The organism is Anabaena sp. AL09 (genome assembly GCF_001672255.1).
GTDB lineage: Bacteria > Cyanobacteriota > Cyanobacteriia > Cyanobacteriales > Nostocaceae > Dolichospermum > Dolichospermum lemmermannii.
Genome location: NZ_LJOQ01000085.1, coordinates 72128 through 123218, shown reverse-complemented (window position 1 = coordinate 123218; position 51091 = coordinate 72128). Strand labels below are relative to the sequence as shown.

Annotated in this window: 58 protein-coding genes and 2 pseudogenes; 33 read left to right on the top strand and 27 right to left on the bottom strand. The window is 39.1% G+C overall.

Annotated features, from left to right (window positions below; translation table 11 throughout):
* Positions 1 to 104: 104 nt before the first annotated feature.
* Positions 105 to 2507 (bottom strand): BamA/TamA family outer membrane protein, encoded by a 2403-nt coding sequence (locus AN490_RS17175; protein ID WP_300005834.1) that lies wholly within the window; start codon positions 2505 to 2507, stop codon positions 105 to 107.
* A gap of 51 nt (positions 2508 to 2558) precedes the next feature.
* Positions 2559 to 3302 (bottom strand): phosphoribosylaminoimidazolesuccinocarboxamide synthase, encoded by a 744-nt coding sequence (gene purC / locus AN490_RS17170; RefSeq protein WP_300005832.1) that lies wholly within the window; start codon positions 3300 to 3302, stop codon positions 2559 to 2561.
* 227 nt (positions 3303 to 3529) lie between these two features.
* Here purC and metH point away from each other — a divergent pair, with 227 nt between their 5' ends.
* The 3 genes from metH (at position 3530) to AN490_RS17155 (ending at position 8664) form a co-directional block, all read left to right on the top strand.
* Positions 3530 to 7063: a methionine synthase gene (gene metH / locus AN490_RS17165; RefSeq protein ID WP_300005829.1), complete on the top strand. Its 3534-nt coding sequence runs from the start codon at positions 3530 to 3532 to the stop codon at positions 7061 to 7063.
* A 127-nt stretch (positions 7064 to 7190) separates the two neighbouring features.
* Positions 7191 to 8471, top strand: coding sequence for a WG repeat-containing protein (locus AN490_RS17160; protein ID WP_300005826.1), 1281 nt, complete (start codon positions 7191 to 7193; stop codon positions 8469 to 8471).
* Positions 8452 to 8664 (top strand): WG repeat-containing protein, encoded by a 213-nt coding sequence (locus tag AN490_RS17155; protein WP_366925053.1) that lies wholly within the window; start codon positions 8452 to 8454, stop codon positions 8662 to 8664. Before AN490_RS17160 ends, AN490_RS17155 begins: the two co-directional genes overlap by 20 nt.
* A gap of 43 nt (positions 8665 to 8707) precedes the next feature.
* Here the strand turns inward: AN490_RS17155 and AN490_RS17150 are convergent, their stop codons facing one another.
* On the bottom strand, positions 8708 to 9094 hold the full coding sequence (locus tag AN490_RS17150) for a DUF5615 family PIN-like protein (RefSeq protein ID WP_300005820.1): 387 nt from the start codon (positions 9092 to 9094) through the stop codon (positions 8708 to 8710).
* Positions 9094 to 9414, bottom strand: a complete 321-nt coding sequence (locus tag AN490_RS17145) for a DUF433 domain-containing protein (RefSeq protein WP_300005817.1) — start codon at positions 9412 to 9414, stop codon at positions 9094 to 9096. Before AN490_RS17145 ends, AN490_RS17150 begins: the two co-directional genes overlap by 1 nt.
* Positions 9415 to 9528: 114 nt before the next feature.
* Here AN490_RS17145 and AN490_RS17140 point away from each other — a divergent pair.
* The 3 genes and pseudogenes from AN490_RS17140 to AN490_RS17130 form a co-directional block, all read left to right on the top strand.
* Positions 9529 to 10119: pseudogene (locus tag AN490_RS17140) on the top strand (Rpn family recombination-promoting nuclease/putative transposase); the annotation flags it as partial.
* A 6-nt stretch (positions 10120 to 10125) separates the two neighbouring features.
* Positions 10126 to 10368 (top strand): DUF4351 domain-containing protein, encoded by a 243-nt coding sequence (locus AN490_RS17135; RefSeq protein ID WP_300006171.1) that lies wholly within the window; start codon positions 10126 to 10128, stop codon positions 10366 to 10368.
* 39 nt (positions 10369 to 10407) lie between these two features.
* The gene (locus AN490_RS17130; RefSeq protein ID WP_254435659.1) at positions 10408 to 10650 is read left to right on the top strand and encodes a DUF4351 domain-containing protein; all 243 of its coding nucleotides are present in this window, start codon (positions 10408 to 10410) and stop codon (positions 10648 to 10650) included.
* Positions 10651 to 10655: 5 nt separating this feature from the next.
* Here AN490_RS17130 and AN490_RS17125 read toward each other — a convergent pair whose 3' ends face one another.
* The 5 genes from AN490_RS17125 to AN490_RS17105 all read right to left on the bottom strand — a co-directional run bounded on the left by AN490_RS17125 (position 10656) and on the right by AN490_RS17105 (position 15073).
* Positions 10656 to 11222 (bottom strand): Uma2 family endonuclease, encoded by a 567-nt coding sequence (locus AN490_RS17125; protein WP_300005811.1) that lies wholly within the window; start codon positions 11220 to 11222, stop codon positions 10656 to 10658.
* Complete coding sequence (locus AN490_RS17120; protein ID WP_300005808.1) at positions 11223 to 11879, bottom strand: Uma2 family endonuclease; 657 nt, start codon at positions 11877 to 11879, stop codon at positions 11223 to 11225.
* A 71-nt stretch (positions 11880 to 11950) separates the two neighbouring features.
* Positions 11951 to 12742: a YdcF family protein gene (locus AN490_RS17115; RefSeq protein WP_300005805.1), complete on the bottom strand. Its 792-nt coding sequence runs from the start codon at positions 12740 to 12742 to the stop codon at positions 11951 to 11953.
* A 17-nt stretch (positions 12743 to 12759) separates the two neighbouring features.
* Complete coding sequence (locus AN490_RS17110; RefSeq protein WP_148764532.1) at positions 12760 to 13272, bottom strand: hypothetical protein; 513 nt, start codon at positions 13270 to 13272, stop codon at positions 12760 to 12762.
* 298 nt (positions 13273 to 13570) lie between these two features.
* Positions 13571 to 15073, bottom strand: coding sequence for an AAA family ATPase (locus AN490_RS17105; RefSeq protein WP_300005801.1), 1503 nt, complete (start codon positions 15071 to 15073; stop codon positions 13571 to 13573).
* A gap of 29 nt (positions 15074 to 15102) precedes the next feature.
* On the opposite strand from AN490_RS17105, the gene AN490_RS17100 reads away from it, so the two are divergent.
* On the top strand, positions 15103 to 15252 hold the full coding sequence (locus AN490_RS17100) for a hypothetical protein (protein WP_300005798.1): 150 nt from the start codon (positions 15103 to 15105) through the stop codon (positions 15250 to 15252).
* A gap of 32 nt (positions 15253 to 15284) precedes the next feature.
* Here AN490_RS17100 and rplY read toward each other — a convergent pair whose 3' ends face one another.
* Positions 15285 to 15584, bottom strand: coding sequence for a 50S ribosomal protein L25 (gene rplY, locus AN490_RS17095; protein WP_213719795.1), 300 nt, complete (start codon positions 15582 to 15584; stop codon positions 15285 to 15287).
* An 85-nt stretch (positions 15585 to 15669) separates the two neighbouring features.
* Positions 15670 to 16998: an adenylosuccinate synthase gene (locus AN490_RS17090; protein ID WP_300005795.1), complete on the bottom strand. Its 1329-nt coding sequence runs from the start codon at positions 16996 to 16998 to the stop codon at positions 15670 to 15672.
* Between the two features lie 214 nt (positions 16999 to 17212).
* Between AN490_RS17090 and psbN the strand changes: the two genes are divergently transcribed.
* Positions 17213 to 17350 (top strand): photosystem II reaction center protein PsbN, encoded by a 138-nt coding sequence (gene psbN / locus AN490_RS17085; protein WP_015083402.1) that lies wholly within the window; start codon positions 17213 to 17215, stop codon positions 17348 to 17350.
* A gap of 108 nt (positions 17351 to 17458) precedes the next feature.
* Here psbN and AN490_RS17080 read toward each other — a convergent pair whose 3' ends face one another.
* From AN490_RS17080 to AN490_RS17065, 4 genes are all read right to left on the bottom strand, one after another.
* Entirely contained in the window at positions 17459 to 18859 is a 1401-nt protein-coding gene (locus tag AN490_RS17080) for an energy transducer TonB (protein ID WP_300005790.1), read from the bottom strand.
* Positions 18860 to 19147: 288 nt separating this feature from the next.
* Complete coding sequence (gene petJ / locus AN490_RS17075) at positions 19148 to 19486, bottom strand: cytochrome c6 PetJ (RefSeq protein WP_300005787.1); 339 nt, start codon at positions 19484 to 19486, stop codon at positions 19148 to 19150.
* 258 nt (positions 19487 to 19744) lie between these two features.
* Positions 19745 to 20230 (bottom strand): GNAT family N-acetyltransferase, encoded by a 486-nt coding sequence (locus tag AN490_RS17070; RefSeq protein ID WP_148764524.1) that lies wholly within the window; start codon positions 20228 to 20230, stop codon positions 19745 to 19747.
* Positions 20231 to 20413: 183 nt separating this feature from the next.
* Positions 20414 to 21583 (bottom strand): RpoD/SigA family RNA polymerase sigma factor, encoded by a 1170-nt coding sequence (locus AN490_RS17065; RefSeq protein WP_148764522.1) that lies wholly within the window; start codon positions 21581 to 21583, stop codon positions 20414 to 20416.
* A gap of 1148 nt (positions 21584 to 22731) precedes the next feature.
* On the opposite strand from AN490_RS17065, the gene priA reads away from it, so the two are divergent.
* Positions 22732 to 25224, top strand: coding sequence for a primosomal protein N' (gene priA / locus AN490_RS17060; RefSeq protein WP_300005781.1), 2493 nt, complete (start codon positions 22732 to 22734; stop codon positions 25222 to 25224).
* A 46-nt stretch (positions 25225 to 25270) separates the two neighbouring features.
* Here priA and AN490_RS17055 read toward each other — a convergent pair whose 3' ends face one another.
* The gene (locus AN490_RS17055; RefSeq protein WP_256380214.1) at positions 25271 to 25396 is read right to left on the bottom strand and encodes a hypothetical protein; all 126 of its coding nucleotides are present in this window, start codon (positions 25394 to 25396) and stop codon (positions 25271 to 25273) included.
* A gap of 10 nt (positions 25397 to 25406) precedes the next feature.
* Between AN490_RS17055 and AN490_RS17050 the strand changes: the two genes are divergently transcribed.
* On the top strand, positions 25407 to 25928 hold the full coding sequence (locus tag AN490_RS17050; protein ID WP_300005776.1) for a photosystem I assembly protein Ycf3: 522 nt from the start codon (positions 25407 to 25409) through the stop codon (positions 25926 to 25928).
* A 146-nt stretch (positions 25929 to 26074) separates the two neighbouring features.
* The gene (gatC, locus tag AN490_RS17045) at positions 26075 to 26365 is read left to right on the top strand and encodes an Asp-tRNA(Asn)/Glu-tRNA(Gln) amidotransferase subunit GatC (protein WP_015083410.1); all 291 of its coding nucleotides are present in this window, start codon (positions 26075 to 26077) and stop codon (positions 26363 to 26365) included.
* Between the two features lie 556 nt (positions 26366 to 26921).
* Here the strand turns inward: gatC and dnaK are convergent.
* A complete protein-coding gene (gene dnaK, locus AN490_RS17040; protein WP_015083411.1) occupies positions 26922 to 28829 on the bottom strand; it encodes a molecular chaperone DnaK in 1908 nt (635 codons plus the stop codon).
* 402 nt (positions 28830 to 29231) lie between these two features.
* The gene (locus AN490_RS17035) at positions 29232 to 30095 is read right to left on the bottom strand and encodes a phosphodiester glycosidase family protein (protein ID WP_300005768.1); all 864 of its coding nucleotides are present in this window, start codon (positions 30093 to 30095) and stop codon (positions 29232 to 29234) included.
* 73 nt (positions 30096 to 30168) lie between these two features.
* Between AN490_RS17035 and AN490_RS17030 the strand changes: the two genes are divergently transcribed.
* The 3 genes from AN490_RS17030 to AN490_RS17020 all read left to right on the top strand — a co-directional run bounded on the left by AN490_RS17030 (position 30169) and on the right by AN490_RS17020 (position 34108).
* Positions 30169 to 30753, top strand: coding sequence for an rRNA large subunit pseudouridine synthase E (locus tag AN490_RS17030; protein ID WP_300005765.1), 585 nt, complete (start codon positions 30169 to 30171; stop codon positions 30751 to 30753).
* A gap of 155 nt (positions 30754 to 30908) precedes the next feature.
* Complete coding sequence (locus tag AN490_RS17025) at positions 30909 to 32816, top strand: serine/threonine phosphatase (protein ID WP_300005762.1); 1908 nt, start codon at positions 30909 to 30911, stop codon at positions 32814 to 32816.
* A 35-nt stretch (positions 32817 to 32851) separates the two neighbouring features.
* Positions 32852 to 34108, top strand: coding sequence for an FHA domain-containing serine/threonine-protein kinase (locus AN490_RS17020; RefSeq protein ID WP_300005759.1), 1257 nt, complete (start codon positions 32852 to 32854; stop codon positions 34106 to 34108).
* Here the strand turns inward: AN490_RS17020 and AN490_RS17015 are convergent.
* Entirely contained in the window at positions 34094 to 34711 is a 618-nt protein-coding gene (locus tag AN490_RS17015) for a Uma2 family endonuclease (RefSeq protein ID WP_300005756.1), read from the bottom strand. The genes AN490_RS17020 and AN490_RS17015 overlap by 15 nt on opposite strands.
* A gap of 193 nt (positions 34712 to 34904) precedes the next feature.
* A complete protein-coding gene (locus tag AN490_RS17010) occupies positions 34905 to 35123 on the bottom strand; it encodes a DUF4327 family protein (protein WP_015083416.1) in 219 nt (72 codons plus the stop codon).
* A gap of 608 nt (positions 35124 to 35731) precedes the next feature.
* Here AN490_RS17010 and AN490_RS17005 point away from each other — a divergent pair.
* The 5 genes from AN490_RS17005 (at position 35732) to AN490_RS16985 (ending at position 37343) form a co-directional block, all read left to right on the top strand.
* A complete protein-coding gene (locus tag AN490_RS17005) occupies positions 35732 to 35899 on the top strand; it encodes a hypothetical protein (protein WP_300005751.1) in 168 nt (55 codons plus the stop codon).
* Positions 35900 to 36097: 198 nt separating this feature from the next.
* Positions 36098 to 36400: a hypothetical protein gene (locus AN490_RS17000; protein ID WP_300005748.1), complete on the top strand. Its 303-nt coding sequence runs from the start codon at positions 36098 to 36100 to the stop codon at positions 36398 to 36400.
* Between the two features lie 12 nt (positions 36401 to 36412).
* Positions 36413 to 36814 (top strand): type II toxin-antitoxin system VapC family toxin, encoded by a 402-nt coding sequence (locus AN490_RS16995; protein WP_300005744.1) that lies wholly within the window; start codon positions 36413 to 36415, stop codon positions 36812 to 36814.
* A gap of 122 nt (positions 36815 to 36936) precedes the next feature.
* Positions 36937 to 37137, top strand: a complete 201-nt coding sequence (locus tag AN490_RS16990; RefSeq protein WP_006278807.1) for a type II toxin-antitoxin system HicB family antitoxin — start codon at positions 36937 to 36939, stop codon at positions 37135 to 37137.
* On the top strand, positions 37134 to 37343 hold the full coding sequence (locus tag AN490_RS16985) for a type II toxin-antitoxin system HicA family toxin (protein WP_300005725.1): 210 nt from the start codon (positions 37134 to 37136) through the stop codon (positions 37341 to 37343). Before AN490_RS16990 ends, AN490_RS16985 begins: the two co-directional genes overlap by 4 nt.
* Positions 37344 to 37435: 92 nt before the next feature.
* On the opposite strand, the gene AN490_RS16980 is transcribed toward AN490_RS16985, so the two are convergent.
* Both AN490_RS16980 and AN490_RS16975 read right to left on the bottom strand, forming a co-directional pair.
* Complete coding sequence (locus tag AN490_RS16980) at positions 37436 to 37777, bottom strand: XisI protein (protein WP_300005722.1); 342 nt, start codon at positions 37775 to 37777, stop codon at positions 37436 to 37438.
* A pseudogene (locus AN490_RS16975) lies at positions 37765 to 38169 on the bottom strand (XisH family protein). The gene AN490_RS16980 and the pseudogene AN490_RS16975 overlap by 13 nt, the downstream one beginning before the upstream one ends.
* A gap of 410 nt (positions 38170 to 38579) precedes the next feature.
* On the opposite strand from AN490_RS16975, the gene AN490_RS16970 reads away from it, so the two are divergent.
* From AN490_RS16970 to AN490_RS16950, 5 genes are all read left to right on the top strand, one after another.
* The gene (locus AN490_RS16970) at positions 38580 to 38870 is read left to right on the top strand and encodes a hypothetical protein (RefSeq protein WP_300005719.1); all 291 of its coding nucleotides are present in this window, start codon (positions 38580 to 38582) and stop codon (positions 38868 to 38870) included.
* Positions 38867 to 39307 (top strand): type II toxin-antitoxin system VapC family toxin, encoded by a 441-nt coding sequence (locus AN490_RS16965; protein ID WP_300005716.1) that lies wholly within the window; start codon positions 38867 to 38869, stop codon positions 39305 to 39307. Before AN490_RS16970 ends, AN490_RS16965 begins: the two co-directional genes overlap by 4 nt.
* 253 nt (positions 39308 to 39560) lie before the next feature.
* On the top strand, positions 39561 to 39791 hold the full coding sequence (locus AN490_RS16960; RefSeq protein ID WP_168465620.1) for a CopG family transcriptional regulator: 231 nt from the start codon (positions 39561 to 39563) through the stop codon (positions 39789 to 39791).
* Entirely contained in the window at positions 39778 to 40137 is a 360-nt protein-coding gene (locus AN490_RS16955; protein WP_300005712.1) for a type II toxin-antitoxin system PemK/MazF family toxin, read from the top strand. Before AN490_RS16960 ends, AN490_RS16955 begins: the two co-directional genes overlap by 14 nt.
* Positions 40138 to 40445: 308 nt before the next feature.
* Positions 40446 to 41363, top strand: coding sequence for an endonuclease NucS domain-containing protein (locus AN490_RS16950; protein ID WP_300005709.1), 918 nt, complete (start codon positions 40446 to 40448; stop codon positions 41361 to 41363).
* Positions 41364 to 41477: 114 nt separating this feature from the next.
* Here the strand turns inward: AN490_RS16950 and AN490_RS16945 are convergent, their stop codons facing one another.
* The 3 genes from AN490_RS16945 to AN490_RS16935 all read right to left on the bottom strand — a co-directional run bounded on the left by AN490_RS16945 (position 41478) and on the right by AN490_RS16935 (position 44474).
* Entirely contained in the window at positions 41478 to 42881 is a 1404-nt protein-coding gene (locus AN490_RS16945; RefSeq protein ID WP_300005706.1) for an NAD(P)(+) transhydrogenase (Re/Si-specific) subunit beta, read from the bottom strand.
* The gene (locus AN490_RS16940) at positions 42878 to 43171 is read right to left on the bottom strand and encodes an NAD(P) transhydrogenase subunit alpha (RefSeq protein ID WP_027401330.1); all 294 of its coding nucleotides are present in this window, start codon (positions 43169 to 43171) and stop codon (positions 42878 to 42880) included. The genes AN490_RS16945 and AN490_RS16940 overlap by 4 nt, the downstream gene beginning before the upstream one ends.
* Before the next feature lie 148 nt (positions 43172 to 43319).
* Complete coding sequence (locus AN490_RS16935; RefSeq protein WP_300005704.1) at positions 43320 to 44474, bottom strand: Re/Si-specific NAD(P)(+) transhydrogenase subunit alpha; 1155 nt, start codon at positions 44472 to 44474, stop codon at positions 43320 to 43322.
* A gap of 564 nt (positions 44475 to 45038) precedes the next feature.
* Between AN490_RS16935 and AN490_RS16930 the strand changes: the two genes are divergently transcribed.
* Complete coding sequence (locus tag AN490_RS16930) at positions 45039 to 45551, top strand: DUF2808 domain-containing protein (protein ID WP_300005702.1); 513 nt, start codon at positions 45039 to 45041, stop codon at positions 45549 to 45551.
* Here the strand turns inward: AN490_RS16930 and AN490_RS16925 are convergent.
* Complete coding sequence (locus AN490_RS16925; protein ID WP_300005700.1) at positions 45518 to 45646, bottom strand: hypothetical protein; 129 nt, start codon at positions 45644 to 45646, stop codon at positions 45518 to 45520. The two genes, AN490_RS16930 and AN490_RS16925, sit on opposite strands and share 34 nt — an antisense overlap.
* A 103-nt stretch (positions 45647 to 45749) precedes the next feature.
* On the opposite strand from AN490_RS16925, the gene rpmH reads away from it, so the two are divergent.
* From rpmH to AN490_RS16885, 8 genes are all read left to right on the top strand, one after another.
* Positions 45750 to 45884 carry a 50S ribosomal protein L34 gene (gene rpmH, locus AN490_RS16920; RefSeq protein WP_015209090.1) on the top strand — a complete coding sequence of 45 codons (135 nt, stop codon included), beginning with the start codon at positions 45750 to 45752 and terminating at the stop codon, positions 45882 to 45884.
* A gap of 27 nt (positions 45885 to 45911) precedes the next feature.
* Positions 45912 to 46301: a ribonuclease P protein component gene (rnpA, locus tag AN490_RS16915; RefSeq protein WP_015081066.1), complete on the top strand. Its 390-nt coding sequence runs from the start codon at positions 45912 to 45914 to the stop codon at positions 46299 to 46301.
* A complete protein-coding gene (locus AN490_RS16910) occupies positions 46288 to 46674 on the top strand; it encodes a PH domain-containing protein (RefSeq protein ID WP_271823014.1) in 387 nt (128 codons plus the stop codon). Before rnpA ends, AN490_RS16910 begins: the two co-directional genes overlap by 14 nt.
* A 231-nt stretch (positions 46675 to 46905) precedes the next feature.
* Positions 46906 to 48051: a membrane protein insertase YidC gene (gene yidC / locus AN490_RS16905; protein ID WP_300005694.1), complete on the top strand. Its 1146-nt coding sequence runs from the start codon at positions 46906 to 46908 to the stop codon at positions 48049 to 48051.
* 2 nt (positions 48052 to 48053) lie between these two features.
* Positions 48054 to 48569: a R3H domain-containing nucleic acid-binding protein gene (locus AN490_RS16900; RefSeq protein ID WP_300005692.1), complete on the top strand. Its 516-nt coding sequence runs from the start codon at positions 48054 to 48056 to the stop codon at positions 48567 to 48569.
* 86 nt (positions 48570 to 48655) lie between these two features.
* The gene (locus tag AN490_RS16895) at positions 48656 to 49159 is read left to right on the top strand and encodes a YceD family protein (RefSeq protein ID WP_300005690.1); all 504 of its coding nucleotides are present in this window, start codon (positions 48656 to 48658) and stop codon (positions 49157 to 49159) included.
* 210 nt (positions 49160 to 49369) lie between these two features.
* Entirely contained in the window at positions 49370 to 49669 is a 300-nt protein-coding gene (locus AN490_RS16890) for a type II toxin-antitoxin system HigB family toxin (RefSeq protein WP_300005687.1), read from the top strand.
* The gene (locus AN490_RS16885; RefSeq protein WP_015081060.1) at positions 49653 to 50054 is read left to right on the top strand and encodes a type II toxin-antitoxin system HigA family antitoxin; all 402 of its coding nucleotides are present in this window, start codon (positions 49653 to 49655) and stop codon (positions 50052 to 50054) included. The genes AN490_RS16890 and AN490_RS16885 overlap by 17 nt, the downstream gene beginning before the upstream one ends.
* Here the strand turns inward: AN490_RS16885 and miaA are convergent.
* Positions 50051 to 50980 carry a tRNA (adenosine(37)-N6)-dimethylallyltransferase MiaA gene (miaA, locus tag AN490_RS16880; RefSeq protein ID WP_300005684.1) on the bottom strand — a complete coding sequence of 310 codons (930 nt, stop codon included), beginning with the start codon at positions 50978 to 50980 and terminating at the stop codon, positions 50051 to 50053. The two genes, AN490_RS16885 and miaA, sit on opposite strands and share 4 nt — an antisense overlap.
* Positions 50981 to 51091 lie beyond the last annotated feature (111 nt).

The following is a 51091-nucleotide window of genomic DNA, read 5'->3' as shown; positions in this document are numbered from 1 at the left end:
CAAATTCTTAGCCACTGACCACTGTACGGGCGAAGCATTTGGAGAACTATTTTTGGCAATGACCGATAATTTATCTTCCAAATGCTTCGCCCCTACTGACCAATTTAAAATCTTTCCCCAATGCCAAAATTGATCCGACTATCACCTTCATCAGTGACACCGTAATCTATGCGAATTGGTCCGAGTGGAGATTGTATCCGCAAACCTAAACCATAGCCATAGCCATTGCCATTTTTCTTTAACAATTGTGCAGATTGGGTACTACTTCCCAAGTCACTACCATAGTCAAAAAATAGTGCGCCACTGACAACCGAGAAAACCGGAAAGCGATATTCAACAGCAGCTTGGACATACTTACTACCAGTGCCTAATCTGCCCTCATCATACCCGCGAACTGAATTACTACCACCTAGGGTAAAGGCTTCATAGGGGGGTACATCCCCAAAGATTGTCCCCCCTTGCAGGTTAAATGCCAAAGTTTGGGGTTTTTTGCTAAAGCTAAGTAATTTAATCGGTAGATACTGACTATAGTTACCCCTAAGCCTAGTCATAAAAACACTACCTGTGCCTATAGGTACAGATTGATCAACTCCAAAGCTGAGGAAAGAACCTTTGGTGGGTTGTAAGGAATTATTGCGGAGATCCCTTTGTGCGCCCAGCTTCAATAGTAATAAATCATCTTCTCCTGAAGACGAAAGAGTGAGAGGAGTTTTATCACTGATGATATTTCCACTACTATTAAATATCGCTCCTTCCTTTCTCAAATTACCGTCAGCATCACGACCGGAAACCCGTTGATACTGGAGTCCAGCGGAAGCCAGCCACTCGGAATTTTTGAAAGGATTGCGGGAAAGGGGACGGGTAAAGGTGACACCACCACCTAACCGGGTAATCCGGGGGCGATCTTGTTGATTTGTATCCGTAATATTGTTAGGATCAAAGGTATCAATACTCTTATCTTTACCTTCAAAAATCAAGGAAACAGAACGACGACGGAAAATATTTGTCGTATATGAAGTGCGATAAGGATCACCAGCAATCCAAGGATCAGTAAAGCGCAGGTCAAATAGTAGTTCTCGTTCTCCTAACTGTACCTCTGTCCCCAATTTTTGATTTCTGCCCCCCAGGTTTTGCTGCTGATAGCTGATAGTTCCAAATAAACCACTAGCAGAGCTAATTCCCGCCCCAGCAGCAATAGAACCGCTATTACGTTCAGTTACATTTACTAGTACATTTACCTTGCTGGGGTCACTACCAGGAGCAAGGGATATAGGCTCAGTATCAGGTGGTTCAAACAATCCAAGTCCATATACTCGCGCTAAATCTCTCTGTACTGTATTTCGATTGAATACTGTTCCTGATTTTAATTCTAATTCCCGCGTAATAATATAATCCTTTGTCCGTCCGCGAATTGGGTTGCCTTTGTCGTCTACGAACTCACCATCTTTGTTCCGGAATCGGACTTTAACGCTTTCTACAACCCCTTCTGCCACTTGGAGGGTGACAACGCCATTTTCTGAGACTTTGGGCGCTCCAACTAAGTTGGCAAGTACATAACCTTGGTCTTGATAAAGTTTGGTTAATTTCTGAATGCCTTCGTTTAATTCCCGCAAGTTGAGAATTTTGCCATATTGACTGCTAAATATTTCGTTGGCTGTGGCAGCAGGAAGGACAGAGGCTACACCCGTACCAGGATTGGCTTCTAATTCTACTTTAGAGAGAATGGGATTGGGGGTAACAATAAAACTTACCCGCACACCAAGGGGGGTATCTTCTGGAAATGCTTGGACATTGGAGAAAAACCCAGTTCTAAAAATCGCACTGATATCTTCTTGCAGTTGGGAACGGGTGGTTGTTTGTCCAGCTTGGGTGCGAATTACTTTATAAACTTGGGTTTCTAGTTCCGGGGTGATTTGTCCTGTTTCTGATTTAATTGCTACCTCTGACACCAATACGCGGGCTTCGGTTGCTTCTGGATTGGGTGTGGGTGCTACTGTTGGCGGATTTAGTTTGTCTTGATTGGATTCAGTCGCAGGAGGTTGAGTCGGTTTTACTAGGGGAACTGGTGTTTTTTTAGGAACTATTGTCGGTTTGGGGACAACCTCAGATCCCTTTTTTATGGTTGTGGGTGATGTTGTTGAAGGATCTGGTTTTTTCTGAGTTGGTTCAGCCTGTGCTGTAATGGGAACTATTGTGGAGTTGGGTATAATTACAGATCCCTGATCTACTGATGTTGAGTTGGACTTTAAAGCTTTAATAAGAGGGGAAAATTTGTGAGATTCTCTTTCTCCAACTATTGGTGCTACCAGGGGATAAGATGCTGGATTTTCACTAGCATCACCTTTGACAAGATTCTGTGTTTCTGGCTGGTTTGTTGCTACTGTCAAAACTTCTGTGGTCTGTGGGTGACTATCAGTAGTTTGGGCATTTGCTTTGACAGAAATTGCTAAAGGGACGGTCATGGCTACCATAGCCATTAATCCGGGTGTTAAATGTTTTTTAATCATATTTCTCTTCACTACCACACACCATTATTTGTTAATTACTGGAAAAATTACTTACTCGACTTTGGAGCTTTCTACTACTTTTAATACTCTCTGCAAAACCTCCTGATAGGCATTTTCTACGTTTCCTAAGTCCCGACGAAAACGGTCTTTATCCATAATGCGGCGGTTAGTATCGGTTTCGGCTATGTCCCATAAACGACAGGTATCGGGACTAATTTCGTCGGCTAAAAGCACTTGCTGTTGTGAATCCATGCCAAATTCAAGTTTAAAGTCCACTAAGGTAATTTGGCATTTTTCCCAAAACTGCTTCAGAAATTCGTTGATTTCCAATGCAAGATGAGTAATTTGAGCAACTTGTTCCGGTGTGGCTAATTCTAGGAGAAATAAGCGATCGCTTGTCAGTAAAGGATCACCTAGATTATCATCTTTATAATAAAATTCCACCAAAGTCCGTGATAACACAGTCCCTAGTGCTAACCCAGTTTGTTGACACAGGCTACCAGCCGCAATATTTCTCACCACCACTTCTAAGGGGATAATTTTTACAGCTTTAACTCTCATCAGATTGGGGGCTGGACTATCAATAAAATGAGTTTTAATCCCCTGGATTGCTAATTGTTGGAACAGTTGACTAGATATACTACAGTTAATCATGCCCTTGTTTTGAATGCTGCCCCGTTTTTGAGCATTAAAGGCTGTAGCATCGTCTTTAAAATCAGCCAACAAAACCTCTGGATCATCTGTTGCGTAAAGAATTTTGGCTTTGCCTTCGTAGAGTTTAGAATTAACAGACATGGTAGTAGATACTGTTTTCGGTAATGGACTGCTTAAATCTGAAAGTTTCACTATTTTAAGTAGGGAACAGGGAACAGGGAACAGGGAACAGGTAATTGGTAATTGGTAATTGGTAATTGGTAATTGGTAAATAATTTTCTTCCTCCTGACTCCTGACTCCTGACTTCTGACTCCTGCTGTAAATTAAGTCTAGTATTACAAAAATAACTCTATTTTTTCACACAATTATGACCCATCCCTTTCTCAAACACCTACATAGTCCCGAACGTCCCGTTATCGTCTTTGACGGTGCAATGGGTACAAACCTGCAAACCCAAAATCTTACCGCTGAAGATTTTGGAGGCGCACAATATGAAGGCTGTAACGAGTATCTAGTCCACACCAAACCCGAAGCCGTCGCTAAGGTTCACCGTGATTTTCTCGCCGCTGGGGCTGATGTCATTGAAACTGATACCTTTGGCTCTATGTCCATAGTTTTAGCAGAATATGACTTAGCGGACCAAGCTTACTATCTCACGAAGAAAGCCGCCGAACTTGCCAAAAGTGTAGCTGCGGAATTTTCCACCCCGGAAAAACCCCGATTTGTAGCTGGTTCTATTGGTCCAACCACCAAACTTCCGACTTTGGGACATATTGATTTTGACACCATGAAAGCCTCTTTTGCTGAACAAGCAGAAGCCTTATTTGATGGTGGTGTGGATTTATTCCTCGTGGAAACCTGCCAAGACGTGCTGCAAATTAAAGCCGCATTAAATGGGATTGAGGAAGTTTTTGCTAAAAAAGGGGAAAGAAGAGCCTTAATGGTGTCTGTAACTATGGAAAGCATGGGAACAATGCTGGTAGGTACAGAAATCAACGCCGTAGTTACCATTCTCGAATCTTACCCCATTGATATTCTCGGTTTAAATTGCGCTACTGGTCCCGACTTGATGAAACCACATATCAAGTATTTATCAGAACATTCCCCATTCGTAGTTTCCTGTATTCCTAATGCGGGTTTACCGGAAAACGTTGGCGGTCAAGCACATTACAAACTTACGCCCATAGAATTACGCATGGCGTTAATGCACTTTATCGAAGATTTGGGTGTCCAAGTGATTGGGGGTTGCTGTGGGACACGACCAGCACATATTCAACAATTGGCGGAAATTGCCAAGGAGTTAAAACCAAAAGTTAGACAACCAATTTTAGAACCATCAGCCGCATCAATTTATACGACTCAACCCTATGAACAAGAAAATTCTTTCTTGATTATCGGTGAACGTCTTAACGCCAGTGGTTCTAAAAAATGTCGTGACTTACTCAACGCTGAAGACTGGGATGGTTTAGTCTCAATGGCGCGGAGTCAGGTAAAAGAAGGCGCACATATCCTTGATATCAACGTTGATTATGTGGGACGTGACGGCGTACGTGATATGCACGAGTTAGTTTCTCGTGTTGTCAATAATGTAACTTTACCTTTAATGCTGGATTCCACCGAATGGGAAAAAATGGAAGCGGGGTTAAAGGTAGCTGGTGGTAAGTGTTTACTCAATTCTACCAACTATGAAGATGGCGAAGACCGATTTTTGAAAGTGCTAGAATTAGCTAAAAAATACGGTGCTGGTGTCATTATTGGGACAATTGACGAAGATGGTATGGCGCGGACAGCAGAGAAAAAGTTTCAAATTGCCCAACGGGCTTACCGTCAAGCTGTAGAATATGGGATTGCGCCTACAGAAATATTCTTTGATACTTTAGCTCTACCGATTTCTACTGGGATTGAAGAAGATCGAGCCAATGGTAAAGCTACCATTGAATCAATTCGCCGCATTCGCCAAGAATTGCCCGGATGTCATGTCATGTTAGGCGTTTCCAATATCTCTTTTGGCTTAAATCCCGCCTCGCGGATGGTACTAAACTCGATGTTTTTGCATGAAGCTATGCAAGCGGGCATGGATGCAGCAATTGTCAGCGCGAGTAAAATTTTACCACTGGCTAAGATTGAACCGCAACATCAAGAAGTTTGTCGGCAATTAATTTATGATGAACGTAAATTTGATGGTAATGTCTGCGTTTATGACCCCTTGGGAGAATTAACCACAATTTTTGCCGGAGTCAAAACTAAACGGAATACGGGAATTGATGCCAGTTTACCCATTGAAGAACGTTTAAAACGTCATGTTATTGACGGTGAACGCATTGGTTTAGAAACCCAATTGACAAAAGCTTTAGAACAATATCCTCCCTTACAAATCATTAATACTTTCTTATTAGACGGAATGAAAGTTGTGGGTGAATTGTTTGGTTCTGGACAAATGCAATTACCTTTTGTATTACAATCTGCCGAAACCATGAAAGCTGCGGTTGCTTATTTAGAACCGTTTATGGAAAAGTCGGAATCTGGGAATAATGCGAAAGGAACTTTTGTAATTGCCACTGTCAAAGGTGATGTTCACGATATTGGTAAAAACCTGGTAGATATCATTTTATCTAACAATGGTTATAAGGTGATTAACCTGGGAATTAAGCAATCTGTAGAAAACATCATTCAAGCTTACGAACAACATAAACCTGATTGTATTGCCATGAGTGGATTGTTAGTAAAATCCACCGCTTTCATGAAGGAGAATTTACAGACTTTTAATGAAAAGGGAATTACTGTCCCGGTAATTTTAGGTGGTGCAGCTTTAACTCCTAAGTTTGTGAATCAGGATTGCCAAAATACCTACAAAGGTAAGGTTATTTATGGCAAAGATGCGTTTTCTGATTTGCATTTCATGGATAAGTTAATGCCTGCAAAAACAGCAGGTAATTGGGAAGATTCAACGGGATTTTTGGATGAAGTTGCAGAATCAACTAATGGACATCAAGAAACAGTAGATAATCCTGTTAAAGATAAAACACCTGTTGAACCAAAAGAAAAAGATACTCGGCGTTCTGAAGCAGTAGCGGTAGATATTGAACGTCCAAATCCACCTTTTTGGGGAACGCAGTTTTTACAACCTGATGATATTTCTTTGGAGGAATTATTCTGGTATTTAGATTTGCAAGCTTTGGTAGCTGGACAATGGCAATTCCGCAAGCCCAAGGAACAATCTAAGGAGGAATATCAGGCGTTTTTAGCTGATAAGGTTTATCCAGTTTTAGAAGAGTGGAAACAGCGCATTATTGAGGAGAATTTATTACATCCTCAAGTGATTTATGGCTATTTTCCTTGTCAGTCTGTGGGGAACAGTTTGTTGATTTATGAAACGAACCGCAGAGACGCAGAGGACGCGGAGGTAAGAGTTAGTTTTGAGTTTCCCCGTCAGAGGTCTTTTAATCGGTTATGTATTGCAGATTTTTTTGCACCGAAGGAGTCGGGAATTATTGATGTTTTCCCTATGCAAGCGGTGACTGTAGGGGAAGTTGCAACGGAGTTTGGACAAAAGCTATTTGCCGATAATAAATACACTGACTATCTGTATTTTCATGGTATGGCTGTACAGGTGGCGGAAGCTTTGGCGGAATGGACTCACGCTAGAATCCGCCGGGAGTTAGGTTTTGGTGATTCTGAACCGGATAATATTCGGGATATGTTGGCGCAGCGTTATCAAGGTTCTCGGTATAGTTTCGGCTATCCGGCTTGTCCGAATATCCAAGATCAGTATAAGCAGTTGGAGTTGTTGGGGGTTGATAGGATGAAGATGCACATGGATGAAAGTGAGCAATTATATCCTGAACAGTCGACAACGGCAATTATTACCTATCACCCTGCGGCTAAGTATTTCACGGCTTAATGTTTTATCCCCCTTCGTTTTGTGATGGAGGGGGATAAATTTTAGTTTAATTCTGCAAAGTGTCAATAATTAATTGTCTTTTGTAGCATAGTTATGCCAAAATTTACATAAATGCTTCTGTATCATTATGATTGGGCAAACATTACGACGGCGTTACAAAATTACTAAGGAGTTAGGAAAAGGGGGGTTTGGCAAAACCTATTTAGCTGAATACCCGGTTGATTTGCCTGTTACTCCCCAATATAACTGTGTTATTAAAGAACTTATCAGACCCTCAACACCAGAAATCAATACAGAAGAAAGATTTAAAAAGGAAGCAGCAATCTTATTCAAGTTGGGAAAAAACCATTCCCAAATTCCTGAACTCTACGACTTTTTTGAGGAAAATAGAAAATTTTATCTTGTTCAAGAATACATAGATGGACAAGATTTGAGTTATGAAATAACTTCAGGTCAAGAATGGAGTGAGGCTGAGGTAATTCACCTTTTAGAAGAAATTTTGGAAGTGCTAAGTTTTGTCCATGAACAAAATGTTATTCATCGGGATATCAAGCCATTAAATTTAATGCGCCGTTATTCTGATAATAAACTTGTTTTGATTGACTTTGGAATAGTTAAAGAAATCAGCACTTTGGAAGTGAATGCTCAAGGAAAAATAAGCAGCACTATTCCAATTGGTACTCGCGGTTATATGCCAAATGAACAGTCTAATGGACATCCTAAATTATGCAGTGATATTTATGCTCTGGGGATGACAGCAATTGAAGCAATAACTGGAGTTTCACCTCACCAATTACAAAAAGATCCCAATACACTTGAGGTTATTTGGAGAGAAAAAGCTCAAATAAGTGAACCACTGGCAGATATTCTAACCAAGATGGTCAGATATCATCATAAGGATAGATATACAGATGCTCATGAAGCATTACAAGCTTTAAAGCAAGCTGGTTTACCGTCAGAATCTCCTATTACTTCACTACATCCTATCAAGATTGGTGATAAGTATGGCTATATAGACCAGACAGGACGGGTAGTTATTCAACCCCAATTTGAGGAAGCTGATAACTTTTCTGAAGGTATCGCAAGCGTAATGATAGACGAAAAATGGGGCTATATTGGCAAAAGTGGACAGTTTGTTATCCCACCCCAATTTGATTGTGCTTGGGACTTTTCCGAAGGTTTAGCAATGGTAACGATAGACAATAAATGGGGCTATATTGCCAAGAGTGGACAGTTCGTTATATCACCTCAGTTTGAGGAAGCTTGGGACTTTTCTGAAGGTCTAGCGAGAGTAATGATAGACGAAAAATGGGGCTATATTAACAAAAATGGGAAATTAATTATCCCACCTCAATTTGATATTGCTGCGGACTTTTCTGAAAGTTTAGATTATCCCACCTCAATTTGATATTGCTGCGGACTTTTCTGAAAGTTTAGCAAGAGTAATGATAGACAAAATATGGGGCTATATTGGCAAAAGTGGACAGTTTATTATCCCACCTCAATTTGATGAAGCTTGGGACTTTTCTAAAGGTATCGCAAGAGTAATGATAGACGAACAAGAACGTTATATAGATAAGAAAGGAAGGTTTATTTATTAGCTGATAAATTAAAAGTCAGCTTTTTGATAAATATAAATATTTACTATCTCTTATATTCTTGGTAAATGAAAACCTGTATTCCCGATTTCGGTTGATTATTTTTTTTAATTCTAATTAGCCGATTAGCAAAATCTGGATTTTCACTCAGACAAGTATGCAGTATTTGAGATTGTCCTAAATAATCTCGATCATCTTTACAGATAATAATGCCAGTATGAGAAATTCCTGTTCGATGAAGTGCAATAAAATCATCTCGATTTAGTGTAACTAAAACTCGTTTCTCCTGAGTCGCAAAAGCCAAAACTTCATCATCTGGAATTCCTTGATTTGCTTGTCCTGCTTCGTAGGAAGTAAGCACATCATATTTCATCTGCCGCAATTGTCGCACAATTGCTAGAGGAAAGTTTTCATCAGCATACAGTCTGACCATTAATCATCCTCATTTTGAGTAAGAATAACCAGATCAATTTCTGAAGTATGCTGTTGATAATATTCCCAAGCTGCTATCAAATCTTCAGGTGTGAGACTGGGATAATTTTCTAATAATTCTCTATCATTTGCTCCCTGCTGACGCAACGAAACCAAAACCCATACGGGAATGCGGGTATTACGAATACAAGCATGGCCACCACAAACTCCGGGTGTTTTCTGCACTGCCTTTAGTTTAAGACGACTTTCTAAAAGTTTTCTTTCTTCTGGGGAAAGTGCTTCAATTACTTGAACAAGGGAATCAACCAATCGCGGATTCATAGCTTAAATTTTAGTGTGTTGAAATTAATATGATATTTTGCATAGTTGTTATTGTATCATATTTCATAGTTCCTCTTAACTCAACATTTACAAAAATATTTAATAGCAATATTCATGAAAACCGATTCTATTTTTTATCGTATTTTTCAAACCTTACCGCAATCTTTTTTTGAATTAATTAATTTACCCCCTAGTGAAGCAAATGCTTATGATTTTGCCTCTGTAGAACTAAAACAAACAGCGTTTAGAATTGATGGTGTATTTCTACCTACAAATAATCAATAAAAAATACCTATTTATTTTGTGGAGGTACAATTTCAAAGAGATGAGGATTTTTATTCTCGCTTTTTTTCAGAGATTTTTCTTTATTTACATCTCTATGCTTCTACTACACCCTGGCAAGCTGTGGTTTTATTTGCTAAACGTAGTATAGAACCGACGGAAATAGAACCATATCGCTATTTGCTAGAAAGTCCATTGGTAACTCGGTTATATTTGGATGAACTGGTGGATATACAAACATCCTTGGGATTAGGTATTATTAAGTTAGTGGTGGAGAAAGAAAAAGAAGTTCCAGCTTTAGCGAGAAATTTATTATCACAAGCAAGATCAGATTTACCGGATGAAAGATTGCAGAAAAATTTGCTAGATTTAATCCAGACTATTATTTCCTATAAATTACCCCGTCTCAGTCCCCAGGAGTTAGCAAGAATGTTTAGTATTAGTGATTTAAAAAATACCAGATATTATCAAGAAGTCCGTTATGAGGAGGCTTTAAATTACACTATGCGTATAATTGAACGGCGTATAGGTGGAGTTAGTCAGGATTTACAAGTAAAAATCAATAAGTTATCTGTGGAAGATTTGGAGAATTTAGGTTTAGCTTTGTTTGATTTTACCAGTAAAGCTGATTTGGTTACTTGGTTGAATAATCAAAATATTGCAGATGGTTAAACTAAATTACCCCGTCTCAGTTCCCAGGAGTTAGCAAGAATGTTTAGTATTAGTGATTTAAAAAATACCAGATATTATCAAGAAGTTCGTTATGAGGTAATTTTCAATTTTGTAATGCGTTTACTTGAACGGCGTATAGGTGGAGTTAGTCAGGATTTACAAGTAAAAATTAATCAGTTGTCTGTGGAAGATTTGGAGAATTTAGGTTTAGCGTTGTTAGATTTTACCAGTAAAGCTGATTTAGTTGTTTGGTTGAATAATCAAGTTATTTTTGAGGGTTAAATCCATCACTTTCTCCTTTGCAACCAAGCAAATACTTCCTCAACTGTGATGATTAAATTCACTCCTTCTAAAACTGGTAATATATCTGTTCCAATTAATAAATCTGGTAAACTATGAGGCTGATAAACTAAAATTGAACGCTCACTTGGATCAAGTAACCATCCAAGTTTTGTACCATGTTTAATACAATGTAAAATATTGCCAGTTACCTTGGTTTGACTTTGAGCCGGTGACAGAATTTCAATTACCCAAGCTGGTGCAAAATTAATCCCACTGCTAATAATATCACCGCTTTCATCTAATGGTATTTGATTATTATCAATAACTGCAATATCAGGAACTACGGAACGATTACCACAGCTACACCGCAGTTCTGGAAATGCTTCATAATCACTTGTTGCTGTGTCAATTACTGCAACTAATCTTTTTTGTAATAAACTGTGTTTACCTCCGCCCATAGGTTTTTGAATTGCTTCTGTGTTAATATATTCCCATGCTGGTGACTCATCAATAAAACCCAGTTTTAAGAATTCTTCTATGGTAATGATTTTTGCCAGAAATGTTGTTGTCATTTATTTAGACTCAGAGGATAACTGTTGCTGTTTTACCCAATTTCTAAAGGCTTTAAGTGTCGCATTTCTCCCGGCGGTTTTACTTTGTTGAAGATATTGGGGAATTACTGCAATTAAAGGTAAATTAGGAAAATTAAAACTTGACTGAGATTCTAGATAATTCCCATCTTGTAAGATATTTATTCTTAAATTACTATTCTCAAAACGCCATAATTCTGGAACTTTTAAGGCTTGATAAATATTTGCATGAGTGCGGGAAGTAATATCAATTTCTAAGGCTAAATCTGGTGGAGGATCTATTGTTAGATCTAATCGCTTTTTTCCTCGAATTAAAGCTTCATTTTTAATATAAAAACATTGATCAGGTTCTATCCCTTTTTCCATAAATTGATTTTTAAATGTGGTAGAACCAAGACATCTAAATTCAATGTCTAATTCTTCCAATAAAGCCTTAACTAAATCACTAATAATTTCTTTATCGTCTTCATGTTCTGGTAATGGTGCCATAATTTCTAATATTCCCTTGTCATAAGCAATTCGCGCTGCACGATGTTCTCCTAATTCTTCAAGAATAGTTTCTAATTCTGTCCAGGTGACATCTTGCAATATTACTGTTTGTCCTGGTGGTACATGGATGCGCTTTAATTCTAACAACATCTTTTCCACTCCTTGTTATTTAAACTTAATTTGATTATACTTGGGAATATTAATTCTGATTTCATGAATTATTATAACCAACCTCGTAACCAATAAATAAAAGTACCAATATATTCTTTTAATGCACTTGTGAATTGGTCTAAATTTTCAGTATCAGGGAGTAAATTGAGAATTGCGGCTTTTGGAGTGCTGGTAAGTTCTTGAAATTCACCTTGACTAACAAGAAAATCGGTTGGTGTGGGAATGACATCCATACCTTGACGGTGAAAAATTTTGAGCGATCGCGGCATATGGGCTGCTGAGGTAATTAATAATACTTTTTTGATTTGACGAGCTTCAAGAATTTTACGGACATTGACAGCATTATCATGAGTATTGAAAGAATCAGGTTCTTGAATAATTGCTGTTGCTGGAACACCAATAGATGTGAGAATATTTGCCATATCTGCTGATTCTGGCGAACCACTACCGCGCCAATCAATCCGGCCACCACTAAGGATAATTATAGGGGCTTTTTTCTGAAAATAAAGTTGTGCGGCATAAATTACGCGATCGCCGGCTTCACTTAAATCTACTGTCACCCGTGGCCAAGTTGCTGATTTAGTTGCACCACCTAAGACTACAATGGCTTCAGCATTGGGGATTTGAGTTGCAGGGATATTTTGCCATTCTAGGCTGCGTACCAAGGATTTAGCCACCCAAGCATTACTACATATTAGCAACAAAGCTAAAGATAAAGAAATAGCTATAGTCGCAATCCGGGGACGTTTCCGTAAAGTTACTAAAGCCACTATTAAACTCACACTTGCCAATCCCAAAGGGTAAAAAAATAGTGGTAGGATTTTAGATAAATATAAAAACATAATTAGTTAATTATTAATTACTTTTCCCAAAAGCGAAAATTGAAAGTTGCAGATTCCCGACGGAAACGTTTAGTAGGTTTTCTTTTGCGTCTTTTCGCATTTCTCTCACTGGGCTGTTCTGTCTCTTCTTCTTCCACAATCTCCTCAGATAATTGAGTTTGTAACGCTTCTTCACTGCGCCACCAACCAATTATCCAGCCACCACCAACTCCAGCAATAGCACCGAATATAATACTCATAGGGGCTGAATAACCGAGGAAAAGGCAGCCCATCATAAAAAACAACCAATATTTTAATCCAGCATCAATACCATCATTAGAGGCTACTGTAGCAGGTTCAGGACTATTATCATTGGCAAATGTGAACCACCCCAAAGTAACACCACCCATAATGGCTATGAATAGACTCAGAGGAACTGAAGCATGAGCAATTCTGGAGATAATAAATAAAAATAATCCAAACAACAATTGAGAAAGAAAGTTAGGTGAAGAAGAGAAAATATCGCCTAGCAGATTATTTTTTGGTGCCATAAGATTAGGAGTCAGGAGAAAGAATAATTATATCTCGTTCCCAGTCTCTGACTGGGAATGCTATCATGGAGGCTCTGCCTCAAATGTTATTAAAGGCAGAGCCTTTTAGAATTCATTCCCATACAGAGGATGGGAACGAGCAAAGTGTACTAAAGTACACTAAAAATTTTTGGTTTGTTTTAGTCATCTTTAGATGACTTGAGCTATTAGACAGGGAATTTATTCCCCGACGGGCTATGAATTTTAGGTTAATTTGACACTTACGAGCAATGCTAAACCCTGACTTCCTAGACAAAAATTAAATCAATTCTGATAATTGCGTGTCTAGCGGTTGAGTTGTATCTACAACTGTTATATAAGGTTGTTCTTGATTTGTAAATGGTTCAGATTGCTTGATTTGGGATGCTAATAAATCAGCAGTTGCATCAGCAATATCACCAGTGCGGTTCAGCAGTCGTTCTGTGACAACTTCTAACGGTGCGGTGCAGTTGATAATATGTACAGGTAATTGATGCTGTGTAGCTTGAGAAATAGCTGCTTCCCGTAAATCCTGACGATCATATTTGGCATCTAAAATTACAGACCAACCTTGATTAGCCAGTATAATTCCTAATGCTAACAATCGGCTATAGGTTTTTTGCGTCATTTCCGGTGTATAGATTTCATCCCCACCTTTTTCTAAGAGGGGAATTCCTGCTAAATGCTTACGCACAGCATCAGAACGGAGATGAACTGCATTGAGTTTTCGGGCTAAATATTTAGCTGTGGTACTTTTACCAGCACCAGATAAACCCGACATCAAAATCAGTTTTCCCTGTTGGGGTTTAGTATATTCCCACGCTTGACGATAATATGCAGATGCGGTTTTTGCAGATTCTTCTTTTACCGCAGCCGGGATGTTAGAATCATCTAATAAAAAGGAATTTACCTTAGCTCGCACATAAGCCTGACGGCTTAAATATAAAGGTAATACCTGTAAACCTTCCCAGTCTCCAGTTTGCTCTACATAGGCATTTAAAAAGGCATTTCCTAAGTCTTTTCGTCCTCTGGCTTCAATATCCATGACTGTAAATGCTACGTCATACATAACATCCACAAACCGGAAAGGCTCATTGAATTCTATGCAGTCAAATAGCATAATTTTGTCATGCCAAAGAGCTATATTTCTGAGGTGTAAATCGCCGTGACATTCACAAATATAGTTATTGTCAATTCTGCTTTTAAATAGTTCTGGATGTTGGACAAAGAAGTTATCTGTATATTGTTTTGTTGCCTCAAACTGCTCTTGTGTCTGAGGTCTACCAATATAGTTTTGAGTTTGCTGATAATTCTCATCAATTGCTAATCGTATTTGTGAGACTTCCCCAAAACTACGAATATAATCGTTTGTGACTGATTCAGCATGATATTGAGCGACAACTCTTCCCAATTCTTCCAAATGACTTTCTTGCAAATTTCCACTGGCAAAAAGTTCACTAAAAAGGGCTTCTTGGGGAAATTGACGCATCTTTACTGCATATTCTACAACTTCTCCTGTTCCCCCTAAATGGTATTGTTCACCAACTAAAGTTACGGGTAGAACTTCTAAATATAATTCACCTGCACCACGTTGATTTAAGCGCAATTCTTCTTGACAAAAATGTTGTCGTTTTTCTAAGGTGGAAAAGTCTAAAAAACCAAAGTTGGCTGGTTTTTTCAGTTTGTAAGCATAATCTCCTGTGAGGAGGACATAGGAAATATGAGTTTGAATTAATTGAATTGGTTCTGTTACAGAATGAGGATAAAATCCTGGTTGTAACATTTGTGAAATTAAATTTGGGAGATTGGTTTGTGTTAGTAGGGGCGAAGCATTTGGAAGATAAATTATCGGTCATTGCCAAAAATAGTTCTCCAAATGCTTCGCCCGTACAGTTGTCAGTTGTCAATGGTAAGAGGGATTTTGATACTCTTGCCTTTTTACCACAAAAAAACCAGGGCTAACCCTGGTTCTCTTCGTTATTATTACCTGAATTTTAGCCTTTAGCACCAGCAAAAAAACTGATGTGGTAAGGTGTGCCTTTGGCTGGGTGAATCTGAACTTCGCGAAGCACGGTTGTACCAGTCCACTCTAATTCAGCAATGCTGAGTTCCACTTCGGTTTTATTAGGAATAACTTGCTTGAGCAAACGTTCTACAACTTTAGCGTCAAGAACTAGAGAAATTGATTCAATCCCGTTGTGACCATACAAGTTGGCGGGAATTAATCCAGAACGGCGCAAAGCTCTGGGTTTGCTACCTTCTGGGCGGGTTTTAGATTCGAGTGTGATTGCCATATAAGTTGTTAAGTTGTTAAGTTGTGAGTTGTTAGTTGTCAGTTGTCAGTTGTCAGTTATCTTGCCACTGACCAATGACCACTGATTAAACTGGTGTACTGTTAGGTTGTAACAGTGCGCGTTTGGGACCGTGAATAGGATCTTCAACAATGATAGTTTGATCACGACTTGCTCCCAAGGAAACAATTGCAATCGGCACTTCCATTAATTCTGCCAAGAATTTCAGATAGTCCAGTGCTTTTTGTGGTAACTCTTCCAGGGTACGACAGTGACTTGTTGACACTTGCCATCCTGGTACAGTTTTGTAAATGGGACGACAACGGGCGAAAAGACGAGCGCTGGTGGGGAAGTGTTCGCAGCGTTCACCATCAATTTCATAAGCCACACAAACATTGATTTCCTCTAGTTCATCGAGAACATCAAGTTTGGTAAGTGCCATACAATCCATGCCGTTAATGCGAACTGCATAACGACCAATAACCGCATCGAACCAACCACAACGACGTTTACGCCCTGTAGTTGTGCCAAATTCTGCACCGCGATCGCCTAACAAGTCACCAATTTCGTCATCTAGTTCCGTGGGGAAAGGACCTTCTCCCACTCTTGTCGTGTAGGCTTTGGATACACCAATTACCCGATCTATCATTGTTGGTCCTAGTCCACTCCCCACACAAGCCCCCCCAGCGACTGGGTTGGAGGATGTGACATAGGGATAAGTTCCGTGATCTAGGTCAAGTAATGTCCCTTGTGCGCCTTCAAACAAAATGTTCCGTCGTCGTAAAACCGCATCGTAGATTTTCAACGATGTATCAACGACGAAAGGACGCAAGCGTTCCGCATAACCTAAATACTCCTCAATCACTTCTTCTGGATTGAGAGGTGGCAGATTATACAGCTTTTCTAAAATGGTATTTTTATAGTTTATCGTCCACTTTAACTGCTCACGGAGTCCGTCGGTGTCCATCAAGTCTAATATCCTGATGCCTATCCGCTCAGATTTATCGGCGTAGGTAGGACCAATACCTCTACCTGTTGTCCCGATTTTATGATTTCCCCGTACTTCCTCTGATGCCTTGTCAATCATGCGATGATAGGGCATGGTGACATGAGCCGTCTGAGATATCAACAGATTAGCCGTGGAAATATTTAATTCTTCTAGTTGTTCGAGTTCTTTAATCAAGACTTGCGGATCGATGACTGTTCCACAGCCAATGATACACTCGGTTTTTGGATACAAAATACCAGAGGGGATTAAGTGCAGCTTAAACGTCTGACCTTGGACTACGATTGTATGCCCAGCGTTCACTCCCCCTTGGTAACGTACCACCACGTCTGCGGAGCGGCTGAGTAAGTCAGTTATTTTACCTTTTCCTTCATCGCCCCACTGGGCACCTATGACAATGACGTTAGCCAAGAGATTATATTAAAGGGTAAAGTTTCCACAAAGATCCATTATTAACATATTTTTAATATTTTGTCAATAAATTGGGCATAACATTATTTACGGAGTATCAATACCTTGGCCAATTTACGAGGGTGAGATGATCATGCTTTAACTATGTAATGTGCGATAAGTTAAATTTTGTAATATTCTATAATTATCGCTGTGATAATATGTATCTAAATTTATGGACTTAGAACCCGCTACGGTGCTTGGAATTTCCTTTTGTGCGGCGTTAGTTGCTATTACTGGTATGGCAATTTACACATCTTTTGGACCCCCAAGCCAGGAATTAGATGATCCCTTTGATGATCACGAAGATTAACAGATTTATTGATTTAACATGATGGTTGGCATTGTCCACCCTACATTCTAGTCAGATGGGGTAATTCATGAATTATCCCTCCCATATCTATACTTTGAAGATCTACCTCTAAGACTCAGTAGGTGATGTAGTTGCAGATGCTGGTGGTGAGATCTGTTGACTCTCAGAAGGTGCAGATTCTTCTCTCTGTTTAGTTGTATTTTCGGAGGGAATATCAGTAATAATAGGAGTTATTTTTTGTTGATTATATTGAGGAGATTCGATAGGAGTAGAGGTAGAAGTCGCTTTTTCAGGGTTTTTTTTGGTGGTTGCTCTTTGTTTTTGTATTTGCCGTTCTTGAAGTTTACGGTGACGCTGTGATCCTTTAATGGCAAAGTTAACTGAGGCTCTTACCCCTTCTCTTCCCTCTGCTGTGGGTGTTAATTTCCACTCTTGTGCAGCTTGTTGAGCGGCTTGATCTAGTTCGCTATCACCACTGGAACGGACTAACCGAACTCGCGTAACATTACCCCGGCTATCAGTATCAATAGCGACTTCTGCATTTCCTTCTATGCCACGCTGTCTGGCTCTATCTGGGTACTTAATTTGACACTGTATACAATCCGCACGATTCAGTTTAGAACTGTTTTCTATGGGAGGTTTCGGTGCGGTAGCTATTGGTGTATTTTCTGATTTTGGTTTATTCCCACTTTCATTACCTGTACTATTTCCAATTCCATTACCAACACCAGTACCTGAACCAGTACCATTACCTGTACTATTTCCAATTCCATTACCAACACCAGTACCGTTTCCAGTACCTAAACTATTTCTTGAGCGATCGCCTAAATTGCCTAAAATATTTTTATTCTGCGGTAACTGTGTGGAAGCGGTGGAGTTGCTAGGGATATTGTTGGAACTAGCATTAGGTTGAGTTTCTGACTTTAATGGTGTGATTTTTGTGGGTTTTGTCTGCACTTGGGGTTGAGTAGACGCTAGGGTATTTGCGTTTTCATCTAATTTTTGTATTGGTTTTGTTTCTACTGGGGGTGGTGTTGTCGCAGGTTCAGGAGTTGTGTTTTCTATTGGGTTAGTTTGTACAGGAGTTAATGTTTTCGCTGGTTCACGATTTGTAAGTGTTTGGGATTGTTTACTGATAAGGTTAGTAGTGATTTTTAGTTGAGCCTGTTTGGTTATGGGTGCGACAGAAGACTTAATCATATTCAGGGCTGTTTCTGTTGGTGTAGAAATTCCGCCACCTTTATTTCCACCACCATCACCGGAATTTACCTTTTGTGGAGATTTTATCTCTACTGGTAGTTGGGTTACTTCCTGGGGTATTGTTTCCAGAATTGTCACTTCAATGGGTTCTTCTCTAACTTCAGGGAATTTGAGAAAAAATTTGTTAATAGCTAAAGCTAGTATCCCAATATGTAATACCAATGAACCAATTAGACTAAAGAAAAGAAAAGTCTTTAATGCTTCAGCTTCTTTTTCGCGCTGTTCTATAGTGACACTTGAAAATTCCATATTTTCTGACTATTTATGATAATTATTTTCTTGATTTAGAATCCACTAAAAGATGATATCAACAACATCTATGCTTTGATGAATTTTTCTATTTAGGCAGGGAATAATTAATTTATTTTATTCATGGAATGGAGAATTTATGAAAATATTAAGATATTAAAGAAAAGCCATTTACCATGCTGATGATATTTTTGGTTGTACAGTGGTTACTAAATCTAATTACTAATAAAAAGACTGAGCGGGACAAAAAGCCCCGCACATTGTTAAACCATCAAATTAGATGTAAATTTACTTCTTCCAGCCGTTATCAGCTTGTTGTAGGACATAAGCAGCTACATTTTCTATTTGCTCTGCTTTTAACCGACCCTTAAAGGCTGGCATAGCACCTTTACCATTAGTAGTTTGATAAACAATTGCTTCAGCCGAGTACATACCGTACTTTTCCAAATCTGCTTTCTTGAGGGTTTTTTTCGCATTAACTAAATTTCTGCCACCCGCATGACAAGAAGCACAATTAGCACTAAATACTTTAGCTCCACTGGCTGCGTCTGCGGCCAAAGCAGGACTACTGAAGGCAAAGTTGAAGATAGCTATGCCTAATAATAATACTGAGACAATCTTTTTCATCTGGTGTTCTCTCGACAACAATGTCTGAATCGGTGCAAATATCCTCCCTAATTCTCATTTGATTTCGTTGCATTAGTCAAACGACAGGCTGTCAAACTTGGCTGAAATAATTGAGAATTTCAGATTAATTGATTGATAGCTTCAGGGTTTAGGCAAAATGTAAACTTATATGAATTTAAATTGAAGAAGAGCAAAAAGAAATTAATAATGAAGGATAAAAGGGAGATTTGCTATATTTCCTCTTGTATCCTTTAAACTTCATTTTTGAGTGGCTAATTTGGTCAGATCCTTTTCAGTCACCCGACAAATCCGCCAATCTTCTAAAATATCTGCACCCATATTCCGGTAAAATGCCTGCGCTGACACATTCCAATCTAAAACACTCCACTCTAAGCGCCCACAATCCCTTTCTACAGCTATTTGGGCTACTTTGGACAAAAGTGCTTTACCAATACCTTGGCGGCGATATTCCGGCAAAACAAAGATATCTTCTAAGTAAATTCCTGGCTTGGTGAGAAATGTAGAATAATTATGAAAAAATAGGGCAAAACCTACAGCCTTACCTTCAAATTCGGCTAGGATTGCATCTACGTATTTTGGTGAACCAAATAAATGATCCTTGAGGGCTTCAGCATTACCAATAACAGCATCAGATAGTTTTTCATATTCAGCAAGTCCCTGAATTAAGGCAAATAAGGTATGAGCATCACTGGGTTCGGCAAAACGGACAATTAAATTAGTCATTAGTCATTAGTCATTGGTCATTGGTCATTAGTTCACATTTTATACTCAAGATGTCTAATTTTTTTTAACCACAGACAACTAAGCATTTGGAGAACTATTTTTGGCAATGACCGATAATTTATCTTCCAAATGCTTCGCCCCTACTAACAACTGACAACTGACAACTAACAACTGACTAATGACTTATACCAACCAACCTTTTAACCGCTTGGCTATGTGGGGACGGCGTAATTTCCGCATGGCTTTACTTTGGATTTGACGGACTCGTTCGCGGGAAAGGTTAAACATATTCCCCACCTCTTCTAGGGTGCAGGGTTCACTGCTAGTGAGTCCATAGCGCAGGGAAATGACATCTTTCTCTCGTGGGGTAAGTACGTCTCCGAGAACTTCCCAAATCTCCTGACGCATCATGTTTTCGTTCATTTTGGCTTCGGGAGACTGGTTGTCTTCATCTTCTAGCAAATCCATTAATTCTGTGTCTTCTTCTTTACCGACACGGTGGTTAAGGGACAGGGCTTGACGACGCAGTTGTTGAAGTTGACGCAGTTGGTGAACTGTAATTTCCAAAGCTTCGGCCATTTCGGCCTCTGTGGGATTCCGAGCGAGTTTTTGTTTGAGTTCCCGTTGGGCTTTTTTTAGTTTATTAAGTTTCTCAACAATATGGATTGGTAAGCGAATAGTTCGGGCATCATTAGCGATCGCTCTAGTAATTGCTTGTCTAATCCACCAATAAGCATAAGTAGAAAACTTATATCCTTTATCAGGATCAAATTTTTCAGAAGCGCGGTTTAAACCCATTGCTCCTTCTTGAATTAAATCGAGAAAAGGGACACCACGATTTAAATATCGTTTAGCAATAGATACGACTAACCGGAGATTGGAGCGAATCATTTTTCGCTTGGCCACTCTACCTTGATACAAGCGGCTTTCCAGTTGTTTTTCTGTTATCTCTAATTGCGAAGCCACCTGCACCTTACTAGGCTGCGCTCCTAGTTCTAATTCCAAAGCTGCTTGCAATTCTTTGACTTCTTCTAAAAATCTCACCCGTCGCGCTAATTCCACTTCTTCATCAGGTTTGAGTAGGGGATAACGCGCCATTTCCTTAAAAAATGCGCCAACAGCATCATCATTTTCGGTTTTATTATATCCCGAAGGACGGGCTGCGGCCATGTCATCGCCATTGCGCTCTTCTGATGCCAAGTTTTCGACAATTGTAGCATCTTCATATACTACTTGATCTAAACTCTCAATTGATGGTTCTTCATGATCAGTAATATTCTCTAGTATTTCCATTGTTCCCAATTCAGCAAGATTCATAGTTTCCGTTAGAGATGGTTGCTTTGTTTGGTACATAATTTCATGACAACAGCCTCTTTCAGGCTTGGTAGTTTTCCCTTGAGGACAAATACACCCTTCTTCTCTAGCAAAATCTTCTCTTTTTAATCATTCCTCGTCTGGAATGGAAATCAGTATTTGTCCATTATTTTTAGTTCTGGCTAGATACGACCTATAATCATTAACGACTTTAGCACTCACAAAAAACTATTTTTTTCAGAAACCCAATAGACATATTCTCTATGCTTTTCTTGATTACTAAATAGATCAAACCCCCTAAGACTGACTTTAGCAAATATCAAAAACATAGAGAAAGAAGCCTATCTATCTATCTTAAATGATCTGGGGAAAAATCAGTTGCTTGTTGCCTGTAGTTTGTACATAGCTTCCGTGTAAAGGTGATAAATCACCGAAAAATGATATATATTAAATTTTCGTGTATTTTTTGCAAAGTTTTCAGGTTTGTCCGGCTGAAATCATCAGAGTAATTGAATAAATCGCCATTTTGGTACTAGAGTTATTTATCTCTCCGAAAATTTACTAAATGATCCAAATTACAAAAATGGTAACTTCTAATCCGGATAATATTTATCGTTTAAAAGCATCTCATATTCAAAAAATATTTAATATCTATCAATAGGTTGAAAAACTCTATGCCTTATTTCGTAGCTCAATCTCATGATTGATTAATAACATAATTTACTAGTTAATCAAGATGTTACAAATCACATAAAAATCTGGAAGTTTAATCACTTAATTACCTACTTACTCATGATTACTCATTACTTCGGCATATTTCTCAAGATAGGTTTTGCAGCTTGAGTATCCCAGTCGGTAAGTCAACAAAGCATTAAAAAATCTGATCAAGACTGTGTAAGCTACTTGCTCAAATTTAAACTTTCAATCTTCAATTATTTATTGCCTAAATTGTAGAAGCTAAAAAATTAAAAATTAAAAATTAAAAAAGCAGATTACACAAGCTTTTGTCAAATTTTTAATGGTTGATTGACTTACGCCGTTGTGTACTAGTAGATTACATAAATTAGAGATTATCAAGGATTATGGGTAATTGAAGTATTGTAAAATACTATTTACACAAAGTAAAACCAAAGGATAGAATTAAACCTTGTCGGTGAATACAATATTTGTTTATAAATCGAAAATTTATGTATAGTATTGGTGCAAAATCATCTGTTATCGCTGTAGCTGAACCGGGAGGATCATATCAATCTCCAGCAAAATTACCTGAATGGGTGGAAGTGCTTGTAGACTGTCCAGGATGTTCAGATTTATTTACCTATAAAATCCCAGCACAGTTAGCAATCAAACCAGGAGATATTTTAAGCGTTCCCTTTGGTGCGACACAGGTAGGGGCGATCGCTATTCGCTTATTAACTCAACCGAATCTAGATATTCCCTTAGAAAAAATTCGAGAAGTAGAAGATGTAGTTAGTGAAGGGTTTTTCCCTGCTGGTTATTGGACATTACTCAACCGAGTTGCGGCTTATTACTATACACCGCTAATTCAAGTTATTCGCGTCGCTTTACCACCGGGATTATTAGGAAGATCACAACGTCGTTTACGGTTGACTTCTCTGGGTAAAAAAAATCTGGCTATTTATATTAGTCCTATAGCCCAGCAAGTAATTACACTTTTAGAAAAAACCCCAACAGCAGACTATAGTTATCACTACATCCAACAAAAAGTTAAAGCCGCATATCGCGGAATTCGGGAATTAATCCGCTTAGGTTTAGCCGAAAATTATTTAGAACCGCCACAACTTACCAAACCTAAATTACAAAAAGCTGTCACACTTCTAGATAATAATCATGACGATTTAACAGCCCGTCAAAAAGAAATTGTGGAAGTTTTGCGACGACGAGGGGGAGAAATATGGCAAAGTGAATTATTACAACTTTGCAGTACCAGCACTTCCACCCTAAAAGCCTTAGTAGATAAAGGCTATATAGTCATTGAAGACAGGGAAATATTACGCAGAGAACAAGGCCCCACAGTAGCCGCAGATTGGGCAAAATCCTTAACACCAGCCCAAAATAACGCCTTAGAAACGATTAATTCCTTAACCGGATTTGCTCAAGTATTGCTACATGGGGTGACAGGTTCAGGAAAAACAGAAGTATACTTACAAGCCATATCACCATTACTCGCACAAGGAAAATCGGCCCTTGTTTTAGTTCCCGAAATCGGACTCACACCTCAACTTACAGATAGATTCCGCGCTAGATTTGGTCACAAAGTCCACGTTTATCACAGCGCCCTTTCTGACGGTGAACGTTACGACACCTGGCGACAAATGCTCACAGGAGAACCGCAAATCATTATCGGGACTCGCAGCGCCATTTTCGCCCCTTTACCCAATCTAGGCTTAATTATCCTGGACGAAGAACACGATAGCAGCTTTAAACAAGATTCTCCTATTCCCACTTACCACGCCCGCACCATCGCTCAATGGCGAGCCGAATTAGAACATTGTCCCCTAATTTTAGGTTCTGCGACTCCCTCTTTAGAAAGTTGGGTAAGTGGAAATCAACTATATTTATCATTACCAGAACGCATTAACTCGCGCCCATTACCACCTGTGGAAATCGTGGATATGCGTCAAGAGTTGAAAGAGGGAAATCGGTCTATTTTTAGTAGAAAGCTGCAAAATGCGCTGCAACAATTAGCAGAAAGACAACAACAGGGAATATTATTTATTCATCGGCGCGGACATAGTACCTTTGTTTCTTGTCGCAGTTGTGGTTATGTGTTGGAATGTCCCCATTGTGACGTATCCCTAGCTTATCATCATGTGGAAGAGGGAGCGCCGGAATTATTACGCTGTCATTATTGTAATTATGGGCGTTTACATCCTCCCCATTGTCCTGAATGTAGTTCCCCTTATTTAAAGTTTTTTGGAAGCGGTACTCAACGGGTAGCGCAGGAATTAACTAAGCAATTTCCCAATTTGAAAATAATTCGCTTTGATAGTGATACCACCACCACTAAAGGTTCACACCGGAAACTTCTTACCCAGTTTGCTAATGGTGAAGCCCATTTATTAGTAGGGACACAAATGCTGACAAAAGGGTTAGATTTACCCCAAGTTACCCTTGTGGGTGTAGTCGCTGCGGATGGATTATTGCACTTATCTGATTATCGCGCCAATGAACGCACATTTCAAACTTTGACCCAAGTTGCGGGAAGGGCGGGAAGAGGGGATGATCCAGGGAGGGTAATTGTCCAAACCTATACTCCAGAACATCCGATTATTGAAGCAGTGCAAAAACATGATTATCAATCTTTTGCTGATGCAGAGTTAGCACAAAGACAAACTCTGAATTATCCTCCCTATGGGAGATTAATTTTATTGCGATTAAGTAGTTTAGATCCCATTCAAGTCCAAAACACAGCCCAAATCATTGCTACATTTTTGAACAATAAAGAAGGATTTGAGATATTGGGACCTGCACCAGCTAGTATTTTACGAGTAGCTAACCGTTATCGTTGGCAAATATTACTCAAGTTTGATCCTGACGCTTTACCAAATTTACCAGATTGGCCAGAAGTGCGAACTGCTTGCAGCAGCGCTTCGCTATCGCTTTCTCCTGCTTCTGTCAGTTTAACAATTGATGTAGATCCGATTAATATTATGTAGTCGAATGATTTAAAACGAATCATAAAATCCATTAATTCATCTGCGTTTATCTGCGTTTATCTGCGGTAAATAATTCTTGAGATACTACTTCATGCAGCTTCATATTAATTTGCAATAACTCAAACCCCCAAAAATTAGTTAAATTAGCGGTATGCTGCAATGAAGAAACCATAGAGACAAATATGCCAAGAACACAGAAAAACGATAACTTTGTTGACAAGTCCTTTACCGTAATGGCAGATATCATCCTCAAGATATTGCCAACCAACCGAAAAGCTAAAGAAGCTTTTGTTTATTACCGAGATGGGATGTCCGCACAGGCAGAAGGCGAATACGCTGAAGCTCTAGACTACTATAAGGAAGCCTTAGAAATGGAAGAAGACTCCAATGATCGGAGTTATATTCTCTATAATACAGGCTTGATTTATGCCAGTAACGGCGATCATGATAAGGCTTTAGAGTATTATCATCAGGCCATTGAGTTAAATCCACAATTACCCCAAGCCTTGAATAATATTGCGGTGATTTATCATTTTCAAGGTGAAAGGGCTAAGGAAGCCGGAGATCATGACGGTGGAGAGGCATTGTTTGATCAAGCATCCGATTATTGGATTAGAGCAATTCGCATGGCTCCCAATAACTATATTGAAGCTCAAAACTGGATCAAAACCACCGGGCGATCGCAAATTGACATATTCTTTTAACTTAGTAGTCGGTTATACAATTTTACCTAACAACGGACAACTGACAACTAACAAGCATTTGGAGAACTATTTTTGGCAATGACCGATAATTTATCTTCCAAATGCTTCGCCCCTACTGACAACTGACAACTGACAACTGACAAATTATGATTGATAGTGAACAAGTTCGTAAAGTTGCTAATCTCGCTCGTTTAGAATTAACAGCAGATGAAGAAGCACAATTTACTACTCAATTGGGTAGTATTCTGGATTATATAGAACAACTCAATCAACTGGATGTCACCAATGTCATACCGACAACCAGAGCTATTGATGTTAGCAATATTACCAGAGAAGATATTCTTCAACCCTGTCCTGACAGAGAAGCAATCCTCAGCAGTGCGCCTCAACAGGAAGGTGATTTTTTCCGAGTTCCCAAAATTCTTAATGCTGATTAGCTAGGAACTAACTGAAGATATAGGAAAGAATCTTTTCCTTTCTCTTCAATTTCTACTGCAATATCAACACAAAAGAGTAGAGACGCTCCGAGGAACGTCTCTACATCCCCGTAGGGACAGGGGATTAGGGGATTAGGTTTTTGGGTATGAGTTTAATATAGCAGATGATTTTTTATTTGCCAAGTATTTGACAACTATTTTCCGTATACTAATATCAAAAAACCGAGTTGTATTTTTTCGAGCCGGACCACTAGTAGTCTGTCAATCTAAAAATGACGGGTAAAGGCAAGCAGGGGGAGAAGAGGGGCAGGGGGAGTAGGGGAGGGAAAACGCTATTGTAATTCATCAAGCTAAATCGAGTTTAGAAGAGTGGAAAAATCTCTAAAAATGGAGATCAAGAGGGTTGACATTTGCTTTTAAATTTGTTATCATGAAATTGATAAGGAAGAACTGTCTCGCCATAAATAATTTAACTACCATAAAAAATACCCATCCAGTCATTGCGCTAGGTGGGTATTAATCAAATAAGGGCAGGAATTCCCCGCCCTTTGTGAAACTACTTGCTTTCAGTGAAATCAGCATCAATGACATCATCACCACTGCCAGAAGGAGGAGTAGAACCACCAGCATGAGGTTCAGCACCAGCAGCGCCAGCAGCATCACCAGCTTGTTGATAGATATTGCTACCAATAGCAAACAGAGCTTGTTGCAGTTCTGGCATTAACTTCTGGATTTGAGCATCATCTTCTTTCGCAACTGCTTCTTTTACTTCCTTGACCAAACCTTCAACCTTAGTCTTATCAGCAGCGGGGACTTTATCACCCAACTCTTCCAACTGCTTTTCAGCTTGATAAGCTAAAGAATCAGCTTGGTTTTTGCGTTCAATTTTTTCACGACGTTCCTTATCAGAAGAAGCATTTTGTTCAGCTTCTCTGACCATGCGTTCTACATCATTCTTATCGAGAGTAGAAGCACCAGTAATACTAATAGATTGTTCCTTACCAGTTCCCTTATCCTTAGCCGCAACGTTGAGAATACCGTTAGCGTCAATATCAAAAGTCACTTCAATTTGGGGAACACCACGGGGAGCAGGAGGAATACCATCCAAACGGAAAGTTCCTAAACTCTTATTATCATTGGCAAATTCTCTCTCACCTTGGAGAACGTGAATTTCCACATTACCTTGTCCGTCCACCGCAGTAGAGAACACTTCTGATTTTTTGGTAGGAATTGTAGTGTTGCGAGGAATAATCTTAGTCATTACCCCACCCAAGGTTTCCACACCCAAGGATAATGGTGTTACGTCTAACAACAAGATACCTGTAACATCACCAGCCAAAACACCCGCTTGAATAGCAGCACCAACAGCTACCACTTCATCAGGGTTAACAGTTTGGTTAGGTTCTTTACCTAACACCCGTTTAACCACATCTTGAACAGCGGGAATCCGGGTAGAACCACCAACGAGAACAACTTCGTCAATATTGGTCTTATTTAACTTCGCACCTTTGAGCGCATCTTCCACAGGAATGCGGCAACGGTCAATTAAATCAGAACAAAGTTCTTCAAACTTAGCGCGAGTTAAAGTTGTATCTAAATGCTTGGGACCTTCTTGGGTAGCGGTAATAAATGGCAGGTTAATTTCTGCCTGGCTAACGCTAGAAAGTTCAATTTTGGCTTTTTCAGCGGCTTCAGTCAGACGTTGTAAAGCTTGTTTGTCTTTACGCAGGTCAATCCCTTCGTCTTTTTTGAACTTTTCTGCTAAGAAATCAACGATTTTTTTATCAAAGTCGTCACCACCCAGGTGAGTATCCCCAGATGTTGATAATACTTCAAATACACCATCACCTACTTCCAGAACAGATACGTCGAAAGTACCACCACCCAAGTCAAATACGAGGATAGTTTCATTGCTCTTTTTATCAAAACCATAAGCTAAGGAAGCAGCAGTAGGTTCGTTGATAATGCGGAGAACGTCAATACCAGCGATTTTTCCCGCGTCTTTTGTGGCTTGACGTTGGGAGTCGTTGAAGTAAGCAGGAACGGTAATTACAGCTTGGGTAACGGTTTCACCCAGGTATTTACTAGCATCTTCTACTAATTTGCGAAGAACCTTCGCAGAAATTTCTTCAGGTGCAAATTGTTTACCAGCACCGGGAGAATCTACTTTAACGTTACCGCCGCTACTGAGAACTTTATAAGAAACTTCTGTAGCTTCATTGGTAATCTCTTCAAAACGACGACCGATAAAGCGTTTTACAGAATAAAAAGTATTTTCGGGGTTCATTACCGCTTGGCGTTTAGCGATTTGACCAACTAAATTGTCGCCATTTTTGGCAAACGCAACTACTGAGGGTGTCGTCCGAAAACCTTCTGCATTAGCGATAACGGTGGGTTTACCACCTTCCATTACTGCCACGCAGGAGTTTGTCGTACCTAAATCAATTCCAACTACCTTTGCCATTTTGGGTGTTTGCTCCGTATAAAATTACTAAATGAATCAGAGAGAATATAAAATTGCATTAACTAACTGCCAATAACAATCAGTTTGGTTAGGCCTCGCTGGGAATTAAACCCCAAACTAAGCTAATATCATATAAACTCAGTGGTAGCCATTCCATGAAGGGTGGTTTACCGAACCGTTAGGGGAACGGTGAATTTTATAAATTATGTCTAGTGGGTTCATGGATTTATGTGCTTTCACATTGACTAATGTATGGTAATTAATACTTTGAGGAATTGGGGTGAACCGTAACTTTATAGTCGTATTTGCCGTCAAACCCTGTCGGGAATTAAAAATTAAGAATTAAAAATTAAAAATGATACCCCTTACTCCGTAATAAGGGGCTTGGTAATTGTCAATTATTTACGAAGCAGGACGTTCCCCTTGTTGAAACTTCAGCCATGCCTGTTGCAAGGCAGTTGGGGCAGGATTGGTGACATCATAAATGACAATTACATTAGTCAAAGGTCTACCGGCAGGAACTATAATATTAGTCTTGTTGGCTAAGGCTCTAGATGCTCCACCATCTAAATTCATAGCTTCATAACAACCAATCGCTTTCATTGCCTCCGCTTCTTGTTGTAAAGTGAGGTTAATTTCAAAATTTGCTAAAATCAGCTTTGTGCCGTCCTGGGTAAAACCAATTGCTGTTCGGGCGCTATTACCTAAAACAGCAGGATCTTTAAAACCTTCAATCCTGGGGTTTAACCGGATTTCCCCTTGTCGCAATAATCTTGGTCCACAAGTTAGGGAAAACCAATGTTTATTCCATTCTGGTTTACCGTCTATTCTGGCTGTCACCATTTCTGGTTTATTACCGACTCCTAATCCCAAAGTAGTCCCAAAGTTTTCCCAACGACTGTATTTCACAAATTTTCCCCCGGCTACCATGTTACCCATAACCGTTTTTTGGGGATTTTTGGCAAAAAATGTGCCGTTAGCAACTACGGCAGCCTTATAACGCGCCACTAATTTACTAAATTCTTCATCACCACTGGTTTTTTGAATGGTATTCGCAAAAGCGGCGTTTTTGGCTAAACCCATTGTAATCAAGGTTTTTGGATCTCTGAGGTCAACTATGGTTTGATAAAAAGGAATACCATTAATTTGACTTTTGTTTACCTGTACAGTTTGGGCATAACTAGGTAATGTTAAGGTTAATCCTTGTGCTAAGGTTGCCCCACCCAGAAATAAAAAGGATCTGCGGCTGATTTTGCTAATTGTCATAATTGATGTTTATTAATTCTTTGTTCTTCTTCCTGACTTTGGGCAACCACAGGGGGTTGCCCCTACCTATTTTATGAATAATCGGTATATTATTTTTCACAAGCCCTATGGGGTTTTGAGCCAATTTACCCAAGAAAGTCCCAAACATATCACTCTGAAAGAGTATATAGATGTTCCCGATGTCTATGCTGTGGGGCGTTTAGATTGGGATAGTGAGGGGTTGCTGTTGTTAACAAATGATGGACAGTTACAGCATCGTCTAGCACATCCGCGTTTTGGTCATCAACGTACCTATTGGGCGCAGGTGGAACGCATTCCTGATATTGATGCAATCTATAAGCTACAAAGTGGGGTAGAAATTCAAGATTACCGGACTCGACCTGCTCAAGTTAGGTTATTGTTAGAAGAACCATCCATAGTCCAACGTATTCCACCGATTAGATTTCGGAAAAATATTCCCACAGCTTGGTTAGAAATGACCTTAACTGAAGGTAAAAATCGCCAAGTCCGTCGCATGACGGCTGCTGTGGGTTTTCCGACTTTGCGGTTAATCAGAATAAGTATTGGTAATATTCAATTAGATGATTTATCACCAGGACAATGGCGAGAACTCACTTCCTTAGAAGTCACAAGATTAAATCATTCACCGGAAAGATAGATTAAGGGACTGTAATACCAGTATACAAAAGAGTGTTAACAATACCACTTAATTCTCAAGTTACATAATTTTAGTCATTTAATTCTGTCCCGTTGGAATGTTCGTGGCTAGAGAGACTGAAAGCACCTTAGCAGGAAAATCAAGGAACTCCCACTATGCTGATTTGCCCCCAGTGTAAATTTGAAAACCCTGATAGTAATAAGTTTTGTCAAAGCTGTGGTACATCCTTAGCTCATAAAATCTGCTCTGAATGCAGTGCCGATATAGCTTTAGATGCACAGTATTGTTATAAATGTGGTGCAGAATCTAGCACAGTTTGGTACGCGCTCATTACTCACGCAGTAGATCAGGTAGTTTCTGTTATGGCAAAAACTGCGGAATTCACCCAAAATTTAGAAAATATAGCGGACGAGAGTGGTGATTCTAGTCCGTTTTCCAAATTTGTTTTAGATTCTTATTTAGATTCTCCGCAGCGTTATCGCTTATTAGAATCTCCACAAGTGATTGGGGATTATAGAGAAGTCAAGGTTCTAGATTGCCAACCTTACGAAATATCACTGATTGGGGCCATGCTTCAACATGAAACTAAGATCGATACAACGACAATTCCGGATCTAGCGCCAGCTTATCTAGAATTGCAGATGAAGATGCACCCAGGAATACCCAAAATTCATGATGCTTGGCAGCAAGATCATCTGCAAATAGTCTTGTTGGCAGATAGATCCAATTATCCTATGTTGCTTGATGTTTGGCAAAAAGACACAACCAGCCCGGTGGAAATTTTACATTGGTTTGATCAGATGACTCAACTTTGGGAGTTACTCGAAGCTGTGAATTGTCGCCAAAGTTTGTTGGAGTTATCGAATTTGCGGTTAGATGAAGACCAAGCTTTGGTATTACAAAAGTTATATCCTGATGATGAGAAGCTCTTAACTATTAAAAGTTTGGGTCAGATGTGGCAAACTTTGTTTAGAGAATCCCAATGCACTCAATTTGGCTGTGTGGTAGAAATATTAGAGGATATAGAATCTGGGAATATTCAAACTCTGACACAATTGCGAACTGCTTGTAGCAGAGCTAGTTCCCTCCAGGACGCTCCGCGAACGCTATCGGAGTTAGAAAAAACAGCAGAAATATTTACTCAGGAAAAACTCAATGCTTCTTCAACTATTTTGCAACTAGGTGATGAAACGGAAACCAGGACTGATGATGCCCCAACTGTGGTGCTATCCATGCAGCTAAGTAGCTTGGAATATGCAGCATCTACTGATGTTGGTCGTCAACGCAATCACAATGAAGACTATTTTTGTGTTGATAGTCAGGTTCACAAGGTAGAATTACCAAGAAATAGCACGATTACAGCACAGGGTTTATATATTCTTTGTGATGGTATGGGTGGTCATGCTGGAGGTGAAGTAGCCAGTGAATTAGCGGTGAAGACTATCCGTAAATACTTCCAAGAAACCTGGGTAAATACAGAATTACCTCGGAGGGAATGTATCCGTCATGCGGTTTATTTAGCTAATCAAGCTATTTATGAGCTTAATCAAAAAGAAGCCCGTTCCGGTATTGGTCGCATGGGTACTACTTTGGTCATGCTGTTACTTCAGGATAATCAGGCCGCAATTGCTCATGTGGGAGATAGTCGTGTTTATTGCCTGACCCGCAAGCAAGGACTAGAACAAATAACTGTAGATCATGAAGTTGGTCAACGAGAAATTGCTAGGGGGATAGAACCGAGTGTCGCTTATGGACGTGCAGATGCTTACCAACTTACCCAAGCTTTGGGTCCACGCAATGAAGATTCTCTCCATCCTGATGTGACGTTCTTTGAGATCAATGAAGATATGCTTCTGGTATTGGTATCAGATGGTTTATCAGATAATGACTGTCTAGAAACTCATTGGCAAACTCATCTTCAATCTTTATTAAGTTCTGCTAGTAACTTAGAAACGGGTATTCAAAATTTAATTGAATTGGGCAATGAACATAACGGTCATGATAATATTACAGCTATACTGGTACGGGTAAAAGTCCGCCCATCTCAACAAAGTTGCTTATAAAATTAGTTTTTTGATCTTAAATTTTAGGTTGTATTGTGATTACTCTGACCCTATTAGAAAAAAGCACACAAACACCGCTTAAACAGTGGTGCTTTGAGGGTTCTACCGTCGTTCGCATCGGTCGGGCGGTAGATAATCACGTTATTTTGGCTGAAAATTTAGTTTCTCGGTATCATTTAGAACTGAAATTAGTTACTAATGCCGGAGGAGATGATTGGGAATTAATTAGTCACGGGACTAATGGCACTTTCCTCAATGGCTCTTTGGTGACTAAATGTATCATTCCTGATAATTCTTTACTGCTATTAGCTCAAGGTGGTCCTCTACTCAAGGTACAGATTCAGGAATTATCTTCTCTACTTATCCAACCTTCACCGTCAGGAGATGGGGAAATTAGTCAGAAGATAACCCCGGAATACTCCAGCACTGGTTGTACTCATGAGGGGAATCATCCCCAGAATGTCTTTTGTGTTCACTGTGGTCAACCAATTTTGGTACAAAAGACTATTCGTCATTATCAGGTATTACGCACTATTGGCAAGGGTGGCATGGGTACTACCTATTTAGCTTGGGATAGTGTTGGTGAAATTACTGGTGTACCACAATTACTGGTAATCAAACAGATGAATGCTGATATGGTGAAAATTCCCAAGGCTCAAGAGTTATTCATCCGAGAAGCTAGTATTCTCAAGTATCTTAATCATGCAGGAGTTCCCAAATATTATGACTTTTTTGTGGAAGATGGTAAAAAATACTTGGCTATGGAGTTAATTCATGGACAAGATTTAGACAAACGAATTCGCTTAACTGGGCCTGTAACTCCGAAACAGGCGATCGCTTGGATGGTACAAACTTGTGATATTCTAGATTATCTTCATCACCAACAAACACCACTAATTCACAGGGATATTAAGCCGGCTAATTTAATGGTGCGTGGTGGTAATAATAGTATTGTGGTGTTGGATTTTGGTGCTGTTAAGGAAATTGGCACAAAACCAGGTACCAGAATCGGTGCTGAAGGCTTTTGCGCTCCTGAACAGGAACGGGGACAACCTCTTACCCAATCTGATTTATATGCTATTGGTCCGACGTTAATTTTTTTATTAACCGGGGAAAATCCTTTAAAATTTTATCGGCAAAGGGGACGGAATTTTCGGTTTGAGGTTAAAGGCATTCCCACAATCACTGATCAATTAAGACAGGTAATTGAGTGTGTGACAGAACCTTTACCACGCGATCGCTATCATACTGCAAAGGATTTGGCTCAAGCATTAAGATCAGTCAGCAGTTAGCAAAATCTGGTGAGCGGTTAAGTTCAATTCAGGAAAAATCTGGGAAATTATTGGCTCATTGTCTCTAAATTGGTTAATTTCATACTCATCACCAATTAGAGAACAAACTGATATGGTAGGTTGTTTTGGTTCACCAACGAATTTACCAGCGCCAAAAGGTTGATAATCAACAATCCAGTATTCTTTAATTCCCATTTCTTCATAATCACTATATTTTCTATAGTAATCAACTCGCCAATTGCTACTCACTACTTCGATGATTAATGGTACAGAATCACCTTGAGTTACCGTTGCTGTTTTTTCCCACAGGGCTTCATTGACTAGATTTGTGGGATTTATCAACAAAACATCTGGACAATAGGCTGATTGCCTTGTTTGCGGTTTAACTAATGCCTGTTTGGGAATAAAATAGGGAAGATTTAAGCGGCGGCACTCTATAGCTAATTCTATAGTTAAAAACCCGGTTCTGCTTTCGTGTTTTCCTAATGGCGGATTCATCTGAATAATTTCCCCATCATGCAGTTCATAAAATCCGCCTTCTGGTTTCCATTTAATAAACTCTTCAAAGGTTACTAACTGGGTTTTAGGTAAGGTTTGAACCATAATTTACCTACCTTGATAAAAATGCTATGTTAAGATACTGAATCCCAGATCACTATTGTGCTAAATCTATAATAGAATCTCGGCGGAATTACACCTACCATAAAAACAAGGATTAAGCACCATCCTTGTTATAGGTAGAGGTAGGCGTATTTACATCAAGCTATGTTAGATATAGCCGATCTAATTTAGATGTTTAATCGTCGTCCCACTTTTCTACTGCTAATAAATCACCAATTGGATCTTGAGTGCTAAATCCAAAGTCTAGCAATTCTTGTTTCCAATGTTGCCATTCATCGCCATAGAGTAAGGCAATTTTCCAAATCCTATCATTGGGTTTGATAATATTGGATTCTACGAGTGATTGCACGTTGCGCTGCAATTTCACCATTGGGTGAATTACTTGCTGAATCATAAACTCGGTGTATTTCAGATTTTTGTGTGTAAATTCTTGATCAAAACAGCTTTCCGGTTGCAATTATTACCTGCGCGTAGAGCAATTATAGTTTGGCAAAGCTAGTTCCAACTTTTCCACTATACCATAACTAACAAGAGTAAGTTGCTTGGGAATTCGGTTTTGTCCGGTAATCACTACTACTAACCGCTATTTAGGCTGAAAAGTGGTGGTGATATCCAGTTTGCAAGGTTTTTAGGCTTGCGATCGCCATGATAACGCAAGTAGAGAAAATTGACACGAATTTCTCAATTTTAATTGTGGGATGAATGTAAATAGGTAATTGTTTTCCCCGAATTGAAGGAGTTGCGCTGCTAGTCTAGCCTAATTAGGGAACGAATCTACCTTTAGACCTGCAACCCGTTCTTATTCGCTCCGTTAGGTGTAGGTAAATTTTGATCCAATTATGGGAGCAGAAGCACAAAAATCCGTGCTTGTCTGATAGTTCAAAATGATATTATGAATTAATATGGATTATTAACAATTGTGATGCTATTTCGATCAGGAAGTTAATTTAGTAGTTAATGGCAAACCTTACCTGTACAAATCAATCAAATCAGGAGAAGATTATGATCCATCAATCTGTTACTAAAAGCAGTAATTTTTATGCACAAGATCATAATTTGTGGTTAGAACAAACTGCTTATTTCTCAAGCATTAGCTGTGGTGTTAAGTCTTTCTCTGTCAACTTGAGATCGCATCCCCTCAACTTCCCAAAAGTATCGTTATTTGTGTAAGTTAGAGGGTGTTTGAAAAGTTATGGTTGATGTATCAAATATTTTTTGGATTTTTATTGTTTCCCCCCTTTACAAGGGGAAAGGGGGGTAGCAATGTGATGAAAATTACGGAATACCACTTTTCAAACATCCTCTTACACTTGCTGATTCTGATCTGATATACTGATAATATGTAAAAATAATCAAATCTAGTATTTTATGATTAATAATCACCAACTCATCACAGCAACATCCTCAACTACACCCTGGAACGATTTATTATTAGAAATTGCCCAAACTCCAGAAGAATACATACCAGAAATATTGGAAATTATCCGTTTATTTCGTCAAAATTTGATCAATAAACCAACAATTTTGATAAACACAGAAAAACACAATTTAGACTGGCAAGAATTTATTAATCAAACAGCAGGAAGTTGTGCTGATGATCCAATTATTCTGGATAATTTAGGTATTGATGATACTTTAGATGATAGCTTAGAAGAAATGATTAATCGTTAGGAATACAAACTGATGAAATATTTATTAGATAGTAATGTTTGTATTCAATATCTTAATCAAAGATCAGAAAAGATTATTCAGCGTCTTCAAGATTTATCCGATATAGATATAGTAGTTTGTTCTATTGTCAAAGCCGAATTATTTTATGGTGCAATGAGAACTCATAATCCTGCGAAAACTCTGCAAAAGCAGCAGGAATTTTTAGATCGGTTTGTTTCTTTGAAGTTTGATGATGAATGCGCTGTAATTTATGGTGAAATTCGTAGTAAATTGGCTGCTAAAGGTACTCCTATAGGAAATAATGATTTACATATTGCTGCTATTGCTATAGCTAATAATTTAACTTTAATTACTCACAATACTAGAGAATTTAGTAGAATTGATAATTTAAAATTAGAAGATTGGGAGATTTAGTAAATACCGATTACTAGGTCGCGCTAGTTCCCTCCGGGACGCAATGCGAAAGCTATCGCACTCCTTCCACTCCCCAAAAAGCGATACCTGCGCTAAAATATCCTTAGTTCAAGGAATTGGCTATGAAAATAAAAGCAATTATTTGGGAAGAAGACGGTGTATGGTGTGGTTCTGTACCAGCTTTACCAGGATGTCATACCTGGGGTGAAAGTTATGAACATTTATTAGAAATGTTGAAAGATGCTGTTCAAGGTTGGTTAGAAGTTGCTAGTCAGCAAGAAGAAGTTGAACCACAAAAACAGTTGATTGAGCTATCTTTATGAAATCCGTTTCTGGTAAATATCTGTGTAAGATTGTTGAACGCTATGGATGGAGTTTGAAAAGAATTACGGGTAGTCATCATATCTATGTTAAAGAAGGTATGGGTGTGATTCTTTCTATCCCTGTTCATGGAAATCGTGATCTACCTACGGGTACACTCAGAAGTATTTTGAAAGATGCTGGTTTGACTGAAGAAGATTTAGATTAATTTCGCTATCGCAAAATGTTTCGTAGGAATCGCACATCTTCCCAAATATTGCTGTTTTGTTTTTGTTTCAAGCAAAGTAAGAAATAACTAAACTAAGCAACTGCAAAATTTGTATATTCCCGCATTTTCGGTTCATGAAAAGCTAAAACAATATCTTCTTTGGGAACACCAACGCGAATTAAATCAGTAGCAATACCTTCTTCTGTCCAATCTTCTTCTATCCAAATTTTACCATTATGTAAGCGAACATAAACAGTAATTCCTGTAATTCTTTCGCCATTTTCCCAACCAAGATTCATCCAAATATAATGACCTTTTTCATCATCGGTAATTAAGAATGTTTCTATATCTTTTCGTGGATGATTCTGAGATAACTCCACATATTCCCTTAGAATCTGTTTGATGAGTTTGGGGTAATCTGTTAATTTATCCATTGTTTAATTTCCTCTGTTTCTATATCTACAACAATTAGCGGAAGTTGATGTCGGTTAAGAATCAGTTGAATAACATCCTGGGTGAAAAAACTTTTATATGCAATTTCACTAATAGCAATATAGAGTTTACGGTCTGGTGCAGTTTCTTCTAATAGGTAAAGATAGATATCATATTGGCCGAGAGCTTCTTTCAAATCTTATATTTTTGATGTACCAATAAAACTTTTGACTTCAACTACCAGTTTTTGTCCTGATTTTTCAATTGCTATCGGACGTTCAGCACATAGTGTTGTTCTTCTATATTGGATCAAGTAAGGATCATCTGTAATTATCCAACCATCTTTGATTAGTGCATTTTTAACAACGTTATGAATAATGTCTAGTTTGGGCATACTTTAAGTATAGATCAATTATCATAGTTTATCGCTATATAGCGATTCCTGCGGAGCGCTAGTTCCCTCCGGGACGCTACCGCGAACGCTATCGCACCTTTTCAACTTCCCAACATCCTTTTTTAACGAACCACTCCAGACGCAGAGGACACAGAGAGTTTCGCGCAAAGTCGCAAAGGAGCAAAGACGCAAAGAATCGCACTCCTCAACTCCCCAACATCCTTTTTTAACGAACCACTCCAGACACAGAGGACACAGAGAAAGAGCGAACTGCTTGCAGCAGCGCTTCGCTATCGCACCCCTCAACTTCCCCAAACAGCGATACCTTCGGTGTTTAAATCTGATATACTTTTAATAGATCAAGTTAATCATAAGTTTTACTTGATATTAATTAACTAGAATCTAAGAATATGAAACAATATAAAACTATACAGCTACAATTGAAACCAGAAATAGAAGATCGTCTGATTACTCAAGCTACTAAACAAGGTTTATCAATTGAATCTTATCTTGAATCTTTGATTGAAGATAGTTTGAAAAATCAAGAGGGAAAATCTTTTTCTCAAGCAACAACTGAGGAAGATTGGGAAACAGCACTAATGAATTTAATCAATAGTCCTGCTTTTGCTGTAGCATCACCACTTTCAGATGCAGCTATTAGTCGAGATAGTATTTATACCAGAGAAGATGAAATGTTATGAAATATTTGGTAGATACTAATATTTTACTGCGTTTGGTACAAAAAAATAGTCCCATGCACCTTGATACTCAAAGGGCAATTTTAACACTCAAAAAGCAAGGTGAATTTTTATGTATTATTCCACAAAATATAATTGAATTTTGGGCTGTTGCTACAAGACCTCTTGATAAAAATGGATTAGGTTTATCTATCACTCAAGCTGAAGAAGAAAGCGAAAAACTTAAAAAGATATTTATATTGCAGTTAGATACACCACAAATTTTTACTGAGTGGGAATCTCTGGTTATTAAATATCAAGTGATGGGAAAACAGGTACATGATGCACGTTTAGCTGCGGCTATGATAGCTCATAATATTACACATTTATTGACATTTAATGTTGAAGATTTTAAACGGTTTTCGGATATTGTAGTTGTTGATCCACGTAGTATTGTTTAATCATATTAGAAGAGCGAACTGCTTGCAGCAGCGCTTCGCTATCGCACCCCCTCAACTTCCAAAACAGCGATTCCTAGGTCGCGCTTCGCGATCGCATCCCCTCAACTTCCAAAACAGCGATTCCTAGGTCGCGCTTCGCGATCGCACCCTTCAACTCCCAAACAGCGATCTCAACCCCTCAAAATCTCTTTTTACCTCACGCAATGTCAAAAAAGTGGTATGATTAATTGGTAAGATGAATGAGTCATACATAATGATGAAAGTCACAATTACTTTAGAAGAAGACATTCTGAGATTTATTGATCAACAAGCAAAAGGTAATCGTAGTGGCTATATCAATGCACTATTAGCAGAACAAAGACGCAAAATTTTAGAAGCAGAAATAATAGCTGCTCTCCAAAAAGATGCCAAAGATTTAGAATATCAAAATGAGATTTCTGATTGGGATAATGTAGCTGGAGATGGTATTAATGCCAGAGGGTAATTTAACTTATAAACGGGGTGAAATTCGCTGGGTAAATCTTGATCCAACGGTGGGAGCAGAAGCGCAAAAAATCCGTTCTTGTTTAATAGTTCAAAGTGATATTATGAATCAATATGGATTATTAACTATTGTGATGCCATTCCGACCAGGAAGTAAGCAAGCTCCCTATATTGTCAATATCAAAGCAACAGTAACTAATGGATTAGATAAAGATCGTTTTATTGATGTTGCTCAGATTCGTTCTGTTGATTATCGTCGGGTTTTAGGGTTGGTGGGGATTTTAGAAGTTGAATATTGGGAAGAAATTCGTACTGCTTTGGATGTGGTTTTGGGTTTTGGGGTTTAAGTTGAGCGAACTGACAAGTCAGCGCTTGCGCTATCGCACTCCCTCAACTCCCCAATATCCTTTTTTAACGAACCACTCCAGACACAGAGGACACAGAGAGTTTCGCGCAAAGTCGCAAAGGAGCAAAGACGCAAAGAATCGCACTTTTCCCCAATATCCTTTTTTAACGAACCACGAAGACGCGAAGAACACGAAGGAAGAAGAGAAGAAAAGAGCGATCGCATAGCTTACTGTATCGTATCAAATGAAACAGGTTGAGGTAAAATATCTAAATATACCCACACTCATAGTTTTACAGATTGATACAGATGAAATTAAGACAAGTAGCAAGCGGATGGGAATTTGAAAGCGAAAAAGATTTAGAAGATTTGGTTTGGAACAACTTAGAAAAGCTATTTGGATATAAACCTTTAAAGAGACAGTATCAAGTCAGTGGACAATATTGTGATATTTTAGCTTTTGGTAAAAATAAGGAACTTGTAATCATAGAATTAAAAAACTCTGAAGATAGATATATTGTCCAACAACTTACTCGTTATTATCATGCTCTTTTAGATGAACAACCTTTTTCCGAACACATCAATTTTCAAGTTCCTATAGTTCTAATTGCGGTTACTCCAAATTTTCATAGAGATAATCACATTGATAGAAAATATCATCAACTAAAATTTAACTTCTTGCAGTTTAAAATTATTTATCATGATCAAAAATTTAGTCTAAACATAATTAATACAGATACTACTCTCAACTGGAAATTAGACTTTGATTATTTACCAGAAAATCATGTAAATAAAAATATTCCTACTCCTCCTAAAAGATTCTATCAATTAATTGAGAAATGTACACCTCAACAACGAGCTAAACTACTCAAATTTCGAGAAACAATTTTACAATTTGATGATCGTATGGAAGAAATAGTCCAAGAAGGAGGTATTTATTATGGGAAAGGTAAAACTAAATATTGTGCTGAATTAAGGTTAAATAGTAAAAAAGAACTTGTACTTTTTCTCTGGCTACCTCGCAATTTTTATAGTGGTTCACAAGCAAATAGTACAAGAATGAGAATTTGGACAGATTGGAATAATGCAGCTATAGTTAGACCAGCCGCTAAAGGACTAGGTAGAATAACTTCATTTGATATTGAATTTGCAAAGCAAAATTCTAAAAATCAGAGTTTAGATATATTTCTTTATCATGCTTTAAATAAGTGGTTTGAAAGAATTTAATCTTCCTTCTTCTTTGCGCCTTTGCTCCTTAGCGACTTTGCGCGAAACAAATCCCTCTGCGTCTCTGCGTGAGAAAAAAGGGCATAGTCAACAAACTACACCCCTAGCCTATATCTAAAGTTGCTTCACCTCACTCACCAACTTAGCCACCATATCCTTAGCGCTACCAAACAACATCGTAGTTTTAGCCTTATAAAACAACTCATTATCAACACCAGCAAAACCAGCACTCATACCGCGCTTAATCACAATAGTTTGCTTTGCGCGATCAACCTCCAAAATGGGCATCCCATAAATAGGACTATTCTTATCACTACGCGCCGCCGGATTGACCACATCATTAGCACCAATCACCAACGCCACATCAGCCTGTTCAAACTGGGGATTAATATCCTCCATATCATACAACTGCGTATAAGCCACATTAGCTTCCGCCAATAATACATTCATGTGTCCCGGCATTCTCCCCGCCACCGGATGTATCGCATATTTCACATCCACACCCATGCGTTCTAATTGATCAGCCAACTCCCGGACGCTATGCTGTGCTTGAGCAACCGCCATACCGTATCCTGGGACAATCACCACAGAACGGGCATAACCCAACATCATCGCCCCTTCTTCCGCATCAATACTGCGAACAGGTTGATCACTAGCACCAGCAGCCGCACCACCACTAGAAGTAGAGACAGAACCAAAAGCACTAAATAAGACACTGAACAAAGAACGGTTCATAGCCTTACACATAATTTCCGTCAGGATAAGACCAGAAGCCCCCACCAAAGCACCGGCGATGATTAACATATTGTTCATCACCACAAACCCAGCCGCAGCCGCAGCCACACCGGAGAGGGAGTTTAACAGGGAGATGACAACCGGCATATCACCCCCACCAATGGGCAGTACAAACATGACACCCAAGACCAAAGAAACAGCCACCACTCCCAAAAATACGGGGAGGCTATCTGGTGTGATGATTAAATAGGCACTTCCAGCCAGATAAGAACCCAAAAGCAGAATGTTAAAAGGTTGTTGCAAAGGAAAGGTAATCGGTGTACCGCTAATTAAACCTTGCAATTTGGCAAAAGCGAGAAAACTACCCGTTAAAGTGACACCACCAATTAACACATCCAATAACATGGAAATGTTGACATCGAGAGGGATAGGCTGTGAACTATCTAATAACCGCCAAAATTCAGCCACAGCGATAAGTGCGGAAGAAGCACCACCCAAACCGTTGAGTAAACCCACCATTTGCGGCATTTCCGTCATTTGCACTTTGTAAGCAATAACAGCGCCAATTACCGAACCAATAGCCAAACCTACCAAAATCATTTCGTAATTTAATACGTGCTGATCTAGCATTGTAGCGACAATAGCTAATAGCATTCCCACCGCAGCGACAAGATTACCATTTCTAGCACTAGCGGGAGAACCGAGCTTTTTCAAACCTAAGATAAATAATGACGCAGCGACTAAGTAAGTTAGCTGAATCCCAGTTGGTAAAAAGTCGCTCATGCTTTAATTTCCTTTTTTTTAAACATTTGCAGCATTCTGTCAGTGACTAAAAAACCACCGACAACGTTCACCATTGCCAAAATTACGGCGATTAAACCGAGAATGACTGATAAATTCGTGTTTCTCTCCCCCGCAGCCAGAATTGCACCAATTACCGAAATCCCAGAAATGGCATTTGAACCAGACATTAACGGAGTGTGTAACGTGGGGGGAATTTTGTTAATCACTTCAAAGCCAATAAAAGAGGCTAAGACGAGTACAAATAAAGCCGGAAGTAATGCTTGTGTCATGTGATTTTTGGATTTAAGAGGTTTCGCGCAAAGACGCAAAGGAGCAAAGACGCAAAGAGAAGATTTACATAACAAACGAAAAATCTCTCTCAAACTCTTCTTCCTTCGTGTTCTTCGCTTCTTCGTGGTTCATTCAATCTATATTTAATTAAACCGCTACTGTTTGCAAAGCGTCCTTTACTCGTTGGTTTCTAATTTCTCCACCATGAGTAACACAAGCTGCGTCAACGATATCGTCACCAAAGTTGATTTCTAAGGCTTTGTCTTTAATCAACAGTTGCATTAATGAAGTAACGTTCTTTGCATACAGTTGGCTGGCGTGTACTGGCATGGATGAGGGTAAATTAATTGGTCCGATAATTGTTACACCGTTCCAAACAATATCTTTACCTGCTTCTGTACAAGCGCAGTTTCCACCTTGTTCTGCGGCTAAATCCACAATTACTGAACCGGGTTTCATTTGTGCCACCATTTCTTCTGTCACCAGTCTAGGGGCTTGTCTTCCTGGTACTTGGGCGGTGGTAATAACGATATCGGAGTTTTTGACGTGGCTGGCTACTAGTTCTTGGGTACGCTTTTTACTGTCTTCTGAAATTTCTTTGGCGTAACCACCGGCTGCAACGGTTTCTTCTTCGAGTTTGACTTCGACGAATTTCGCCCCTAAGCTTTGCACTTCTTCTTTAACGGCTGGGCGGATGTCAAAGGCTTCTACTACTGCTCCTAGTCGTCTTGCGGTGGCGATCGCTTGCAATCCTGCCACACCTGCACCCATAATAAATACTTTGGCGGGAGGAATTGTCCCCGCCGCAGTGGTTAACATAGGGAAATATTTCGGTAATGCCGCCGCTGCAATCAGTACGGCTTTATACCCCGCTAGGGAAGCTTGGGAAGATAAGGCATCCATGCTTTGCGCTCTGGTGGTACGGGGGATTAATTCCATACTCAAGGCTGTAATTTGCCGATTTGCCAATTGTTGGGCAATTACGGGATTTCCCAGGGGATTAAGGAAGCTAATTAATACAGAACCTGATTTAAGTAATTCAATTTCTGTCCGGCCATCTTCTCTGGTTTGGGGTGGGCTAACTTTGAGTAAAATATCTGCTTCACCCCATAATTGAGCAGAATCATGACTAATTTTAGCTCCTGCTGCTTCATAGTCAGCATCACTGAAAAATGCTTTTTCTCCCGCACCTGTTTCTACCCAAACTTCTAAACCTTGTTTGACTAATTTTCCCACGGTGTCGGGTATTAAAGCTACACGCCGTTCACAAACTTCTATTTCTTTCGCAACTGCTATTTTCATGCAATCTCCTGGATATAAATACTTAACATCACCCGTTAACTTTTAATACTTTTTATTTCAAATTAGTATCATTAAGCTGATGGGATGATTAACCATGAATTACCTTTGTAGATAGAATTTCCAAATTTTGCTTTTGCTATCTTCCTTATCTAGTCACAACCTCAACTTGACAGTATGCAGATATCATCCTCACAAAACAGCTATAAGTAGAATTAGTTATCGCACATCCTCTGCCGATTTCTACATTTTGGATATTGTTCTTTAGATTATTTTATATTTTGGAAAATTCGCACTCTTTTTTTTTGATTCATTCTTGAATTTTTAATCATTTGCGATATATCTGAGTATTCATAATTAGCAACAAAAATTATTCTTTTAGATAATAAAATTAAGAATGTTTACACTAAATGCTAAATAACAGTAATTTTGCTTTATAGATGGAATTTTTCACGAGAATGGCACTTTTACCTTTAACTAACGTCTATTGTCAAGCATATAGTAGTAAAGTTTAGTTACAAATACTAACGCTTAGTTAAAAACTATCCACTAGAGGAAACCTAATTTATGAAACGCTTACTTTCTGCCTTAGCTGTTACTAGCTGTTTATTAACAAGTTTTTCAGCTACAACTTGGGCGCAAAGCTTACCTGGTTTGACACTTTTTAGCGGTGTCAAAGCTGATAATCAACTGCCCTACAGGTTAGATTTTGGCGGACAAACCAATAGCACTGATCGTTATATACTAAGAGTTCCTGCCAAAAAAATGAAATTGGCAGTAGCTCAATTTGCCATTACCTATCCTGATTATTACAAGGGAAGTTTTGATACCAAAAGTGTTGAAGTCTTAGTTAAAGGCAAAAAAGTCCCCCTGTCTGAAGTGAAATGGGATAAGGAAGGCCGAGCGATTCAAATATTTCCCGAGGAACCAGTTCCAGCCGGTCAAAAAGTAGAGGTAGTCTTATCTAACGTTCAAAATCCGTCTTTTGGGGGAGTTTTCTATTTTAATTGTCAAGTGCTTTCCCCTGGAGATGTGCCATTATTGCGTTACCTCGGCTCATGGATTATCAGTATTAACTGACAACTGACAACTAACTGTACGGGCGAAGCATTTGGAGAACTATTTTTGGCAATGACCGATAATTTATCTTCCAAATGCTTCGCCCCTACTGACAACGAACAACTGACAACTCCATCCAGAAATATGTTTTTGTTGCCTGTAAAGTGGTAAAATATCAGATTGTGACTTTTTATGAAAATCGCCTAAAAGGAGAACAGTATGCAAAGAACCCTGGGTGGCACTTGCCGTAAGAGAAAAAGAACATCTGGATTTCGCGCCAGAATGCGGACACCAGACGGCAGAAACGTGATTAGCGCTAGAAGAAGAAAGGGACGGCATCGTTTGAGTGTTTAGGGTAAAATTCAGCAATTAATAACTGTTGTGGCTTTGCCCAAAGCATATCGTCTCAAATCCCGTCAGGATTTTCAGGCAGTTTTCCGGGAAGGAATTCGGCGACATAGTTCTCATTTTACTTTGAGAGCTTTAAAACCTACTCTTTTGACAGAACCTTCTTTGGATACTGCCCCCCCTGCCACAAAAATTGGTATCGCCATTAGTACAAAAGTCAGTAAACGCGCCGTTGTTCGCAACAAAATCAAAAGACAAATGACAGCAGCATTACATCAATTATTGCCTAAATTAGTCCCAGGATGGCGGCTAGTATTAATTGTGAAACCAACAACAACAGAATCTGAGTGCGAAACTCAGAAATTTCTGCAAGAATTAGAGCAGTTGTTGGCACAAACTGAGGTATTAAATGGGCATTCGTGAAGAAGTTTTTTATGAGGGTGGTCCCCACATTGGGGATTTAATTCTCAATCTGCTGATTGGACTGACAGTGGTGGGTATCCCCTTAGCTGTGGGGGCAATAGTCAGGGCTATATGGCTGCGCTTCCGGATCACAGATCGAAGGATATGTGTAACTGGCGGTTGGATGGGAGGCGATCGCTTTGATGTAATTTATTCAGAAGTGGTAAAAGTTGTCAAAGTTCCCCGTGCCATCGGCCTATGGGGAGATATGGCAATCACTCTCAAAAATGGTACTCTCATAGAAATGCGGGCTGTTCCTAATTTTCGGGAAGTCTATGACTACATTAACGAAAAAGTTGCTGCTAAAAATCCCCAATATAGCAGTTCTAAATAAGTCATTTGTCCAGAGCGGCAACATTCAGATTTTTAGATAATGTGCGGCTATCCGTAGCTTCCCTCGCTGGCGTAGCTTGTGGATAGTCACAGCAATGCTTAACAAAAACCTCTACAATATAGAGCAAAAGCTTGGGAGAGAACCCCCTCTAGTCAGAGGATAGGCTCAACTAAGCATCCCATTCCTCACCGGGGTGGGAGTGTCAAAGTACCGCAGGTTGAATTCAGAATAATGGATTTTGGTATCGGGTTTCTCTCGAACAACGTGATGTTGCCAATCATAGACCTTTTCTATGGTTTTGTCCCTAGCTATGGGTTGGCAATAGTAGCCTTAACATTGATTATCCGCTTTGCACTCTATCCCCTGAGTGCCGGTTCTATCCGTAGTATGCGACGGATGAAAGTCGTGCAACCGCTGATGCAAAAGCGTATGGCAGAAATCAAAGAACGCTATAAAGACGATCAGCAAAAGCAACAAGAGGAAATGCTCAAGGTCCAAAATGAATTTGGTAATCCTTTAGCAGGATGTCTCCCTCTACTTTTGCAGATGCCAGTATTACTAGCACTGTTTGCCACTTTGCGGGGTTCGCCTTTTTCCGGCGTTAACTATTCCGTTAATCTGCAAATCTTCCCTGAAGAACAAATTGAGCGCATTCAACCCCAAGCCTTTGCCACTTCTCCGCAAAATATTTATATTGCTGATGGAGAACATACTCCCATTTCTGCCATCTTACCAGGCGGTAATAAGTTAACAGTGGGAGAAAAGACTAAGATTCAATATCAAACCGTGGAAGGGAAACCATTTGATTTGCTCTTAGCAGAACACCCAGAAACTAAGTTGACACCTGACTGGAAAATCACTAAAGGTGAAGAAAGGGTTAAAATTGATGCCCAAGGCAATATAGAGGCTCTAGAACCAGGAGACGTGACCATTCAAGGCACAATTCCCGGACTAGCAGCAGAGAAAGGATTTCTCTTTATTGATGCTTTGGGTCGAGTCGGAGCTATTGATGCCGATAACACAGTCCACTGGGATATTGTGGGGATGATTGTCTTCTTTGGTATCAGCCTTTATGTGAGCCAAATGCTGTCTGGACAAAATTCCAGCGGTGGCAACCCTCAGCAAGATACAGTAAATAAAATTACCCCTGTGCTGTTTTCTGGGATGTTTTTATTCTTTCCTCTACCGGCTGGAGTTCTCATGTATATGGTAATTGGTAACGTTTTCCAAACCGTCCAAACCTATATTCTCTCCCGTGAACCTCTACCAGAAGAAATTCAAAAAATCGTAGATTTACAAGAGAAAGAAGCCCAAACTATCGAAGTAAAAGCGTTGCCATTTGAACCCAAAAGTTCTAAGAAAAAGGCTAATGGTTGATTATGAGCGACATTTCTATGCAAAGTAGTGAACAATGGTTACAGAATTTGCTACTTCTGACTGGTGTATCTACTCAAGTACGGGCTAATTTAGAAACTACCCCATCTTCTGAGCAAGATGTCCCAGCAGGAGCAAGCTACTGGTTGACAATAGATCAAACTAATTTAACATCAGAACAAATTAGGATTTTAATTGGTGCAGGTGGTTCGGTGCTAGACGGAATTCAATATCTAGCAAATTCCGTTCTTAACTTAAATCAACCAGAAGACAATCAAACAGCTTACACGATTGAATTAAGTGGTTATCGGGTGAGACGAGAATCTGAAATCCGCACTTTAGCCGAAACTGCTGCCGCAGAAGTCCGGTTTTCGGGAAGAGAAGTAGAACTTCAATCTCTCAGTTCTTCAGAACGCCGACAAATCCACACTTTATTGCAGGAATTTTCTGATTTAGAAACCTTCAGTCGTGGTAAAGAACCCTATCGTCATTTAGTTGTTCGTCAGGCAGTTACACCATAATTAGGGAATAGGGAATAGGTGATGATTTTATCAATCACCATTTACCCATTACCCATGCTCAATTTTAAGGGTATTTCACAAATCCTATGGACGCTATTTTTATTCCGCAGCTAACTAAAGCCCCGGAGCGGACAGAGGAAATTCAAGTTCAAGAGTTTCTGCCTGGACTAGAAACATTGACACCAGTTCGCGGAGTTATCCAGGTTAAACATCAGGGTAATTATTTAGAAGTTTCATCTCAGGCAGAAACAATTGTTACCTGTACCTGCAACCGATGTTTGCAGCAGTATAACCATCGTTTGGTTCTGAATACTCAGGAAGTTATTTGGTTAGACGAAACCGCTAATCAAACGGAAGATTTGCCTTTAGAAATGGAAGTTGCTGTCGAAGATTTACTGGAAACTTTACCACCTGATGGTAATTTTGATCCCGGTGAATGGCTATATCAGCAGATGTGTTTAGCGTTACCTCAGCGTCAATTATGTAATGTTAATTGTCCAGGTATTTTGAATACTGCTGTTTCTGAACCACCTACGGATAGCCGTTGGGCTTTATTAGATGCTTTGAAAAAACAACTCCCAGATAATTAGTAAATTTACTATTTGGTGTGTTATGGCTTAATTCTTTATGGCTCGGTAAAAGCTGTTAATACTCTCTCAAGCTCCTCAAGGATTTTTTATCTTTGTGGAGTTTTTAACTAGTGCTTGACAATTTACTCTCATTTTGAGAGAATATACTTATTCTTAAAAAGCCTGCCAGCAAATTTATGAGTTTAAATATCATCAAAGGAAAATCACTCAATGCATTTAATTTCTATTCGCACCCTCCGCGAAGAAGCAGCAAAGTACCCTGATATCAAAAAACAAATTGAGAGTTGGTATGCAACTGTTAAAAAAGCAGAATGGCAAAATTTAGAAGATGTCCGCAAGAATTACCGAGATGCTGAAGCTGTTGGTAATTTCACTGTTTTTAATATTAAAGGTAATGATTATCGTTTAATTGTCGGGATTAATTATGAAACAAAAAAGGTTCACTACAAATACTTGTTGACTCACGCCGAATACAATAAAGATAAATGGAAAAATGACTATTACTTTTGACGATAAAACTTATAGTCAATTATTAGCTGAAATAGCTCCTCAAGTAATTGAAACTGAAGCAGAGTATGAACGGCTTTTAAAAGTTGCAGAATTTCTAACTTTTAAAAAGAATCTTACTCCAGAGGAGCGAGTTTTAGATAAATTGCTAGTCAAACTAATTGAAGATTATGAGGAAGAAAATTATCCAATGGATGAATCTACACCTCATGATATATTGCTACATATCATGGAATCTAGCGGAATTCGTCAAGCTGACTTAGTACGTATTCTTGGTTCTAGTAGCGGTGTAGTTTCAGAGGTTGTCAACGGTAAACGTTCAATTAGTAAAGCACAAGCTAAAGCCTTGGGAGAATATTTTAAGGTTTCTCCTAGTTTATTTATTTAGAGTTCGGTTTTACCAGATCCCCGACTTCTTGAAGAAGTCGGGGATCTATTTATTCGTCTCCAAACAGTTTCTAATAAATCAGGATTATCCATATTAACATATTCAAGATTAGGAGATTGTCTAAACCAAGTTCGTTGACGTTTGGCGAATTGTCTGGTATGTAAAACAATTAATTCTTGAGCTTCTTCTAAAGAAAGTTCACCAGTTAAATATTGCTTGATTTCTTGATATCCTAATGTATTTAATAAAGATAAATCAGTACCATATTTTTGACAAAGATATTCAACTTCACCAACTAAACCATCAGCTATCATTTGCTCAGTCCGGTTGCGAATTCTCACATCTAAATGTTCGGCATCAGAATCTAAACAAATTTGTAAAATTGGATAATTCGGAGGATTTTCTCCTTGCTGCTCAGAAATGGGAATACCAGTTGTATAGTAAACCTCCAAAGCTCTTAAAGTTCGCACCAAATCGTTAGCATGAATTTTTTGAGCAGCGATCGCATCAACTTGTCGCAATATCTGGTAAAGTTGAATTTGCCCAAGAGATTCTAATTGCGATCGCAATTCTGGCTGTGGTGCAACTCTGGGAATCTTCATTCCTTGCACAATGGAACGAATATATAAACCAGTCCCTCCAACTAACAACAGTGTTTCAACTCCCAAACTAGCAATTAAAGCTTGTGCTTGTTCCTGATAATCTGCTAATGTCATTATTTCAGTTGGTTCACAGATATCTATCAAATAATGGGGAACTGATTTTTGTTCAGCTAGATTTGGTTTAGCTGTACCAATATCAAAATCACGATATACTTGACGAGAATCCGCACTAAGAATTACAGAATTTAACCTTTGTGCTAAACTCAAAGCTAAACCAGATTTACCCGTCGCTGTTGCCCCACAAATTACAATTAATTTAGTCATTAGTCAGTTGTCAGTTGTTCGTTGTCAGTTGTTAGTAGGGGCGAAGCATTTGGAAGATAAATTATCGGTCATTGCCAAAAATAGTTCTCCAAATGCTTCGCCCGTACAGTT

Bases quoted from the DNA above. Each gene is read 5' to 3' on its own strand.
- AN490_RS17005 (WP_300005751.1), top strand. From the start codon at position 35,732: ATGATCCATCAATCTGTTACTAAAAGCAGTAATTTTTATGCACAAGAT.
- AN490_RS17130 (WP_254435659.1), top strand. From the start codon at position 10,408: ATGTTTAGTATTAGTGATTTAAAAAATACCAGATATTATCAAGAAGTT.
- AN490_RS16890 (WP_300005687.1), top strand. From the start codon at position 49,370: ATGCATTTAATTTCTATTCGCACCCTCCGCGAAGAAGCAGCAAAGTAC.
- AN490_RS16930 (WP_300005702.1), top strand. From the start codon at position 45,039: ATGAAACGCTTACTTTCTGCCTTAGCTGTTACTAGCTGTTTATTAACA.
- AN490_RS16990 (WP_006278807.1), top strand. From the start codon at position 36,937: ATGAAAATAAAAGCAATTATTTGGGAAGAAGACGGTGTATGGTGTGGT.
- petJ (WP_300005787.1), bottom strand. From the start codon at position 19,486: ATGAAAAAGATTGTCTCAGTATTATTATTAGGCATAGCTATCTTCAAC.
- AN490_RS16970 (WP_300005719.1), top strand. From the start codon at position 38,580: ATGAAACAATATAAAACTATACAGCTACAATTGAAACCAGAAATAGAA.
- AN490_RS17035 (WP_300005768.1), bottom strand. From the start codon at position 30,095: ATGACAATTAGCAAAATCAGCCGCAGATCCTTTTTATTTCTGGGTGGG.
- miaA (WP_300005684.1), bottom strand. From the start codon at position 50,980: ATGACTAAATTAATTGTAATTTGTGGGGCAACAGCGACGGGTAAATCT.
- AN490_RS16960 (WP_168465620.1), top strand. From the start codon at position 39,561: ATGATGAAAGTCACAATTACTTTAGAAGAAGACATTCTGAGATTTATT.
- AN490_RS16910 (WP_271823014.1), top strand. From the start codon at position 46,288: ATGGGCATTCGTGAAGAAGTTTTTTATGAGGGTGGTCCCCACATTGGG.
- AN490_RS17065 (WP_148764522.1), bottom strand. From the start codon at position 21,583: ATGTACCAAACAAAGCAACCATCTCTAACGGAAACTATGAATCTTGCT.
- gatC (WP_015083410.1), top strand. From the start codon at position 26,075: ATGATTGATAGTGAACAAGTTCGTAAAGTTGCTAATCTCGCTCGTTTA.
- AN490_RS16980 (WP_300005722.1), bottom strand. From the start codon at position 37,777: ATGGATAAATTAACAGATTACCCCAAACTCATCAAACAGATTCTAAGG.
- AN490_RS16895 (WP_300005690.1), top strand. From the start codon at position 48,656: ATGGACGCTATTTTTATTCCGCAGCTAACTAAAGCCCCGGAGCGGACA.
- AN490_RS16935 (WP_300005704.1), bottom strand. From the start codon at position 44,474: ATGAAAATAGCAGTTGCGAAAGAAATAGAAGTTTGTGAACGGCGTGTA.
- AN490_RS17000 (WP_300005748.1), top strand. From the start codon at position 36,098: ATGATTAATAATCACCAACTCATCACAGCAACATCCTCAACTACACCC.
- psbN (WP_015083402.1), top strand. From the start codon at position 17,213: ATGGACTTAGAACCCGCTACGGTGCTTGGAATTTCCTTTTGTGCGGCG.
- AN490_RS17125 (WP_300005811.1), bottom strand. From the start codon at position 11,222: ATGACAACAACATTTCTGGCAAAAATCATTACCATAGAAGAATTCTTA.
- AN490_RS17010 (WP_015083416.1), bottom strand. From the start codon at position 35,123: ATGATTCAGCAAGTAATTCACCCAATGGTGAAATTGCAGCGCAACGTG.
- AN490_RS16955 (WP_300005712.1), top strand. From the start codon at position 39,778: ATGCCAGAGGGTAATTTAACTTATAAACGGGGTGAAATTCGCTGGGTA.
- yidC (WP_300005694.1), top strand. From the start codon at position 46,906: ATGGATTTTGGTATCGGGTTTCTCTCGAACAACGTGATGTTGCCAATC.
- AN490_RS17145 (WP_300005817.1), bottom strand. From the start codon at position 9,414: ATGAATCCGCGATTGGTTGATTCCCTTGTTCAAGTAATTGAAGCACTT.
- AN490_RS17160 (WP_300005826.1), top strand. From the start codon at position 7,191: ATGATTGGGCAAACATTACGACGGCGTTACAAAATTACTAAGGAGTTA.
- AN490_RS17110 (WP_148764532.1), bottom strand. From the start codon at position 13,272: ATGGCACCAAAAAATAATCTGCTAGGCGATATTTTCTCTTCTTCACCT.
- priA (WP_300005781.1), top strand. From the start codon at position 22,732: ATGTATAGTATTGGTGCAAAATCATCTGTTATCGCTGTAGCTGAACCG.
- AN490_RS17030 (WP_300005765.1), top strand. From the start codon at position 30,169: ATGAATAATCGGTATATTATTTTTCACAAGCCCTATGGGGTTTTGAGC.
- AN490_RS17025 (WP_300005762.1), top strand. From the start codon at position 30,909: ATGCTGATTTGCCCCCAGTGTAAATTTGAAAACCCTGATAGTAATAAG.
- AN490_RS16900 (WP_300005692.1), top strand. From the start codon at position 48,054: ATGAGCGACATTTCTATGCAAAGTAGTGAACAATGGTTACAGAATTTG.
- AN490_RS16940 (WP_027401330.1), bottom strand. From the start codon at position 43,171: ATGACACAAGCATTACTTCCGGCTTTATTTGTACTCGTCTTAGCCTCT.
- AN490_RS16995 (WP_300005744.1), top strand. From the start codon at position 36,413: ATGAAATATTTATTAGATAGTAATGTTTGTATTCAATATCTTAATCAA.
- metH (WP_300005829.1), top strand. From the start codon at position 3,530: ATGACCCATCCCTTTCTCAAACACCTACATAGTCCCGAACGTCCCGTT.
- AN490_RS17175 (WP_300005834.1), bottom strand. From the start codon at position 2,507: ATGATTAAAAAACATTTAACACCCGGATTAATGGCTATGGTAGCCATG.
- AN490_RS17120 (WP_300005808.1), bottom strand. From the start codon at position 11,879: ATGTTGTTAGAATTAAAGCGCATCCATGTACCACCAGGACAAACAGTA.
- AN490_RS16965 (WP_300005716.1), top strand. From the start codon at position 38,867: ATGAAATATTTGGTAGATACTAATATTTTACTGCGTTTGGTACAAAAA.
- AN490_RS16885 (WP_015081060.1), top strand. From the start codon at position 49,653: ATGACTATTACTTTTGACGATAAAACTTATAGTCAATTATTAGCTGAA.
- AN490_RS17015 (WP_300005756.1), bottom strand. From the start codon at position 34,711: ATGGTTCAAACCTTACCTAAAACCCAGTTAGTAACCTTTGAAGAGTTT.
- AN490_RS17115 (WP_300005805.1), bottom strand. From the start codon at position 12,742: ATGTTTTTATATTTATCTAAAATCCTACCACTATTTTTTTACCCTTTG.
- rpmH (WP_015209090.1), top strand. From the start codon at position 45,750: ATGCAAAGAACCCTGGGTGGCACTTGCCGTAAGAGAAAAAGAACATCT.
- AN490_RS16945 (WP_300005706.1), bottom strand. From the start codon at position 42,881: ATGAGCGACTTTTTACCAACTGGGATTCAGCTAACTTACTTAGTCGCT.
- AN490_RS17105 (WP_300005801.1), bottom strand. From the start codon at position 15,073: ATGTTACAACCAGGATTTTATCCTCATTCTGTAACAGAACCAATTCAA.
- AN490_RS17150 (WP_300005820.1), bottom strand. From the start codon at position 9,094: ATGGTCAGACTGTATGCTGATGAAAACTTTCCTCTAGCAATTGTGCGA.
- rplY (WP_213719795.1), bottom strand. From the start codon at position 15,584: ATGGCAATCACACTCGAATCTAAAACCCGCCCAGAAGGTAGCAAACCC.
- dnaK (WP_015083411.1), bottom strand. From the start codon at position 28,829: ATGGCAAAGGTAGTTGGAATTGATTTAGGTACGACAAACTCCTGCGTG.
- AN490_RS16985 (WP_300005725.1), top strand. From the start codon at position 37,134: ATGAAATCCGTTTCTGGTAAATATCTGTGTAAGATTGTTGAACGCTAT.
- AN490_RS17055 (WP_256380214.1), bottom strand. From the start codon at position 25,396: ATGGTTTCTTCATTGCAGCATACCGCTAATTTAACTAATTTTTGGGGG.
- AN490_RS17050 (WP_300005776.1), top strand. From the start codon at position 25,407: ATGCCAAGAACACAGAAAAACGATAACTTTGTTGACAAGTCCTTTACC.
- AN490_RS16950 (WP_300005709.1), top strand. From the start codon at position 40,446: ATGAAATTAAGACAAGTAGCAAGCGGATGGGAATTTGAAAGCGAAAAA.
- AN490_RS17135 (WP_300006171.1), top strand. From the start codon at position 10,126: ATGTTTAGTATTAGTGATTTAAAAAATACCAGATATTATCAAGAAGTC.
- AN490_RS17070 (WP_148764524.1), bottom strand. From the start codon at position 20,230: ATGACTAATTTAATTGTCCGTTTTGCCGAACCCAGTGATGCTCATACC.
- AN490_RS17080 (WP_300005790.1), bottom strand. From the start codon at position 18,859: ATGGAATTTTCAAGTGTCACTATAGAACAGCGCGAAAAAGAAGCTGAA.
- purC (WP_300005832.1), bottom strand. From the start codon at position 3,302: ATGTCTGTTAATTCTAAACTCTACGAAGGCAAAGCCAAAATTCTTTAC.